Raw genomic sequence first — 57,671 nt, 5'->3', positions numbered from 1 at the left:
AGCGATCGGTGCCGGCGACAGCCGTGTCGCGGTGCGCGCAAAGCGGGCACGCCGCTCGCGCACGATGGCAAAAAACGCCGCCTGCGCGCGGGCGAGGTCGCGGCCGGTCAGCGTGCGCGCCTCGTTCATGCGCCGCGACAGGGTGGCTGGCGTCAGCCTTTGGCCCTGGAGACGCGCCCGCTTGCGGTCGACGCTGACGGACAGGCCGCGTCCGAGCCTCGATGTCGCCTCGTCGAGGCGCCGGCGCGGCAGCGCCAGCAATTGATCGGGTGAGGGCAGTGCACGCGCCGCCGCGCGGGCAGCCTGCCGTTTGCGTTCGAAATTGCGTGAGATGGCTGCCTTGAGCCTCGCACCGAGGCTGGCCAGCGTCGCTTCGAGGTCGGCCTTCACCGGCACGGCGATTTCAGCCGCGCCCGTCGGGGTCGGCGCCCGCACATCCGCGACAAGGTCGATCAGCGTCCAGTCGGTCTCATGGCCGACGGCGGAAATCACCGGAATGCCGGAGGCGGCAACGGCGCGCGCCAGCGCCTCGTCGTTGAAGCCCCAAAGATCCTCGAGGCTGCCGCCGCCGCGCGCCACGATCAAGAGATCGGGGCGCTGGATAGTGCCGTCCCAAGCCAGCGCATTGAAGCCGGTGACGGCATTGGTCACTTCAGCGCCCGATGTTTCGCCCTGCACGCGCACCGGCCAGACCAGCACGTGCAGCGGAAAGCGGTCCTTGATGCGGTGGATGATGTCGCGGATGACCGACCCTGTCGGCGAGGTGACGACGCCGATGACGCGCGGCATGAACGGCAGCCGGCGTTTGCGGCCGGCCTCGAACAGCCCTTCCGCCTGCAGCCGGCGCTTGCGCTCTTCCAGCAGCGCCATCAGCGCTCCGGCACCTGCGGGCTCCAGATTGTCGATGACGATCTGGTAGTTGGACTTGCCGGGATAGGTGGTGAGCTTGCCGGTGGCGATCACCTCCATCCCTTCCTCGGGACGGAATTTCAGCCGGCTCATCGTGCCTTTCCACACCACGGCATCGAGCCGGGCGCGGTCGTCCTTCAGCGCGAAATAGGCATGGCCGGAGGAATGAGGCCCACGATAGCCCGAAATCTCACCGCGCACCCGCACATTGCCGAAGACGTCCTCGACCGTGCGCTTCAGCGCGCCGGAGATCTCGCTCACCGTGTATTCGGTGGCGTTGGTGCGTGATTCGGATCCTGCTTCGCTCATCGGCCGATTGGGGAACGGTTGGGGCCCCGCGTCAAGGCGCCAGTGCTGAGCCAAATGCTATAACGCGATCTTAAGGCTGGTTTGGTTGACTGGCGCCCAACGAAGCTGGCCAAGGACGCATGAGCGCACGCGCACATCGCAGCCCATTGACGTATCAGGTCACGCTGACCGTGCTGGCGCTTGCCGCTTTTGCGCTGGTCATGGTCGTGGGCTTCGGTTTCTACGCCGCCGTACAGGCTGACCGCGTTTCGCTCGAGCGCCAAAAGATATTCTTCGCCAACGGCTTGCAGGATCAGATCGCCGCCGTCGAGCGCGAGCAGGAAAGTGTCTCGGTCTGGGACGATTCCGTCACCAACGCCAAGTCGGGCAATCAGGCCTGGATGGCCGAGAACCTCAGCGTCTGGATGTATTCCTACTACGGTCACAACCGCGTCTACGTGCTGGATGATGTCAACCGCCCGATCCACGCCATGCAGGAAGGCAAGGTGGTGCCGGCTTCGGTCTATGGTGCGGATGAGCCCGCGCTACTGCCGACCATCGAGAAGCTGCGTCAGCTGATCGCGCAACCGCCGAAAGAGAACGCATCCGGCGGCCCGGCCAAAATGGTCGCCGAGGACCTGGTGTCGCTTGACGGGAAACCGGCCATACTCAGTGTCATGCCGCTTGTGCCGAGCTCGGACCGTGTCACCCAGGCGCCCGGAAGCGAATATCTGCATGTCTCGGTGGAGTTCATCAACGCCGCCGTCATCGGCAAGATCGCCGAAAAATATCTGCTCGATGGCGCCCACCTGCTGCCTCTGTCGCAATCGGTCGGCTCGGCTGCGATTCCGCTGATGGATTCGCGCGGTGTCATTCTCGGCTATATCGGCTGGGATCAGGAGCGCCCCGGTCTGACACTGATACGCAAGGCCGGCCCGGCATTGATCGCCGGCATGCTGCTTGCCGCCGGTGCGCTGGTCTTTCTCTTGCGCCGCCTGCGACGGACATCGCTGGCGCTGCAGACAAGTCAGGCGGACGCACAGTATCTCGCCTTTCACGATACGCTGACGGGGCTCCCCAACCGGGCACTTTTCGAGGATAGGCTCCGACGGGCCTTGCTCACGACCGGGCGCGATACCGCAAGGACGGCGCTGCTCTATCTCGACATCGATCGCTTCAAACACGTCAACGATACGCTCGGTCATCCCGCCGGTGACGAACTTGTGCGCCAGACAGCGGCCAGGCTTCAGAGGACGATCCGCGAAATCGATACGGTGGCGCGGCTCGGCGGCGACGAGTTCGCGATCATCCTGGTCGACATTCGCGACACCAGGGTAGCCGAGGATATTTCAGAACGGCTGCTGCGGAAATTGCAGGAGCCTTTCCGGCTGATGGACGACCAGGTCTTCGTCAGCGCCAGCATCGGCATAGCCTTGGCGTCGGGTCCAAAAGTCGATGCCGACGATCTGCTGCGCAAGGCCGATATTGCACTCTACGAAGCCAAGAAGAATGGCCGCGGCCGCTATCAGGTCTTTGCCGGTGACATGGACGACCTGTTGCTGCGCAAGCGCAAGGTCGAGAATGCGCTCCGCCGCGCCCTCCGTGGCGGGACCGAGATCAAGCTGGCCTATCAGCCGATTTTCGCCGCCGACGGCAGGACGATTGTCGGGGCCGAGGCGCTAATCCGCTGGGCGCATGAGATCCATGGCGCCCTGCCGCCGCAACAGTTCATCGCCATTGCCGAGGAACGCGGCATGATCGGCGAGCTTGGCCAATGGGTGTTGCACGAAGCCTGCCGCTTCGCAGCCGGCACGCAATTACCATGGGTGGCCGTCAACGTCTCACCGCTGCAGCTGCGCGACGCAGGTTTTGCCGAGCAAGTCGCGTTGATCCTCGCCGAGACCGGCCTGCCGCCGGCGCGATTGCAGCTCGAGATCACCGAAAGCGTGCTTCTGGAAAACAACGACACGACCAGGATGGCTCTGGAGGCCTTGCGCCGATCGGGCGTTGGCGTGGTGCTTGATGATTTCGGCACTGGCTATTCATCGTTGAATTACCTGCGCCGTCACCTCATCGACAAGCTCAAGATCGACCGTTCCTTCGTGCGCCTACTCGACCAAGACTCCAACTCCGCCGCTATCGTCAAGGCGTTGATCGACCTGGCGATAGCGCTCGATGTCGAAGTCACCGCGGAGGGCGTCGAGACCGAGGAGCAAAAGGCGCTGCTCGTCGGCATGGGCTGTCATCAGATGCAGGGTTACCTGCTGGCGCCGCCGCTCGAACCTGCCCAGTTGCTGCTCTTGCCGGGCCTGTCGCCCATTCAGAGCGGACCAGCGTCGATGCGCGCGTAATTCTTCCTACCAACCAGGCAGGATCTGGTTTGGCCTGGTCCGCTTCATCTTGGCGAAAGCAAGTGCGGCGAAGTCGAATGACCCGGTCTCTTCGCCCAGCGGCACCGAGATGTTGTCCAGGCTCTCCGAGATGTGGCGGGCAAGCGCATCGACGATCTCCGGTCGCGAGGTCTGGCCGCGCATGATGCCGATGCGGCAGTCGGGCAGGGCGCCGAAGCCGTCGGCCTCGCCCAGCACCCGCATGCCGGGCCGGAGCGCGCATTCCGGCAGCACCGAGACCGCCAGCCCCGAAAGCACGGCGGCGGTGATGACGGTCGCCGAGAAGCTGGTGAACAGGATGCGATAGTCACGGTTCTGCTGGTCCAGCACATCGACGGCGGCGCGCCGCCAGATGCAGTTCGGCCGGCCAAAGGCCATCGGCAGCGTGACCTGCTCATGCGTCGCATGGTTGGCCGAGCTGACCCACAGCAGCGGCTCGCGCCGCACCACTTCCGACTGGCCGCGCACGTCATTGTGCGTCACCAGCGCCAGGTCGAGATTGCCGCGCTTGATATGTTCGACCAGCCCCGGCGTCGGCTCGCAGATCACGGTCAGCTCGACGCGCGGGTTGGAGCGGGTGAAGCGCGCCATGATCTCCGGCAGGAAACGGTCGGCATAGTCGTCCGGTGTGCCGATGCGGATCGTGCCTTCTAGCCGCTGATCGTCGAAGGCGGCGAGCGTCTCGCGGTTGAGATAGAGCAGCCGTCTTGCGTAGGAAAGCAGCTTGTCGCCTTCCTCGGTCAGCCGGTTGGTGCGCCCCTCCTTCTCGAACAGCGGCTTGCCGATCCGCTCCTCCAGCCGGCGCATCTGCATCGATACCGCCGACTGGGTGCGGTGCACCTCTTCGGCAGCGCGGGTGAAGCTGCCGGTATCGGCGATCGAGATGAAGGTCTGTAACTGATCGAGATCGAGCGGCGCTTTCATCGGCGTGATCCATCACTACTGTTGATGCTAAAGATTAGAAACATTCGTTGGATTAATCAATCGGCCGATGGCAAATTGGCATTGTCCACATGAAGGCATGTGAATTGGGACCGGAACGGCCGCTGTTTTCAGTGTCTGTTGCCTGGTTTCGTCCGTTCGAGTCTGAAGGAGACCGACATGACCACGATCGATTTCGCCACCGAGACCTCGCGCATCACCTCGCGTCCGGCCGTTGCGATGCGCGTGGCCAACACCGTCTCCAATTTCTTCCGCGCCTGGAAAAATCGCCGCGCCTTCTATCGCCTTGGCGAGATGTCGGACGCCGAACTCGCCGATATCGGCCTGACGCGCGCCGACCTGCATGTCGCCATCGACGTGCCCTTTGGCCGCGACCCGACGGTGATCTTGCGTCAGATTGCCAGCGATCGCGTGGAAACGATCGAGGATCTCGCGCGCCAAGTGGCCTGATCGCTGAGTTTCGGTCGTATTGAACCTTTTTACGGTTCAGCGCGACCAAGGATTATGCAGGCTCCCCACTCCCTGCCGGTTCCCCGCCGGCCCGCCTGCACACTGCCCGGTCCTCCCAAGGACCGGGCTTTTCTTTCTGGCCTGACGCCTACCGCCGGTCCATGTCCCGCTTGAACTGATCGAAGATCGTTTCCACGCCCTTCTGGTATTCGTCGCGCTGCTGGGCGCCGGTCTCGAACATCTTGCCGAAAATATCATCGAACGGATTCCTTGGCCTGCCGCTCGGATTGGTCTGCGGCTGCGGGGCCTGTGGCTGCTGCGGTGCCTGAGGCTGCGGTGCCGGCTGGCCGCCGGGCAAGCCGAAGCCGCCGCCCCCACGCAGCATCTCTTCGAAGATCTTCCCCAGCGGGTTGTCTCTATAGGGGCTTTGCGTCTGTTGCGGCTGAGCCTGGCCTTGCGGCTGTGGCGCACCGCCACCGAACATGTCCTGCAGCACCTTGCCCAACGGATTGTCGCCATAGGGATTGGGTGCCGGCTGCGGCTGGCTTTGCCCGCCGAACATGTCCTGCAAGACCTTGCCGAGCGGGTTGTCCATCGGGTTCTGAGGCGGCGGCGCCTGGCGCTGTTGTGGGTTAGGCGCCTGCATGCCGCCTTGCCGCATCATCTGCTCGATGATCTCGCCTAGCGGATTGTTGCCGCCGCCAAAACCGCCGGCGGCCTGCATCTGACCTGTCGTCTGCTTGAACAGGCCGCCCATCACCATCGAGGCGATGGCAGGCAGCATCTGCTGCAGCACCTGCTGGCTGACGCCGCTCGCTTGCGCCGCCTGGCTGGCGACGGCGCGCGACAGCTCCTTCGACCCGAACAGGTGCCCGAGAATGCCATTGCCCTCATCAACGCCTTGCGGCGAGAAGGCGCGGGTCGCGTCCTCGAAATATTTGGCGTGCTGGCCGCTTGCCATCGCCGTCATGAAGGCGCCGAGCCCGTAGGGATCGGCGGTGTTGCGTTGCAACCCCTGCGAAAAGGCCGGCAGCAGGGCCGCCACCGCTGCCTGTGTCTGCTGCATAGAAAGCCCATACTGCTGGGCAAGCGCCTGCATGCCGTTGCCGTTCTGGGCCTGCGTCAGCATGTCGAACAAGGTAGGCATCGGGTTTCTCCTCCTGAATTCCTCGGAGGAGAGCCTAGTTCGTTTCAACGCTCGATTGAAGCGGCTTTTGCCGCTCCTGACGCTCGCGGCTAGTAGGCATATTCCATGAAAACAGGCTCGATCGAGCCGCCCCAGCGCGTGTGGTAGGCCGAAAGCATCTCCTCGGCGCTTGTCGTGCCACGCGCCACCACTTCGTCCAAGGTGTTCAGGAATGAGGTCTCATCGTAGCCATCGCGGTTCTTCTTGCCGCGGTTCTTCAGCCCCGTGCGTGAAATGGCCATGACGTCGCGCGCGATCTCGCGCAGCGTGGTGTTGCGGAAGGGCGCGGAGATGCCGAGTTCCGGCACCGCGTTGCGCATCGCCAGCGTTTCTTCATAGGTCCAGCTCGAGGTCAACGCCTCGGCCGCATCGAGGGCCGCCTCGTCATAGAGCAGCCCGACCCAGAAGGCCGGCAGCGCGCAGATGCGCCGCCAAGGGCCGCCGTCGGCGCCACGCATTTCCAGGAACCGCTTCAACCGCACGTCGGGAAACAGCGTCGACAGATGGTTCGCCCAGTCGCCCATCGTCGGCAGCCCGTCAGGCACTTCGTTGCGCGCGGCCCCGGCCATGAACTGGCGGAAGGTGATGTGCGTCATGTCGTGATAGTGGCCGTCGCGGATGACGAAATACATCGGCACGTCGAGCGCCCATTCGACATAGTCGGCGAAACCGAAATCGGGCGAGAAGCAGAATTCGAGCAGGCCCGAACGCTGGTTGTCGGTGTCGCGCCAGATATCGCCGCGCCAGCTTTGCAATCCGTTCGGGTGGCTCTCGGTGAAGGGCGAGTTGGCGAACAGTGCCGTCGACAGCGGCTGCAGCTTCAGCGACACCTGCATCTTGCGGCGCATGTCGGCCTCGCTTTCGAAGTCGAGGTTCACCTGGATCGTGCAGGTGCGATACATCATGTCGAGGCCCTTGGTGCCGACCTTGGGCATGTAGCGGGTCATGATCTCATAGCGCGACTTCGGCATTTTAGGCGTCTCGGCCAGCGACCATTTCGGGCTGCCGCCAAGTCCGAGGAACCGGATGCCCATCGGCTCTGCGATCTCGCGCACCTGCGCCAGATGCGCATTGCCCTCGCGGCAGGTCTGGTGGATCGTCTCCAGCGGCGCACCGGAAAGCTCGAACTGGCCGCCGGGCTCCAGCGAAATCGCGCCCTGGCCGGTCGGCTCGACCAGGCCGATGATGCGGCCGTCATCGATGATCGGATCCCAGCCGAGTTTGTGCTGCATGCCTTCGAGGATGGCGCGGATGCCGCGCTCGCCGCCATAGGGCACGGGCGCGTTGCCATCGACGTAGAAAGGGAATTTCTCGTGCTCAGTGCCGATGCGCCACTTGTCGCGCGGTTTGTTGCCTTCGGCCAGGTGCTCGACGAGTTCGTCGATGTCTTCGATCGGCCGGAAATCGGTTGTGTCGCGCGCCATGATCAAGCCCTCAAAAGCGGCCGAAGGAGCCGCCGGCGGTAAATGGACGAAATGTCAGCAGCCGATCAAGCGAAAAATCCTGAGCCACAAGTCAAGAGGAATTGAATGCTACGATACGGACCGCCTCTTGCAACAAATGACCTCCTACCAGTCTCCGGCTGTTGCCTGCATCACCGCAAGGGCCGCGACGGCCGCCGTATCGGCGCGCAGGATGCGTGGTCCAAGCGGAATGGCAGTCACGAAGGGCAGGGCGCGCAACATCTTGCGCTCCTCGTCGGAGAAACCGCCCTCGGGTCCGACCAGCAGCGCGAGCTTCTTCTCCTTTAACGCCTGCAAGGCGGTCAGCGGATTGTTGGTCGAGGCGTCCTCGTCGCAGAAAACCAGCCGCCGTTCCTTGTCCCAGCCGGTCAGCAGGCGCTCGAACTTTTCCGCCTCACGAACCTCCGGAACCGCCAGGATGCCGCATTGCTCGGCCGCCTCGACGACATTGGCGCGCAGGCGCTCGATGGATGGCTTGGCCACTTGCGTATGCTGGGTGATCACCGGCTGCAGGACACCCGCGCCCATCTCGACCGCCTTCTGCACGAGATAATCGAGCCGCCCCTGCTTCAGCGGCGCAAAACAATAGATGAGGTCGGGCAGGGGAGGCTGCGGCCGCTGCAGCGCCAGCACTTTGAGTTCTGACCGCCTTTTTTGATTTCGCGGCGATGACCGCCGACCATTCGCCGTCGCGGCCATTGAACAGCAGGATCTCGGCCCCTTCGCCGAGCCGCAGCACATGCTGCAGATAATGGCTCTGCTGCTGGCCGGCGTCGAACTCGATCTCGGGGCCGAGATCGTCAGGCACGAACAGGCGTTGCATCTTGTAATTGGCGCGCATGGCCGAGGAATGGGCGAGCCGGCCGCCGGCGTCAAGTCTCGGCGGATGGATGCCACACCGGCCGAAAACCATGGCGCAGGACGTTGAGCGTTGTCGCTGGCGTCAGCAGCGAAAGCGCCTTTTCGTCGAGTAAACCGAAATCGGCGGATGGACCATAGCCAGCGAACGACCAGCGCAGCGCCTTGCCGCCGCTCAGCGCATAGGCTGTGCCCCCATCCGCAACCATAGCGCCATCCGGCAGGCCAGCAAGATCTTCAACAGCGACCGTCGGTGGCTTGCCACCCGAAGCCAGCCGCTCTTTGTGCAGCCTTTTGTCGACTTGGGGCGCACGCGGTTCGGCAATGCCGAAGACTTTGCCGAAGCGGCCGACAAAATCCTTGGCCTGTTCGCGCTGGCAGAAGAAGCAGGGGCGATGCCCCGCTGCCAGCGCCGTCACCTCGTCAAGGAAGAACAATTCGGTCCAGCCGGCCTTGCCGCCAGCACGGTTTCGGCCCATTGGCTCGCGCCGCACATTGCGGAACTGGCACACGCAGATGATCCAGGCCTGCAGCGCCCAGCGCTTCTTCAACAGCGTCTTGGTCTCGGGATCGTGGATGATGCCGCGATTGCCGGTGAACAGGCCACGCTCGGGCACGGCGTGGATGGCGCCGAACGGATCGACCCGGTTCTGCAGTGGCATAGCTTTCTCTCCGAACACGCTTCTTGGCTGCGACACGGAGGGCATGATATCGCTCGTCCTGTCATTTTCATGTCAGCAGGGTTTTGCGATGCGGGTGCTGGTGGTCCAGAATTACGACAATACCGGCCTCGGCCAGGTCGGTGCCGCCCTTGCGGAAGCCGGTGCCGATCTCGACCTGCGCTTGCCCTACAAGGGCGATCCGCTGCCGGAAGACGCGACCGGGCACGATGCCATGGTGGTGCTCGGCGGTGGCCAGAATGCGCTGGCCGACGATGAGTATCCCTATTTCCCTGCGCTGCTCGAACTGACCCGTGATTTCGCCGACAAGGACCGCGCGGTGCTCGGCATCTGCCTCGGCAGCCAGCTCGTCGCCCGCGCCTTTGGTGGCGAGAACCGCATCGGCGGCGCCAATGAGTTCGGCTGGCAGGGTGTGTCTCTGACATCGGATGCCAAGGTCGATCCGGTGCTGGCCGAACTGCCGGAAAAATTCCCGATCTTCCAGTGGCATGACGACACGTTCGTGCTGCCGCAAAACGCCGTGCGGCTCGCCGGCAATGACGTCGCCGTAAACCAGGCATTTCGTGTCGGCCGCGCCGTCTACGGCTTCCAGTTCCATTTCGAGGCCGACCGGCCGATGGTGAAGGATTGGAGTTCGTCCTTCGCGCCGATCATCGCCGCGCGCCATCCCGACTGGGCCGGCAGGCTCGACGGCGAGATGGCCCGCAACGGCCCCGACGCCGATGCGGCCGGCCTTGCCATTGCCCGTGCCTGGGTGGCCACGATCTGAGCACCTGCCTCCAGGTCTGCGCGTGGCATAATTGGCACGCAGCCGTGAAACCGCCTGGGAAAACCCCTTTCATCCTTGGCTTGTGTCCGCCCGCCATCCTAGAAGGCGCGCGCTCTGCATTGGCTGTGCAACCGGGATGAACCTTTTGTGTGACCCGTGCGACACACCGTCGATACAGAACGCGCCTAGAAGCGCGAAATCGTCGAAACTTTGAAGCGAATTCTCCGTTTCAACGCATTGGTAACCGCCTGATGCACAGATGCAGAAAGCTCAACAAGAGATGACGTCCGTGAAAACAGCGCTTCTGTCCTTTGCCATGTTGTCCGCCATCGTGCTGTGCGGTCTCGGCATCTATTCCGCCGATGCCGCCAACAACCACAACGCCGTCGACGGCTACGGCGTCACCGCCTCGCTTCGCTAAAAGCTCGCTCGTTCGCGACGCAACCTGCGACGCGGCGGAGGCTCAAGCTTCCTTTATCGACATTTCCAGGATGCGTTTGTCGGCTCCGTCCACGACGAGCGCAGTCAGCATGCCTGATTGCCAGGCAAGCGTGTCGACATTGACGCGGTTGGCCATCACTTCCGCCTCAGGGACCGGTGTGTGGCCATGCACCACGATCTTCGGGAACAGCCCGGTGTGATCGTGGAAAACGTCGCGGATCCAGATCAGGTCCTGCGGGTTCTGTTTGTCCAGCGGAATGCCTGGCCGGATGCCGGCATGGCAGAAGAAGAAGTCGCCAAACGTCAACGAGAACGGCAGCGAGCGAAGAAATTCGACATGGCTTTGCGGCACGGCTTCAACCAGGGCCGCATGACCTCGTCTCATCGTCTCCGTCTTGCCGAACCAGCTGGCGTCCGCCGTCAGGGATACACCATAGGACAGCGCCGTCTGGACACCGCCATAGCGCGTGAAAAGCCCTTCCGGGTCGGGAGTTCTCAGAAAGTCGAGAAAGCCGATGTCGTGGTTGCCGGCGAGCATCAGATTGCGCGGGTCGCGTTCTCGCGCCTCGATCAGAAAATCGATGACGCCCCCGGAGTCCGGCCCGCGGTCGACATAGTCGCCGAGGTGGATCACCCGCCAGTCGCGAGCCGGTTTCCACTCCAGCTCGCTCTCGATCCGCTGGTGCATGGCGGCCAGCAGGTCGAGCCGGCCATGCACGTCGCCGATCGCATAGAGGCGCATGCCGTCCGGGCCGTTCGCGTCGAGAAAATGGATGCCGGGTTCAGCCAACGTATCGTGGTCTCCGTGGTCTGATGTCACGGACTTAGCGCCGGAGCTGATCCTTGCCCATGTCGGTGACCAGACGCTTTCCGCACAGCGCCAGCGTGATGTCCATCTCCTTGCGGATGATTTCCAACGCTTTGGTAACCCCTTCCTTGCCGAGCGCGCCGAGGCCGTAAAGGAATGGCCGACCGATATAGGTGCCCTTGGCGCCGAGGCAGAGCGCCTTCAGCACGTCCTGGCCGGAGCGGATGCCGCCATCCATATGCACCTCGATCTGGTCGCCGACCGCGTCCGCGATCTCTTCCAGCGCCATGATCGAGGACGATGCGCCATCGAGCTGGCGCCCGCCATGGTTGGAAACCACGATCGCGTCGGCGCCGGTCTTGACCGCCATCAGCGCATCCTCCTTGTCGAGGATGCCTTTCAGGATCAGCTTGCCGCCCCAGCGCTCCTTGATCCAGGCGACATCTTTCCACGAGAGTTGCGGGTCGAACTGCTCCGTCGTCCATGAACCCAGCGACGAGACGTCGCCAACGCCCTTGGCGTGGCCGACAATGTTGCGGAAGGTGCGGCGCTTGGTGCCGGCAATGCCCAGGCACCAGCGCGGCTTGCTGGCCAGGTCGATGATGTTGGCCAGCGTCATCTTGGGCGGCGCCGAAAGCCCGTTGCGAATGTCCTTGTGGCGCTGGCCGAGGATCTGCAGGTCGAGCGTCAGCACCAGAGCCGAGCATTTCGCCGCCTTCGCCCGGTCGATCAGATTGAGCACGAAATCCTTGTCGCGCAGCACATAGAGCTGGAACCAGAAAGGTTTCTTCGTCGCCGAGGCGACATCCTCGATCGAGCAGATGCTCATTGTCGACAGGGTGAAAGGCACGCCGAATTCCTCGGCCGCCTGCGCCGCCAGCATCTCGCCATCGGCGTGCTGCATGCCGGTCAGGCCGGTCGGCGCCAGCGCCACCGGCATCGACACTTTCTGGCCGATCATGGTCGATTCCAGCGAACGGTTGCTCATGTCGACCAGCACGCGCTGGCGGAACTTGATCTTCTGGAAGTCTTCCTCGTTGGCCCGATAGGTGCTCTCGGTCCAGGCGCCGGAATCGGCATAATCGAAGAACATCTTGGGCACGCGCCGGCGGGCGAGATCCTTGAGGTCTGCGATGGTGAGAATGTCGCTCATGGTAGTCCCCGCTTGATCGAAATAATTAGGAGCGTCTGCGTGCTGGTTCGGTGTCACCGGCTTCCGAACGCTGCCGCAATCTCAGCCGCGACACGCGTTGCCAGTCGCCGCTGCGCTCGGCTTCGGCCATCGACCGCTCGACATAGATCATGTGGTCCATCGCTGCTTGCCGGGCAGCGGTGGGATCGCCGGCCTTGACCGCGGCATGGATTGCCTTGTGCTGCGCCAGCAGCGCCTCGCGCGCGCCGGGCACGGTGAACACCAGGAGCCGGTTCTGGAACACGCCTTCCGACAAAAGCCGGTAGCAGGAGCGCAGCGTGTGCAGCAGCAGGATGTTATGCGCGCATTCGCAGATCGCGTGATGGAATTCGACGTCGATCTCGGCCTCGTCGTCGAAATCGCCGGTGCGGTGCGCTTCGTCCATGCGCGCCATGATGCGGTCGAGCAGCGCAAGGTCCTCAGGCGTGGCACGTCGCGCCGCATATTCGGCGGCTATGCCTTCGATCTCGCGGCGATATTCCAGATAATCGGCGACCGCCTTGCGATGCGTCGAGATCAGGTCCGCCACCGGTTTGGTGAACAACTGGCCGATAATGTCGGCGACATGGGTGCCGCCGCCGGCTTTGGTCGTTAGCAGCCCGCGCCCTTCGAGGGCCTTCAGCGCGTCGCGCAGGATCGGCCGTGATACGTCGAACTGGCGTGCCAGTTCGCGCTCGCCCGGCAATCGGTCGCCGGTGCGCAGCACGCCCTCAAGGATCAGGCTCTCGATCTGCTGCACCACCTCGTCGGCGGTGCGCGAATGCTCGATCCTGGAAAAAATATCGCTCAACAGGTGCGCCTGGGAATTGAACCGGTGTCGCGCAGGATAAAGCCTGCGTCGCCAACTGGTCAAATTATTTATCCAATTGGTCGAAGCGGGTCGGTTTTGCCGCCCGGCGCAATATCATCTTCGGCTAAACTTTGCTGTTTGCGTCATATGGCGATTGGCCCTAGAGGGACGCGAACGCAAGAGGGTTCAAAGAACCCCGGGGACAAGCCGTGTCAGATGACCCGTCCAATCTCGAGTTCCAGCCGCGCGCCAAGGGCAGCGTCATGGGTTTTCCCGCGCATGAGGGCAGGCCTGGCGCGCTGGGCGAGGTTCATGCAAGGCCGCATCCGCTGATCGAAAAGCCGCGCGTGCTGGTGCAGATCGCCTTCATGACCGAAGGCGGTTCCGGCGTCGACCATGCGGTGCTTTCCGAACTGTCGCGGCGCCTCGGCATCGCTGCACCCGACCGCCAGGCCCGCCACCATGCCATGAAATGGGGCAAGGGCTCGCTGCGCTGGGAGCGGCATACCGAGTTCTCGACCTATCTGTGGGAAGGGCCGCTTTCCGAAAGTGGCCGGACGCAGGAGGATTTGCCCTTCGGCAACGGGTTTTGCCCGCCGGGTACCGTCATCTCCGGCATCCGGCTCGAAATCCGCAAGTGGACGCAGACAAGCGAGCGGCTGATCGCAGCCTTCGACCCGACCAGCCTTTGCTATTCGCTGGTCGAGCGCGGCAACGCGGCCATCGTCACCGATTTCCGCCAGGATGGCGATGGCATGACGCGGATGCTGGTGCTCGATCGTGGCCTGACGCCGGCACGTACCGGAGCTCTGTCGCAGCGGCTGATCGACATCGAGACCTACCGCACGCTGGCCATGCTCGGCCTGCCGCTGGCGCTGACCTTGTCAGGCCGCGCTCGCCGCATTGAGGACAGGCTGGCGCAGACCACGCTGGAAATGAAGGTCGCCGAGACCCGCGACAGCCAGACGCTGCTCGCCGACCTGACCGAGCTTGCCGCCGAACTGGAAGCGGATGCCGCATCGAGCCTGTACCGTTTCGGCGCCAGCCGCGCCTATGACGGCATCGTCGTCGAGCGGCTGGAAGCGCTGGAGGAAGAGGCCGTGCCCGGCTACGACACCTGGGGCGGGTTCCTGCAGCGCCGGGTTGCACCAGCCATGCGCACTTGCCGCTCGGTCGAGGAACGGCAGGCCAATCTGTCGCGAAAACTGACCCGCGCCACGACGCTGCTGCGCACCTGGGTCGATGTCGAGGTCGAGAAGCAGAACCGCGACCTGCTTGCCTCGATGAACAACCGCGCCCGCCTGCAACTGCGCCTGCAGCAGACCGTCGAAGGCCTCTCGGTCGCCGCTGTCTCCTACTACGTCGTCGGCCTCATCGGCTATGTCGCCAAGGGCGCCTCGATCTTCGGCCACGCCTTCGCGCCGGAAGTCGTCACCGCCGCCTCCGTGCCGGTCGCCATCCTGCTGGTCTGGTGGGGCGTGCGCCGCGTGCGCCGGTTGCATTCCGAACCGGCCAAGCATCCCGGCGAATAGCGGCAGATTGCCGCTGCGGAAGCCTATCCCCACCTGGATGCTGGAGGCTCCATCGCCGTAGCGTTTGCAAAGAATGCCGCTCACTGGTAAAAGATTTTGACCAGTCAAGCAAAATGAGGCTGCCGATGTCCGGCCTTGCCATGCCGAAGCCAGACGACGCCACGCTGCGCCGGCGCGACGAGATTGTCGCCGACATGCGCATCATCGTGCCGGGCGAGGGCGTCGTTGACGCGACCAATCAGATGCGCGCCTTCGAAAGCGATGGCCTGACCGCCTATCGGCAATTGCCGCTGGTCGTGGTGCTGCCCGAAACGGTGGCCCAGGTCTCCCGGGTTCTGAAATACTGCAACGACCGCAACATCCGCGTCGTGCCGCGCGGCTCCGGTACCTCGCTGTCGGGCGGCGCGCTGCCGCTCGAGGACGCGGTGCTGCTGGTCATGAGCCGCTTCAACCGCATCCTTGGGGTCGATTTTCCCAATCGCATCGTCGTCGCCCAGCCCGGCGTCACCAATCTCGGCATCACGTCAGCCGTCGAGCAGGAGGGCTTTTATTACGCCCCCGACCCATCCTCCCAGATCGCGTGCTCGATCGGCGGCAACGTCGCGGAAAATTCCGGCGGCGTACACTGCCTGAAATACGGCCTCACCGCCAACAATGTGCTCGGCATCGAAATGGTGCTTATGAGCGGCGAGGTGGTTCGGCTCGGCGGCAGTCATCTCGATGCCGAAGGCTACGATCTGCTCGGCGTCATGACCGGTTCGGAAGGCCTGCTCGGCGTCGTCACCGAGGTCATGGTCCGCATCCTGAAAAAGCCGGAGACGGCACGCGCTCTGCTGATCGGCTTTCCGACCAGCGAGCAGGGCGGCCAATGCGTCGCCGACATCATCGGCGCCGGCATCATTCCGGGCGGCATGGAAATGATGGACCGGCCGGCAATCCACGCGGCCGAGGATTTCGTCCATGCCGGCTATCCCCTCGATGTCGAGGCACTGCTGATCGTCGAGCTCGACGGGCCGGGCGTCGAGGTCGATCATCTCATCACCGCGGTCGAGGCGATCGCCATCCGCAACGGCTCGACCACCTGTCGCATCTCGCAATCCGAGCAGGAACGGCTGAGCTTCTGGGCCGGCCGCAAGGCGGCCTTTCCGGCGGTGGGCCGCATCTCGCCCGACTATTACTGCATGGACGGCACCATCCCGCGCAAGGAACTGCCGCGCGTGCTGGCCGGCATGCGTGAGCTGTCGGAGAAATACGGTCTCGGCGTCGCCAATGTCTTCCACGCCGGCGACGGCAACCTGCATCCGCTGATCCTCTACGATGCCAATGTGCCGGGCGAACTCGACAAGGCCGAAAGCTTTGGCGCCGACATTTTGCGACTCTGCGTCAAGGTCGGTGGCGTGTTGACAGGCGAACATGGGGTCGGGGTCGAGAAGCGCGACCTGATGCCGGAAATGTTCAACCAGGTCGACCTCGACCAGCAGATGCGCGTCAAATGCGCCTTCGATCCCAACCATCTGCTCAACCCGGGCAAGGTGTTCCCGCAACTGCGCCGCTGCGCCGAGCTTGGGCGCATGCATGTGCACCGAGGGCAGGTGGCGTTTCCGGATATTCCGAGGTTTTGAGTGGCTAAGTTGGCGCTTGTGAAGGAACTCGACGTCTCTGCACTTGCAAGTGGCATGTCACGCCAATGACGACTTTCACCCCGACCACGTCAGACGAAGTCCTGTCCTCGGTCGCCTGGGCGGTGGCGGAAGAGGCGCCGCTCGAAATCCTTGGCCACGGCTCCAAGCGCGGCATCGGCCGTCCGCTGCAGACGGAGCATACGCTCGACCTGTCGAATCTCACCGGCGTCACGCTCTATGAGCCCGCCGAACTGGTGCTGTCGGCGAAGGCTGGCACGCCTTTGGCCGAGATCGAGAAGCTGCTGGCGGAAAACGGTCAGCAACTCGCCTTCGAGCCAATGGACTATGGCCCGCTGCTCGGCGTCGAGCCGGGCAAAGGCACGATCGGTGGCGTGCTTGGCGCCAACCTGTGCGGTCCGCGCCGCCTCAAGGCAGGTGCTGCGCGCGATCATATCCTCGGCATCAATGTCGTCTCCGGCCGGGGCGAGGCCTTCAAATCCGGCGGCCGCGTGGTCAAGAACGTCACCGGCTACGACATGTCGAAGCTGATGGCCAACAGCTGGGGCACACTGGCCGTGTTCACCGACCTTACCTTCAAGGTGCTGCCAGCCGCTGAAACCGAGGTGACGCTGGCCATCCGCGGGCTGCTCGACGATGCGGCCACTGCTGCCATGGCCATGGCGCTCGGCTCCAGCGCGGAAGTGTCGAGTGCCGCCCATCTGCCGGAGCGCATTGCCGCGCGTGTCGCCGGCGGCGCGCTCGGCAGCGAAGCCGCCACTTTGCTGCGCGTCGAAGGCTTTGGCCCGTCGGTCGCCTATCGCATCGCGGCGCTGAAGGCGTCGCTCGGCAATGCCGGCCCGCTGGAAGAAATTTCTGGCGACGCTTCGAAACTGATCTGGCGCGACATACGCGATATCAGGCCCTTCGCCGACGGCACCGAGAAACCGGTCTGGCGCGTGTCGATGACCCCTTCCCAGGGTCATCAGATGGTCCTGACCTTGCGCATGCAGGCCGCCGTCAGCGCCTTCTATGACTGGCAGGGCGGGCTGGTGTGGTTGCGCATGGAAGAGGGCGATCCGGAAGCCGCCTTGCTGCGCGGCCTCTTGCGAAAACATGGCGGCGGCCACGCGACGCTGGTGCGCGCCGCGCCGGCCCATCGCGCCGCCTTGCCTGTCTTCGAGCCGCAGCCGCCGGCGCTTGGCGCGCTCAGCCAGCGGCTGAAGCAGGAATTCGACCCGAAGAACATCCTCAATCCCGGCCGCATGGCCTAGAGCAATTCCAGGAAAAGTGTGAAACGGTTTTCCCACAGGAATTGCGTCTAAACAGAGCGTCAGCGATGCAGACCAATTTTTCCCTTGCCCAGCTAGCCGATCCGCACGTTGCGGAGTCGGAAAAGATTCTGCGGAAATGCGTCCACTGCGGCTTCTGCACGGCAACCTGCCCGACCTATGTGACATTGGGCAACGAGCTCGATTCGCCGCGCGGGCGCATTTATCTCATCAAGGATATGCTGGAAAACGGCCGTCCCGCCGACAAGGAGATCGTCACCCATATCGACCGCTGCCTGTCGTGCCTGGCCTGCATGACCACGTGCCCCTCGGGCGTCAACTACATGCATCTGGTCGATCATGCCCGCGCTCACATCCAGGAAACCTACAAGCGGCCGCTGCTCGATCGCCTGACCCGCGCCATGCTCGCCTTCGTGCTGCCCTATCCCTCGCGCTTTCGCGTCGCGCTTAAGTTGGCGAAATTAGGCAAGCCGTTCATCGGCCTGTTCGAGAAGGTCGCGGCGCTGAAGCCGCTCGGTGCGATGCTCAAGCTCGCGCCCGCCTCGATCCCCAAGGCGTCGCCGATGGCCTTGCCGGGGATCCATGCCGGGCAGGGGACGAAAAAGGGTCGTGTCGCCATCCTCACCGGCTGCGCGCAATCCGTGCTCGATCCCGCCATCAACGACACGACGATCTCGCTGCTGACGCGCCTCGGCGTAGAGGTCGTGGTGCCGCCGGGCGAGGGCTGCTGCGGCGCGCTGGTCCATCATATGGGGCGAGAAGAGGCCGCACTTGCCTCGGCGAGGCAGAATGTCGACGCCTGGACGCGCGCCATCGACCAGGGTGGCCTCGATGCCATCATCATCACCGCATCCGGCTGCGGCACGACGATCAAGGATTATGGCTTCATGCTGCGGCTCGACCCGGCCTATGCGAAGAAGGCCGCGCGGGTCTCTGCGCTAGCCAAGGACATCACCGAATATCTCTCGACCTTCGACCTGCCCGAGCCAGTGCGCAAGCCCGGCACCGTCGTCGCCTATCATTCGGCCTGCTCGATGCAGCACGGTCAGAAGATCACCCGCCAGCCGAAGGAGTTGCTGGCCAGGGCCGGCTTCATCGTGCGCGAGCCGCGCGAGGGCCATCTGTGCTGCGGCTCGGCCGGCACCTACAACATCCTGCAGTCGGAGATTTCGGCCAAGCTGCGCGACCGCAAGGTGAGGAACATCGAGGCGACCGGTGCCTCGATCGTTGCCACCGGCAACATCGGCTGCATCACGCAGATCGCCTCCGCCGCGAAGCTGCCGGTGGTGCATACTATAAAGCTGCTCGACTGGGCCTATGGCGGGCCGAAGCCGGACGGCATTCGGGAAGAGAGCCTGATCGCTGCGGAGTAGGGCTGGCGCTTATTCCGCCGCCAGCCTGTCCGCCGTGCCGTAAGTTGCCTCATAAAGCGCGCGCTGGCGGCTGAGCGCCACCATCGTGTTGCGCAGCAGGATCGCCACCGTGATCGGGCCGACGCCGCCCGGGACCGGCGTGATCCATGAGGCAACCTCGCGAACGCTTTCGGTGTCGACGTCGCCGACGATGCGGCTCGTGCCGTCCGGGCCGATCTCGGAGTTGATGCCGATGTCGATGACGGCGGCACCCGGCTTGACCATATCGGCCTTGATCAGCCGCGGCTTGCCGACGGCAACGAACAGCGCGTCGGCGCGCCGCGCATGGGCGGCTACCGAGCGCGTCATGTGATGGCAGACCGTCACCGTTGCGCCTTCGCTCATCAGCAGGAAGGCGATCGGCTTGCCGACAATTTCTGAATGGCCGACGATGACGACTTCCAGCCCTTTGAGGTCGAGCCCGGTTTCCCTAAGCAGTTCGACCGAAGCGGCCGCCGTACAGGGCGCCAGGTCGAGCTGGTTGTAGACGATGTTGCCGATCGAGGCCGGATGCATGCCTTCGACATCCTTGAGCGGATGCACGGCCGCCTGCAGCGTCCTGATCGGGATATGCGCGGGCACCGGCCGCTGGATGATGATGCCGGTGACGCGCGGATCGGCGTTCAAGCCATGGATCGCCGCTTCCAGCTCACCCGATGTGATGGTGGCGGGAAAACGCCGCTCCTCGAAATCGATGCCGGCAAGCTGAGCCTTGGCGCGCTGGTTGCGCACATAGACGTCGACCGCATCGGTGTCGCCGACGGTGATCGAGATCAGCTTGGGGGAAAACCTTCGGCTTTGGCAATTGCCGCATCCTCGCGCACGGCGGCGATGATGCGCTGGGCAACCGGGCCGCCCTTTAGATAGCGGCTGTCGTCGGACAGGGACATGGGGTGGACTCTTTTTCTTGCGTTGGCGCCGACATAGCAAAAGACCGTCGAAAATGGCAGCACGAAAGCGAACCGCCATGCCCTCTGCGCGACGCAACGACGCGGGGCCATGCCCCAGGCACTCGACGCCGATCAAAAAAGAAGGGCAGCGCGGTCTCCCGTGCTGCCCTTCTTGACCGACCGCATCCCCATACGGCCCGTCCCCCGTTATTCCTTCCGACTTCGGGAAACGATGTGTTTCCCGATGAAGTGATTCGCTAAAACTATATCACCTCAACGGTGGTTCCGACATTGACCCGTTCATAGAGATCGACCACGTCTTCGTTGCGCATGCGGATGCAGCCCGACGACACCGCGCCACCGATCGTCCATGGCTGGTTGGTGCCGTGGATACGGTACTCTGTCGTGCCGAGATAGAGCGCACGCGCACCGAGCGGGTTCTCCATGCCGCCGGCCAGATAGGTCGGCAGATAGCGCCCCTTGGCGGCTTCGCGCTTGATCATCTCCGCTGGCGGACGCCAGTCCGGCCACTCGCGCTTGTTGGTGATCTTGTGCGTGCCCGACCATTCGAAGCCCGGCTTGCCGGTGCCGACGCCATAGCGACGCGCCTTGCCGTTTTTCTCGATGAGAAAGAGGAAATTCTGCGTCGTGTCGATGACGATCGTGCCCGGCTTCTGCGTGCCGTCATAGTTGACTTCCTGCGGCAGGTAGATCGGGTTGATCTGCGGGCGCATGACCATGCGCTTGGCTGGTGCCTGCACGGCCGCCGTCTGCAAACGGTCTGGTTGCGCCGGTTGCGCGATGCGCAGGCGCGGCTGTTGCTCCAACACCTGGCGGTTCTGCCGCACGATGCCGGGCGCCCGGCCAAGCTGCAGCACCCAAGGGGCGGAAAGGTCGGGGCTCACCATCACCGGCGGCCTGTCGGCATAGCGGTCGCCAGCGGCGGAAGGCGTGACGCCGGCAAACACAGCCACGGCGCCGAGTACGGAAAACAAGACTCTCTTCATCGGGAACGCACCTTGATCGTCTGATAAAACCGGGTGGAAACGATGCTCCGGTTCAGCGATCATTGGCGCGCAAGCAGCAACCGAAACATGAATCGGAATGCGTAAAATGCGGTTCTGTCAGTAAACCTTTTGGTGTGGTTACCGCCGGGTTCAGGAATCTGGTAAAGCCACAGTAAATGCGCCGCAAAGCGCGTTAACGGATGGATTTTTTGGAATGAGCAATGAAAACACCGGCCTGCTCGCCGGTCCCGACGGGGTCGCGCGCTGCTTCTGGCATGGCAATCTGCCCGACTATCTGCACTACCATGATCATGAATGGGGCCGCCCGGTGGCCGACGACCGCAGGCTGTTCGAAAAGGTCTGTCTCGAAGGGTTCCAGTCGGGCCTGTCGTGGCTGACCATCCTGCGCAAGCGCGAGAATTTTCGCGAGGCTTTCGCCGGTTTCGACTTCGACAAGGTCGCCGCCTTCACCGACAAGGATGTCGAGCGCCTGCTCGGCAATGCCGGCATCATCCGCCATCGCGGTAAGATCGTCTCGACCATCAACAACGCCGGGCGTGCCCGCGAGATGGTCAACGAATTCGGCTCGCTTGCCGCCTGGTTCTGGAAGTTCGAACCCGGCAAGGATGAGCGGCCCAGGATCGTCGATCTCGCCCATCTGCGCGCCAATCCGACGACGGCAGTCTCGACCCGGATTTCGAAAGAACTGAAGAAGCGCGGCTGGAGTTTTGTCGGCCCGACCACGGTCTACGCCTTCATGCAGGCCATGGGGCTGGTCAACGACCATCTCGAGGGCTGCGTCTGTCGAAAAGAGGTCGAGAAGGAACGGAAGGCGTTCAAGCGGCCGAAGTAGGGCTCACTTCTCGAACCGTCCCTTGTGCCCGCTGCCATTGATGTCCCACACCAGGCTGTGGCCGGATATGGTCAGCACCAGGCCGCTGAAACCGCTGTCGTCGGGCGTGTGATGCGTCGATGCCGAGCTGCGGCCGGCCGGGATAACCTCGAGCGTCGATCCCTTCTTGACCCAGCAGCCCTTGCCGTATTGGTCGTTGGCGCCGTAAGCCAGCATGAATTCGAAGCTGCCGTCTTTCCTGAGCAGCAGTTCGGAGCCGACCTCCATGACGCCGCGCAGATAGTAATGGCCGGCAAGGCTGGCCTCGCCCGGCTTGCAGCCCGCGGCGCTGGCCGGGTTGGCCGCCCCGAGTAAAAATGCGCAGCCAACCGCATATGCGTGACCCAGTCGCATGCTCAATCCCCCGATCAAGAATGGAAAATCGCTTCCACCGAAGCCGGCAGTTTCAGGTGCCGTTGACGCTGGCCAGGAACAGCCCGGCGACGATCGCAGCCACCGTGGCAACCGTGGGATAGATCACCAGCAGGCCGGTCACCAAGGCGTCGCGCAGGGAAGACCCCTTGCCGGTGTCGGCCGGTACGTCGAATGGTCCGGCAGCCTGGCCAACCATTTTCGGTGCATGGGCGCCCGCCGGGCGCAGCCGTGCCGGCAATTCGCCAGCTTCGCTGTTGGCATGGAATTTTGCTGCGCTGGTCATGTTCCGAACCCCTTCCCGTCCTGCGCTATATCGGCCGCGATTGTGTCGGCACGATGCCGCGTTCATGGCGGGATTGTTTCATTTTCGGTGCGTTTTTGTTTCAAGGAGGTTCGACTCCTCCTGCTGCCGTCGGGCGCGGTGCGAGGCGCCGACCCTTGCCGCTCCGGGCTGCATCGGTTAGGAAACGCGCGCTGCGGAATGGGAATTTCCTGTCCACGCAACGTCACGACACACCGGGTGCTCATCTCATGGCCGACAAATCGGAAAAGACGAAAGCGCGGCTGCCGCGCGGTTTTGCCGACCGCAGCGCCGAGGACATTCGCGCCGTCGAGAAGATGATGGCAACGATCCGCTCGGTCTATGAGCTTTATGGGTTCGAACCGGCCGACCAGCCGCTGATCGAATACACCGATGCGCTCGGCAAATTCCTGCCCGATCAGGACCGGCCGAACGAAGGCGTGTTCTCCTTCCAGGACGATGACGACCAGTGGCTGTCGCTGCGCTATGATCTGACCGCGCCGACGGCGCGCTTCGTCGCCGAGAATTACGAGCGGCTGCCCAAGCCTTACCGCAGCTACCGCTCCGGCTGGGTGTTTCGCAACGAGAAACCAGGCCCCGGCCGCTTCCGCCAGTTCATGCAGTTCGACGCCGACACGATCGGCACGCCCGGCGTTGCCGCCGATGCCGAGATGGCGATGATGATGGCCGACGTGATGGAAGCGCTCGGCATCAAGCGCGGCGACTACGTCATCCGCGTCAACAACCGCAAGGTGCTGGACGGCGTGCTGGAGGCGATCGGCCTTGGCGGCGACGAGAATGCCGGCCGCCGGCTGACCGTCCTGCGCGCCATCGACAAGTTGGACAAGCTCGGCCCGGAAGGCGTGAAGCTTCTGCTTGGGCCGGGGCGCTGGGATGGCGGCAAGGAAGGCGAAGGCGACTTCGCCAAGGGCGCCGGACTGAACAACGGCCAGGCCGAAGCGGTTCTTCAGGCAACCGCGAGGAATACACAAGCTGGCCAGGATTCCATGGTCAGTTCGAACGCGACCTATCAGGAAGGCGTCGGCGAACTCGCGACCATCGAAGCCCTGGTCAGGGCGGCAGGATATGGCGACGACCGTATTGCCATGGACCGCTCGGTGGTGCGTGGCCTCGAATATTACACCGGCCCCGTCCTTGAGGCCGAGCTCCTGGCCGAAATCCCCAATGAGGACGGCCAGATCGTGCGCTTCGGTTCGGTGGGTGGCGGCGGCCGCTATGATGGCCTGGTCTCGCGCTTCCGTGGCGAGCCGGTGCCGGCGACGGGTTTCTCCATCGGCGTTTCGAGGTTGATGACGGCGCTGAAGAACCTCGGCAAGCTCGACAGCGCCGATGTGATCGCGCCGGTCGTCGTGCTGGTGATGGACAAGGACACCGACAGCCTTGGCCGCTACCAGAAAATGGTCGGCGAACTGCGCGCCGCCGGCATCCGCTCCGAAATGTATCTCGGCGGCGCCGGCATGAAGGCGCAGCTCAAATATGCCGACCGGCGAAACTGCCCGGTCGCAATCATCCAGGGCGGCGACGAGCGCGCCAAGGGCGAACTGCAGATCAAGGATTTGATCGAAGGCGCGCGCATGTCGGCGGAAATCACCGACAACGCGGAGTGGCGGGCAGCAAGGCCTGCGCAGGTGACTGTGGCGGAAAGTGAGCTGGTTGCCGAGGTGAAGAAGATCCTGGCGGCGCAGGCTGAGGAACGGTCTAAGTGACGAGCGCAGCCCCCGCTTGTCCTTCTCCCCTTGTGGGGTCCGCAGGACGGGGCGAGACCCGCGGCTCGCCCCTGGGCGGTGGCCTCGCGAAGCGAGGTCGGATGAGGGGTATTCCAGGGAACGCCAACGCCCCATTCCGTCACCCACCCCTCATCCGTCTCGGCGCTGCGCGCCGATCCACCTTCCCCCACAAGGGGAGAAGGGAAGAGCGCAGCGTATGACCTCCCGCTTCCCAGCCATCGCAGCTGACATCACCAGTCTCTTCGCCACCCGCAACACCCACGCTGTCGAGGTCGCCATCCTGCAACCGGCCGACCCGTTCCTCGACATGGCCGGCGAGGATCTGCGCCGCCGTATCTTCCTCACCGAAAGCGAGACCGGGCAGACACTGTGCCTGCGGCCTGAATTCACCATTCCGGTCTGTCTCGACCACATAAGTTCGCAGGCCGGCACGCCGCGCCGCTATTCCTATCTGGGCGAAGTGTTTCGCCAGCGCCGCGAGGGCGGCAACGAATTCTTCCAGGCCGGTATCGAGGATCTCGGCGATCGCGACACGGCGCAAGCCGATGCACGCTCCGTGGCCGACGCGCATGCGCTGCTGTCGCTGGTGCTGCCGGAGCAGTCGCTGGCGATCACGCTTGGCGACCAGACCATTTTCGAAGCCGTGCTCGCCGCCCTTGGCCTGCCGCGTGGCTGGCGCATGCGGCTGGCGCGCGCCTTCGGCTCGGCGCCGATGCTGCAGGCAGCGCTCGCCGATCTCGCCAACCCGCCGCGCAACAGCCAGCTTTCCGGCGAAGTCGCGACCCTTGTGCTTGACGGCGATCTTGAAGGGCTTTCGGCCCACATCGCCGGCGGCATGGAGGAAGCCGGCCTGTCGGCCTCCGGCGGGCGCTCGCCATCGGACATTGCGCGCCGGCTGATCGAGAAAGCCGAGCTGCGCAGTGTGCGGTTGTCCAACGAGGCCTTCGCGGCGCTGAAGAATTTTCTGGCGATCGACGTGCCGCTCGATGGCGCGGCGCGGGCGCTGGAGAGTTTCGCCGCCGGCGCCGGGCTATCGTTGGGGACCGCGCTGGAGAAATTCGCGGCCCGCGCCCAGGCGATCGAGGCACATGGCTTGCCGGCAGCAAAAATCCGCTACGACGCCGCCTTCGGCCGGCCGCTCGATTATTACACCGGCGTGGTCTTCGAAATCGCGGCGCAAGGCGGCGAGCGTCCTTTGGCCGGCGGCGGCCGTTACGACCGGCTGCTGACCCTGCTTGGCGCCAAGACGACGATCCCCGGCGTCGGTTTTTCCGTCTGGCTCGACCGCATCGAGGCGTTGCGGGAGACGACACCATGATCACGCTGGCGATCCCGTCGAAGGGCCGGTTGAAGGAGCAGGCGCTGGAGGTGCTGGCCAAGGCTGGCCTCGCCATCAGCTTGCCGGGTGACGAGCGCAAATATCACGCCCGCGTCGAGGGCCTGGACACTGTCGAGGTCGCCTTCCTGTCGGCTTCCGAAATAGCCGGCGAAATCGGCCAGGGCGCTGTCGATCTCGGCATCACCGGCGAGGATCTGGTGCGGGACAATCTCGCCGACTGGGAGACCCGGGCCGAGATCGTTGCCCGTCTCGGCTTCGGCCATGCCGATGTCGTGGTGGCGGTGCCGGAGATCTGGCTTGATGTCGACACCATGGCCGATCTCGACGACGTCGCCGCCGATTTCCGCCAGCGCCATGGCAGGCGGCTGCGCATCGCCACCAAATACTGGCGGCTGACGCAGCAATTCTTCTCGCAGAAACACGGCATCCAGGTCTATCGCATCGTCGAGAGCTTGGGCGCCACCGAAGGCGCGCCGGCGGCCGGGCTCGCCGACGTCATCGTCGACATCACCTCGTCGGGCTCGACGCTGCGCGCCAACCATCTCAAGGTGCTGGGTGATGGTGTCGTGCTGAAGTCGCAGGCTTGTCTTGTGGCCTCCAGGAAAGACCGTTCGGTGGCGGATGAGGCGCTCGTGCGCGATATTGCCGCGAAGATGGCTGCAGCGGTCGCATAGCAATCCTTCCCTCGAGGGCAGGGCTATGGCGTGTGAGAGGCCCCCTCATCCGGCCGCTTCGCGTCCACCTTCTCCCCGAGGGGAGAAGAGGCTTGCATCAACGCTGGCGCCTCCTCTCCCCTCGGGGAGAGGTCGGGTTGCCCCGAATTGCTCTTGCAATTCGGTTGGCAATCCGGGTGAGGGGGTCTTCTTGTCCTTCAACTCCATCGACGGGATTTCCACCGCCCTGACGGGCTGATAGGTTGGCTTATCCCGGGAGGAGACGGCGATGGCGATCAATCTCGACGAGCTCAAGAACGCCACCAATCTGCGCGGTCGCGGCGCGCGCGCCGGCGGCGTCTTTATCGCACCTGTCGATGGCATGGCGCATGTCTCCGGCGAGCGCACGCCGCCGCTACTCACCAAGACCATTCCCGCGCTTTTCTCCGACACAGCCAGCAAATACGCCACGCAGGATGCCGCCGTCTTCGTCGGCCAGGACAAGCGCTTCACCTGGAGCGAACTGTCCGACACGGTGGATGCGCTTGCCGCCGGCTTCCTGGCGCTCGGCCTCGAAAAAGGCGACCGCGTTGGCATCTGGTCGCCCAACCGCTGGGAATGGCTGGTAACGCAATTCGCCACCGCCCGCATTGGCCTGATCCTGGTCAACATCAACCCGGCCTACCGGCTGACCGAGCTGGAATATGCCCTCAACAAGGTCGGCTGCAAGGCGCTGGTGACGGCCGCCAAATTCAAGACCTCTGACTATCTCGGCATGATCGAGACGCTGGCGCCGGAGATCGCCAAGGCCGCACCCGGCAAACTCAAGGCGCAAAAGCTGCCCACGCTGAAGATTGTCATCCGCATGGGCGAGGACAACTCGCCAGGCATGTTCAATTTCGCCGACGTGCTGGCCATGGCCGGCCGCGACGAGCATGACAGCCTCGACCGCATTTCCGAGGGGCTGAAGTCAGGCGATGCCATCAACATCCAGTTCACTTCAGGCACGACAGGCGCGCCCAAGGGCGCGACGCTGACCCATTCCAACATCGTCAACAACGGCAATTTCGTCACCTCGGCGATCAAGCTCACCGTGGACGACCGGCTCTGCATCCCGGTGCCGCTCTATCACTGCTTCGGCATGTCGATGGGCACGATGGGCTGCGTGTCGAAAGGCGCGACCATGGTTTTTCCGGGCGAGGGCTTCGACCCCGGCGCGACGCTGAAAGCCGTGGCGCAGGAGCGCTGCACCGGCCTCTATGGCGTGCCGACCATGTTCGTCGGCATGCTCGACCATGCGGATTTCGCGACCTTGGACCTCTCCAGCCTGCGCACCGGCATCATGGCCGGCTCGCCATGCCCGATCGAGGTGATGAAGAAGGTGGTGTCGCTGATGCATATGTCGGAGGTGACCATCGCCTACGGTATGACCGAGACCAGCCCGGTGTCCTTCCAGAGCGGCGTCGACGATCCCCTGGAAAAGCGCGTCTCGACCGTTGGCCGCGTCCACCCCCATGTCGAGGTCAAGGCCATCGATGCCGATGGTGCCACGGTTGCCGTCGGCGCGCCGGGTGAACTCTGCACGCGCGGCTATTCCGTCATGAAGGGCTATTGGGACGACGAGGACAAGACCCGCGAGGCGATCGACAGCGACGGCTGGATGCACACCGGCGACCTCGCTACGATCGATGCAGAGGGCTATTGCAACATCGTCGGCCGCGTCAAGGACATGGTCATCCGTGGCGGCGAGAACGTCTATCCCCGGGAGGTCGAGGAATTCCTCTACCGCCACCCGAAGGTCAGGGAGGTGCAGGTGTTCGGCGTTCCCGACCAAAAGTATGGCGAGGAGCTGTGCGCCTGGATCGTGCTCAAGCCTGGCCAGATCGCCACCGAGCAGGAGATCAAGAACTTCTGCGCCGGCCAGATCGCCCACTACAAAATCCCCCGCCACATCCGCTTCCGCACCGAATTGCCGATGACGGTCACCGGCAAGCCGCAGAAGTTTTTGATGCGCGAGGCGATGGTGGAGGAGCTTGGGCTGGTGGCGCAGAAGACGGCTTGATGGGTATTGGCTGCTCTGCTTAGCGCTAGAACCAGACATTGCCGCGCAGATGTTGTGATGTCGCCTTTGGGGGCCGGGAGCAGTAGGTCCGATTGTGGGCAGGGAAGAAAGATAGCGGACCTTCAACCTCCAAGTCCCGATGTCATGACTTGACCACCCCAGCCTGCGGCAGCATCCGTTTTTCCGCTCATATACTGGCCATGTGGGCAATGGCCGCAAAAACGGCGTGGTTGCATTGACCGCTGCCACAGGCGCCGAGCGCGCTCGCAATCAAAGTAGTACTAGAATACGCTCGTCAGCGAAGTTTTAAATAGGGAGGCAAGACACCCGCACATGGAGCGACGGCTTACCGCAATCCTTGCTGCCGACGTGGTCGGATACAGCACGCTCATGGGCGAGGACGAGGTCGGTACGCTCGAACGGTTGAAAAGTTGCCGTCGCGAATTGATCGATCCTGCGATCAAGGAATTCCGCGGCCGCATGGTCAAACTCATGGGCGACGGGGCGCTGGTTGAATTCGCGAGTGTCGTCGATGCCGTCCAGTGCGCTGCCGCGATTCAGCGCCGGATGGCTGTCCGAGACCAGGGCAGCTCCGACCGCCGCCACATCCAGTTTCGCATCGGCGTCAATCTCGGCGATGTCATCGTCGAGGAAAATGACATCTACGGCGATGGCGTGAACATCGCCGCGCGCCTCGAGGCTATGGCCGAACCAGGCGGAGTGTGCATCTCCGGAACCGCATTCGATCATGCCGTCCACAAGGTTGATGTCGGCTTTGCCAGTCTTGGCGGGCAGCGCCTCAAGAACATCGCCGATCCGGTTCGCGCGTATCGGCTGCTGTTGGATCCCGAAGCCTCGGGCAAGGTTGTGGCCGCGCCACACCGGCCAGGTCCGCGCGTCATGATCCTGGCGAGTGTCGCGGTTCTGGCAGTTGCCGTCATTGCCGTCATTTTCGCATGGCACAGATTCTCGGTGCCATCGCGGCCATCGGTTGCTGTGCTGCCGTTTGCAAACCTCGGCGGCGATCCAGGCCAGGACTATTTCGCTGACGGCATCACCGAGGATCTGATCACCGACCTCACCAAGCTTTCCGGTCTGGACGTCATCGCACGTAACTCAGTATTTGCCTACAAGGACAAGCCTGCGGCGCTGGCGGACGTCGCGCGCGACCTAGGCGTCCGCTTCGTCGTCACTGGGAGCGTCCGCCGCACCGGCGAGCAGATCCGCCTCAATGCTCAGCTCATCGATACGGCAACAGGCGATAATCTATGGGCCAACCGGTTCGACCGTGGCATGGCCGGCGTGTTTGCCGTCCAGCACGAGATGAGCGGCGAGATCGCCAAGGCGCTTGGCATGCAACCTTCGGCAGCGGAAAGCGAGCGTATGGCGCGCCCGCCGACCGAAAACCTCGAAGCCTACGACTTCTACCTTCGTGCCGAGCAGACAGCACGGACCGGTCGGCGCAATGGGCTGCGGGAGGCGCTCACGCTCTACGACAAGGCGGAGGAACTCGACCCAGCTTTTGCCGAAGCCTTCGCGGCGGATGCGAGCATGACAGTCTATATCTGGCGCGAATCGTTCAACGACATCATGCAGAGCGCTCCGGCGCGCAAGCGCGCCTATGAGAAGGCAAGCCGTGCCCTGCAACTCGATCCGGATCTTTCATCGCCTTATGCGATTCTTGGCATCATGCAGGTCGTGGATCGCCGCTACGAGGAAGCCATCGCTTCGGTCGAGCGAGCCGTCGCATTCGGCCCCGGCGATGCTGAGACGCAGATAGCTCTAGGATACGTGCAATTGTTCGCCGGCAATCATGCCGAGGCTGCCGAAGCGGTCGAGACAGCTCTCAGGCTCGATCCCAACCTTTCACCCGTCAACCGGCAAATTGCCGGTCTGGTCTTTCTCATTCAAGGTAGCAACGACAAGGCGATCGAAGCGCTCGAGCGCACACACAACGATGCGCCGTCAGTCGGAGATTTCGCGATCACGCTTGGTGCTGCTTACGCCCGCGCCGGCCGCCTGCAGGATGCCAAGGCGGCGGTCGCCGAGGGAATGGGTGCCATGTCGACGCCGGGGTTCGATTCATTGTCTGCCTACCGGCTCAACGGCGCCCAGTACCGTAACCCGCAGGATCTGGCTCTCATCATTCACGCGTTACAGCAGGCGGGCTTGCCCGAATGGCCATTCGCCTTCACCGGCGACGAGCACGATCGATTGAAGGGCGAAGAGATCGCCTCATTGGTGCTGGGCCATACGCTGCAGGGCCAGCTTGAACCCGGTCTCCAACCAGCCTTCCTCCAGATCGGCAGCGACGGCAAGGCAGCCTTTCGCTCCACGACGCGGCTGGTCACCGAGACCGTCCGTGTCGATGGTGACCTATTGTGCGAGCTGAGCGAGAATATGTTCGGGCGCCCGGACTGCGGACCTGTCTACAAACGCCAGGACGATGCCGGCAACGGCTATTCCTTTGTCAATTCAAGCAAGGTGTTTCACTTCACCGTCGTTCAGTAGGCGGACCTGGTCTCAATGATACTTATCGAGCTTCAGATTGGCCGCGACCTTCGGCCAGTTGGCATCGGCCTTCGGTATACTTTCATCTGCATGCGCGGCGAAATTGTTCGCATTGCCGACGTCGTAGATCAGGTAGAGCTTGCCGTCGATAATCTTGAATGCTTCCGGATCGACATTGATCGTGACTCCTCCGCCCACAACTTCGCCAGCACAGTATCCGCCATATTGAGGAGCGTACTTGACCGGTTCGCTCATGAACATTTCCTGGTGTTTCTTGCTGGCGAAATGCCAGGGTGTCCCGAGCCAGTCATAAGTGAACTCTTCAGAGCCCTTCACGGCCTTGCCGTCAGTGAAGTAAGCGACGGTGTCGTAGCCCATGATCGCCACCCCACCGAAATAGCCAGTGTTTACCGAGCCGTCGGCCCAGGCCGATCCCGCGCCGGCGCCCGCAGCTACCGCGACCAGGGCAGCCGCACCCAAATTCCGTACCAGTCGTGACTTGATCATCGTGCTCATCTGCATCCTCCGTTAGTCGTGGATCGCGGCGCATTTCGCCGCGTTCGCCTTGCCAAGGATTTTGGCTTGGCAGGTAGCACCGTGGCGTTTGAACAGTCGTACGATATCCGTGTTGCCCTTCCAGAATGCGCGCGTTGTCGGCATGTAGCCATGACCTTCGGGATGGTTCACGTCGGCGCCTTTCGCAATAAGGAATTCGGCCAGTTCAACGTGGTTCTCCTCGCCGGCCACCAATAGCGGCGTAGCACCCGCCTTGTTCGCGGCATCTTCGAGCACAGCGCCCTTTTCCAGCAGCAGCTTGGCGATAGACAGGTTGCCCGAGAAGGCCGCCGCATGAAGAGGGGTAAAGCCGCCCGAGTTACGCGCCATGACGTCGGCGCCCTTTCCCAGCAGCAATTTTGCGATTTCCGGCTGGTTGTCGAGCGCTGCAGCGATGAGCAGGGTTGACTGGTCACGTGCCCGACTGTCGACGTCGGCACCGCCTGCCAAGGCTTGCTCCACGGCACCCTTGTCGCCGGCAGCGATGGAGTTGAACAATTGCTCGCCTGCGGCTGCTGTTGTAGCCGCCAATACCAGCATACCAAGTGCTAGTAGTCCGCGCATGACGTATGGGGTAGCATATTAGCTTGGAGTCATACAAGCTGCGTTTGGCCCATCGGGGCGTAAGGCGGCGGACGGCGCGGCCGAATGTCCGCCGTTGGAATGCGGCTATAGTCTACTCAACGGCCGATATGAGGCGGGAAGCTGTCGTTCAAATGGTGGCGGACCTAAGGGTGGCCTTTAGTTAAAGGCAGACTTGAAAAGCACATCTCACGCAACGTTCAAACTCCCACCCCCAACCCCCGCACAATCTTCGCCAGCTCCACGCACTCCCCATGCCTTGCATTGTTCCGCTGCCATGCCAGACAAATCATGCGTTGCGGCATCGGCTCCTGGAACGGCACGATCTTGAGGTCGGGGATGGTGCCGGCAGGGCCCGTGGCCATTTCCGGGATAAGCGTGACGCCGAGCCCGTGCGCCACCATCTGCAACAGTGTGGTCAGGCTGGTGGCGCCGTAGCTGGCCATTGCCACAGGCCGCACATTGCCGCAGACGGCGAGCGCTTGTTCGCGCAGGCAGTGGCCTTCCTCCAAGAGCATCAGACGCTCCAGCGCCGGGCTTTCGGGCGGCACCGGCGGTGAGGCGAAAGCTGGGTCGCCGGCCGGCACGGCGAGGAAAAACCGGTCGGGAAACAGCGCCTCGGTGATCAGGCCAGGATGATCGAGGGGAAGGGCGGCGATGAAGGCGTCGAGCTTTCGCGAGGCGGTGTCCTCGACCAGGGCAGCGGTGACCGCCTCGCGCAGTTCGAGCTGCAAGGCTGGAAAATGTTTTTTCAGTTCGGGCAAAGCGCGCGGCAACAGATAGGGCGCGACGGTCGGGATGATGCCCAGCCGAAAGCGCCCTTCCATCGCCGTGCGGCCGCGCCGGGCTGTCGTTTCGACGTCACGTATGTCGGCCAGGATGCGCTCGATGCGCGGCAACAGCGTTGATGCCTCGTCGGTCATGCGCACCGATTTGCCGCCGCGTTCGAACAGCCGGCAGTTCAGCCGCTGCTCCATCTCGGCGATCTGCGAGGACAGCGCCGGCTGGCTGACACCGGCGAGCTTTGCCGCACGCCCGAAATGCAGCGTCTGCGCCAGCGCGGCGAAATAATGCATCTGCCGAACTGTCAATCCGATCATAAGAAAAACCTATCGAAATAAACAGGAAAGGCAATTTGTTTTTATCGCTGATACAGCCTAGTCTGGAACCATTCCAGATTGGTGCGGTCGCTGGCCGGCCCCAGAAGCCTGGGCAGACCAATCCTGGCAAAATCAACCTCGGCAAAGTCAAACCTCGGCAAATCGGAGCACTAAGATGGACGCGAAAACCGACGACACCAGCGCGGGCAAATGCCCCGTGGCGCATGGATCCACCGGCCGGATCAACCGCGACTGGTGGCCGAACCAGCTCAATGTCCAGATTCTGCACCAGCAGTCATCGCTGTCGGACCCGATGGGCGAGGCGTTCGACTACGCCGAGGAATTCAAGAGCCTCGACCTCGACGCTCTCATCAAGGACCTGCATGCGCTGATGACGGATTCGCAGGAATGGTGGCCGGCCGACTTTGGTCACTACGGCCCGCTGTTCATCCGCATGGCCTGGCACAGCGCCGGCACCTACCGCATCGCCGACGGCCGTGGCGGCGCCGGGGCCGGCCAGCAGCGTTTCGCGCCGCTCAACAGCTGGCCTGACAACGTCAACCTCGACAAGGCCCGCCGGCTGCTGTGGCCAATCAAGCAGAAATACGGCCGCAAGATCTCCTGGGCCGATCTTTTGATCCTCACCGGCAACGTCGCGCTGGAATCGATGGGCTTCAAGACCTTCGGCTTCGCCGGCGGCCGCGCCGATGTCTGGGAGCCCGAGCAGGACGTCTACTGGGGCCCCGAAGGCAAATGGCTGGCCGACGAGCGCTACAGCGGCGACCGCGACCTGCAGAACCCGCTGGGCGCCGTGCAGATGGGCCTGATCTACGTCAACCCGGAAGGGCCGAACGGCAAGCCTGATCCGCTGGCTTCGGCACGCGACATCAGGGACACCTTCGCCCGCATGGCGATGAATGACGAGGAAACCGTCGCGCTCATCGCCGGCGGCCATACATTCGGCAAGACCCATGGCGCTGGCGATGCGACACTGGTCGGCGTCGAGCCGGAAGGCGCGGACATCGAGCAGCAGGGTCTCGGCTGGGCCAACAAGTTCGGTACCGGCAAGGGCGGCGACGCCATCGGCAGCGGCCTGGAAGTAATCTGGACGACGACGCCGACCAAATGGAGCAACGATTTCTTCGACAATCTGTTCGGCTTCGATTGGGAACTGACCAAGAGCCCGGCCGGCGCGCATCAGTGGACGCCGAAGGGCGGCGCCGGCGCCGGCACCGTGCCGGATGCGCACAATGCGGCCAAGCGCCATGCGCCAGCCATGCTGACCAGCGATCTGGCCCTGCGCTTCGATCCTTCCTACGAGACGATCTCGCGGCGCTTCCATGAGAATCCGGATCAGTTCGCCGATGCCTTCGCCCGTGCCTGGTACAAGCTGACCCACCGCGACATGGGCCCACGCGTGCGCTATCTCGGCCCGCTCGTTCCCGAGGAAGAGCTGCCCTGGCAGGACGTCATCCCGGCGGTCGATCATGTGCTGATCGATGACCAGGATGCCGAAGCCCTCAAGGCGAAGATCCTGGCCTCAGGCCTGTCGGTGTCGCAGCTGGTTTCGACGGCCTGGGCGTCGGCCTCGACCTTCCGTGGTTCCGACAAGCGCGGCGGCGCCAATGGCGCGCGCATCCGCCTCAGCCCGCAGAAGGATTGGGCCGTCAACCAGCCGGCAGAACTCGCTGTGGTGCTCGGCAAGCTTGAAGCCATCGCCAAGGAGTTCAACGCCGCGCAGACCGGCAACAAGAAGGTCTCGCTTGCCGACCTGATCGTTCTCGGCGGCAACGCGGCCATCGAGAAGGCCGCCGGCCACAGCGTGGAAGTCCCGTTCTGGCCGGGCCGCGCGGATGCCTCGCAGGAGCAGACCGACATCCACTCCTTCGCGCCGTTGGAGCCGACGATTGACGGCTTCCGCAACTATGTCAGCGGCAAGCAGCGGCAAACGGTAGAGGAGGCGCTGGTCGACCGGGCGCAGCTGCTGACGCTGACCGCGCCGGAGCTGACGGTTCTCGTCGGTGGCTTGCGTGTTCTCGGCGCCAACGCCGGGCAGTCCAAGCATGGCGTCTTCACCACCAGGCCGGAAACGCTGAGCAACGACTTCTTCGTCAACCTGCTCGACATGGGCACGGAGTGGAAGGCGGCGTCCGACGCCAAGGACGTGTTCGAAGGCCGCGACCGCAAGACCGGAGAAGTGAAGTGGACCGGCACCCGCGCCGACCTGATCTTCGGCTCGCATTCGCAGCTGCGTGCGCTGGCCGAAGTCTATGCGACTTCCGATGCCAAGGCGAAGTTCGCGAAAGATTTCGTGGTGGCCTGGACCAAGGTGATGAACGCCGACCGCTTCGACATCGCCGGCTGATCCGGACGGAGCTCTATCCAACAAAAAAGGCGCGGGCCATGGCCCGCGCCTTTTGCATTTCAGCTTCGAAATCAATCCTTTTCGAAGACACGTGCCTTGGCGACGACGCCGGCAATGGCGCCGCCGATCAATGGCGCGACGATGAACAGCCAGAGCTGGCTCAGCGCCGCACCGCCCGTGAACAGCGCCGGGCCGATCGAGCGCGCCGGATTGACCGAGGTGCCGGTGACCGGGATCATGGCGAAGTGAATGCCCGCCAGCGTCAGGCCGATGACCAGCCCGGCAAACGCTGTCGAGTGCTTTTCAGCGGTAACGCCGAGGATCACCGTAACGAAGGTGAAGGTGCCGATCAATTCCCATAGGAAGGCCGAACTCATCCCCCATTTCGCCACGTCCCAGCCATTGGCGCCGAAGCCGGTGGTGTGGCCGCCGGTCTGGCCCGAAACGATGATCCACAGCGCCAGCGAAGCCAGGATGGCGCCGACGACCTGCGCGATCCAATAGGGGATGACGTCCTTGGCCGGCAGCCGGCCGGCGAGGAAGACGCCGAGCGTGACGGCCGGATTGAGATGCGCGCCCGAAATCGGGCCGATCGCATAGGCCGCGGCGATCAGGCCGATGCCGAATGCCAGGCCGATGCCTTCCTGACCGAGCGGCAGCGCGCCGCCGAAGCCGCCCGTCACCACCGACGCCGTGCCGATGAACACCAACAGGAATGTTCCCAAAACTTCCGCCAGATAAGTCTTCATTGCCCTCTCCTCAAAACGATCCGCCGGTCCGCGTTTTCCGCGCCGCGAATCATGGTGTGGAGAGTATTCCCAACCGAAAAACTTGGAAAGCAGAGCGGTTGCGCCACGGGCCGTGCTTGCAGGCACCAGTTACGAACATTAGAGACCTTTTATCTATTGATCGATCTGCTGTTGCCGGCCACGGAGAGTTGTTGATCGGACAGATTTCGCAGCGCGCGCTCGGGCCGCCTGTTCATCGCCGCACGGGGCGGGGTTCAATCCGGACGCGAAACGCTCTAAGAGCAAGCCGAAAGATCTGTGCTCGATTTGATGGAACGACGAATGCGACTGGGCGGACGGCTGGCTGCGGCCATTGAAGTGCTGGAGGACATTGGCCGGCGTCACCGGCCGGTGGCCGACGCGCTGAAGGATTGGGGGCTCTCGCACCGCTTCGCCGGCGGCGGTGATCGCGCGGCGATCGGCAACATCGTCTATGACGCGCTGCGCCACAAGCGCTCCGCCGGCTGGCTGCTCGGCGAAGACACGCCACGCGCCATCGGCTTTGGCGCTTTGCTGCTCGAATGGAGCCAGACGGCGCGCTCGCTCAACGACGCGCTCGAGGGCGACAAGTTCGCGCCGCCGCTGCTCAGCGCCACGGAACTGCAGGCAATCGCCTCTCGCCAGCTTGCCGACGCGCCGGGCGCGGTGCGCGCCGACATACCCGATTGGTGCGAGCCGCTTTTCGAACGCGCCTTCGGCGAGACCTGGGTCGAGGAGGGCGCGGCGCTGGCGACCCGCCCGCCGCTCGACATCAGGGTCAACACGCTGCAGGCCGATCGCGCCAAGGTCCTCAAGGAACTGGCCGACACCGGCGCAAAGGCCGCCCGGATTGCGCCGCACGGCATCCGCATTCCGCCCATCGACGGCGACGGCAGGCACCCGAACGTGCAGGCCGAGCCCGCCTTCCAGAAAGGCTGGTTCGAGGTCCAGGACGAGGGCTCGCAGATAGCCGCGACCCTTGCCGGCGCCGAAGCCGGCATGCAGGTGCTCGACTTCTGCGCCGGCGCGGGCGGCAAGACGTTGGCGCTGTCGGCGGCGATGGACAATCGCGGCCAGATCTTTGCCCATGATGCCGAAAAGGCGCGGCTGGCGCCGATCTTCGACCGCATCCGCCGCTCGGAAAACCGCAACGTGCAGGTCGTCACCAAGCCGGCCGAACTTGCCCCGCTCGGCAACCATATGGACATAGTGCTGGTCGACGCGCCCTGCACCGGCAGTGGCACCTGGCGGCGCCGCCCCGACGCCAAATGGCGTCTGACGCAAAGGCAGCTCGATGCCCGCAAGGGCGAACAGTCGGCGATCCTCGATGCCGCCAAGATGTATGTCAAACCTGGCGGCCTGCTGGTCTACATCACCTGTTCGGTGTTCGACGAAGAGAATGGCGAACAGATCGCGGCGTTTCGCGAGCGCAGCAGCGGCTTTGTTCCGGTCGACCATCGCGCATTGTGGCATGGCCATTTTCCGGGCCACGAGACGGCCGCGCGGATCGGCGCTGGCGGGGATATTTCCTTGTCGCCGGCGTTGAGCGGCACTGACGGGTTTTATTTCTGCGCCATGCGCAGGGCGAATTGACGCTGCCTTGACAGCTGGCGACAGCGCTCCAGTTGCAGATGCGCGGCATCGCGCAGTTATGGGGTAATTCTTGCAAAGATATCTGTCGCTTCTGCTGTTCGTCGTCCTGGTGCTGGGTGGTGGCCTGCTGATCGGCTATGCCACACTGCCGGGCACCTGGTATGCCTCGCTGGTCAAGCCACCCTTCAATCCGCCCAATTGGGTCTTTGGACCTGCCTGGACATTGCTCTATGTGCTGATCGCCGTGGCTGGCTGGCGGACTTGGGTTCGAGAACCCAAGGGAACGGCGATGAAGGTCTGGGGCATCCAGCTTGTCCTGAATTTCGCATGGTCGCCAACCTTCTTCGGCGCCAGGATGATGGGACCGGCCTTGGTCGTCATCCTGCTTCTTCTCGCCAGCATTGTTCTATTCATCCTCAAGGTCTGGAACCGCGACCGGCTTTCCGGCTGGCTGTTCGTGCCTTACGCGGCGTGGGTGGCGTTCGCCACTCTGCTCAACGCTTCGCTTCTCCTGCTGAATTAGAGGTCGGCGGTGTCGTTTTGTTGCAGTGCAGCAAAAGCATTTGCCTGCCGCTCGTGCCTCTGCGATAAGCTTTCCCGGCAAACGTGAAGGCATCAGCGATGGCAGCAAAGATCGTACCGGCCCCGGACTATGAGGATCGCGTCAGGGCATCCTTCGCCCGCCAGCAGGCGATGGCGACGATCGGCGCTGAACTGACATTGGTGACTCCAGGCATCATCGAGATCGAGATGCCTTATTCGGCTGCACTCACCCAGCAGCACGGTTTTCTGCATGCCGGCGTCATCTCGACAGCGCTGGATTCGGCCTGCGGCTATGCGGCGTTCTCGCTGATGCCTGAGAATTCCGGCGTGCTGACCATCGAGTTCAAGGTCAACCTACTGGCGCCGGGCAGGGGCGAGCGCTTCCTGTTTCGCGGCTCGGTGACCAAGCCCGGACGCACCATCATCGTTGCCGATGGCCAAGCCTATGCCTTCGCCGCCGACGGCGAGGCCAAGCTGATCGCCACCATGACGGGGACGATGATGACGGTCGTGGGGCGTGACGGGATAGCAGGGTGATACGATGGCAAACGTTGCGCGAATTGGCGGCAAGGACGTCCTCTTCGTCATGGCGGCGCAGGCCGAATATGGTCCGTATCTGCAAAAACTGTTCACACCGCTTATGACGGGCGTTGGGCCGGTCGAAGCCGGTGTCCGGCTGGGTGCCGAACTCTCCTGGCTGAAGTCGCAAAAGGCGCTGCCGGATCTCGCCGTGTCGCTCGGCTCAGCCGGCAGCCGGACCCTGGAACAGACCGAAATCTATCAGGCCGTCTCCGTCAGCTATCGCGACATCGATGCCTCACCGCTGGGTTTCGAGAAAGGTGCTACACCCTTTCTCGATCTGCCGGTGACCGTGCCGTTGCCATTCAGGATACCTGAGATCAAGCAAGCCACGCTGTCGACCGGCGGCGCGGTCATCACCGGTGCCGCCTATGACACGATCGCGGCCGATATGGTCGACATGGAGACCTTCGCCTGTCTGCGCGCCTGCCAGATGTTCGACATACCGCTGGTTGGGCTGCGTGGCATATCCGACGGCGCGGCTGATCTGAGGCATGTCGGCGACTGGACCGAATATCTGCACGTGATCGACGAGAAGCTGGCCGACGCCGTCATGCGCCTCGAACAGGCGATCGGCTCGGGCTTGCTCCGGACGGCACCATCCAGCGACCAGGCCAGGCCCGTCTGAAAGTCAGTCTACGCAACCCATTGCGCAGACTCATTTCTTTCTCTAAACGCTCGCCATGACAACAGCCAATCACCCCGACACCGTCCTGATTGTCGATTTCGGCAGCCAGTTTACGCAGCTCATCGCCCGCCGCATCCGCGAGGCCGGCGTGTTTTCCGAGATCGTGCCCTTCCAGTCGGCCGAAGCCGCGTTCAAGCGCATCAATCCAAAAGCCGTCATCCTGTCGGGCGGTCCCGCCTCGACATCGGACATAGGCAGCCCGCGCGCGCCGCAGATCGTTTTCGATGCCGGCGTTCCGGTGCTGGGCATCTGCTATGGCCAGATGGCCATGTGCGTGCAGATGGGCGGTGTTGCCGAAAGCTCCAACCATCGCGAATTCGGCCGCGCCTTCGTCGAGATCGAGAAGGACAGCCCGCTGTTCGAGGGCCTGTGGGCGACCGGCCAGCGCCATCAGGTGTGGATGAGCCATGGCGACCGCGTCATCGCCTTGCCGCCGGGGTTCCAGGTTTTTGGCAAGTCGGAAAGCTCGCCCTACGCCATCTTCGGCAATGTCGAGCGCAAGATGTACGGCATCATGTTCCATCCCGAAGTGGTGCACACGCCCGATGGCGCCAGGCTGCTCAGGAACTTCGTCCACAACATCGCCGGCATCGAGGGCGACTGGACCATGCGCGCCTACCGCGAGCACGCCGTGGAGGCCATCCGCAAGCAGGTCGGCAAGGGCAAGGTCATCTGCGCGCTGTCGGGCGGCGTGGACTCCTCGGTCGCAGCGCTGCTGATCCACGAGGCGGTCGGCGACCAGCTCACCTGCATCCTGGTCGACCATGGCCTGATGCGCAAGGACGAGGCTGCGGGCGTGGTGGCGATGTTCCGACAGCACTACAATCTGCCGCTGATCCTGGTCGATGCCTCGGAAAAGTTCATCTCGGCCCTGGAAGGCGAGGTTGACCCCGAGAAGAAGCGCAAGACCATCGGCCGGCTGTTCATCGAAGTGTTCGAGGACGAGGCCAAAAAACTCGGCGGCGCCGACTTCCTGGCGCAGGGCACGCTCTATCCCGACGTCATCGAGAGCGTTTCCTTCACCGGCGGCCCGTCGGTGACCATCAAGTCGCATCACAATGTCGGTGGCCTGCCGGCGCGCATGAACATGCAGCTGGTCGAGCCGCTGCGCGAACTGTTCAAGGATGAGGTGCGGGCGCTGGGCAAGGAGCTCGGCCTGCCCGAGAGCTTCATCGGCCGCCATCCGTTCCCCGGACCGGGCCTCGCCATCCGCTGCCCCGGCGGCATTACGCGGGAAAAGCTGGAGATCCTGCGCGAGGCCGACGCCATCTATCTCGACGAGATCCGCAAGGCCGGGCTCTACGACGCCATCTGGCAGGCCTTCGCCGTGCTTTTGCCGGTGCAGACGGTCGGCGTGATGGGCGACGGCCGCACCTACGAGTTCGTCTGCGCGCTCCGCGCCGTCACCTCGGTCGACGGCATGACCGCCGACTTCTACCACTACGACATGGCCTTCCTCGGTGCCGCCGCCACGCGCATCATCAACGAAGTCCGCGGCATCAACCGCGTCGTCTACGACGTGACGTCGAAGCCACCAGGAACAATCGAGTGGGAATGATTGTTACCCCTCCGGCAGTATCCGTTTGTACGCTCCAGTACGACATAACTGATTGAAATATAAAGATAAATATTGCTGCGTCTATCGTCGTCTATTGAGGGGCAGTGCTCCGATTTGACGGTATAGCAGACGGTATGGGGGAACTTGTTCGAATGGGGATTTCGCTATACCGTCAAGGCTAAGAGAGCTGCTGACGGTATCGTTTTTGGCGGTAACTGGCTGAATAAAAAAGGGAACTTTGCTTCCAGCGCCCCCCGTTTTGGCCTGACGGTATAATCGGTGCCTCTCTGCTGGTTTTAGGACGGTTTTGGAGGCCTGCATGCTTACGGACACTGCGATTAAGGCGCTGAGATCACAGAAGAAACTGTACAAGGTGAGCGATCGTGACGGTATGTACGTCGTGGTGCAGCCGTCGGGGGCCGTCGTGTTCCGGTACGACTACCGCCTCAACGGACGTCGGGAGACTCTGACGCTCGGCCGATACGGCCCAGATGGTCTCTCGCTTGCCAGGGCTCGCGAGAAGCTGATCGATGCAAAGCGGGCCATTTCAGAGGGACGGTCGCCTGCTCAAGAGAAGCAGCACGACAAGCGACGATTGAAGGAGGCGAAGAGGTTCGGCGAGTTCGGCGAGAAGTGGTTCCAGGAGTCGCGCATGGCCGACAGCACGCGCGCCATGCGGCGCTCGATCTACGAGCGCGACATCCTGCCAACGTTTCGAAATAGGCTTCTGACGGAGATCACGCCTGACGATCTCCGCATAATGTGCGGGAAGGTAAAGGATCGCGGCGCTCCAGCGACGGCCGTGCATGTACGGGATATCGTGAAGCTGATCTTTGCGTTCGCGATCTTGCACGGCGAGAAGGTCGCCAACCCAGCGGATGAAGTTGGGCCCGCGTCTATCGCGACCTTCGTCCCGAAGGATCGTTCGCTGTCACCTGCTGAGATCCGCGTTATGCTCGGTCAGCTCGAGCATGTACCGACCCTGCCGACTATACGGCTGGGAATGAAGCTCTTCCTCCTAACGATGGTCAGGAAAAGCGAGCTGCAGGACGCGACGTGGGATGAAGTCGATTTCGAGAACGCCGTCTGGTCGATACCCAAGGAGCGAATGAAGCGGTCGAAGGCCCACAACGTCTATCTGTCACAGCAGGCCGTCGACATCTTCATCGCGCTGAAAACCTGCGCAGGCAATTCGCGCTATGTCCTTCCGTCGCGATACGACGCTGACGCGCCGATGTCGCGGGCGACGTTCAACCGGATTACGACTGCAGTCGTTGTCAGAGCGAAAAAGGAGGGGTTACCACTCGAACCCTTCACTGTTCACGATCTTCGACGGACAGGCTCGACCCTGTTGAATGAGCTCGGCTTCAACAGTGACTGGATCGAGAAGTGCTTGGCGCACGAGGATGGAAGGTCCTCGCGGGGTGTCTATAACAAGGCGGAGTATGAGCATCAACGCCGCCATATGATGCAGGAGTGGTCCAATATGTTGGATTCCTGGGTATTGGGTCAGAAGTATCGTCCGACGCTGCTCCCGGCCACGATGGAGTTGCTTGAGTTGGAGCCTAGTGTTTGACGGGCCGCGAACGGCGCAGCCTCACGTCAGGGCTTGGAGCACGTTTGATTGCATTTGAGCGAGAGGCATGGCGCCGAGCATCGAGCCAGGCTTCCACCTCTGCCAAGTCCCAGACGACGCAGCGCGAAGTGAGATAGAAGCGCTGCGGGAATTCTCCCCGCTGCTCCATGTCGTAGATCGTGCTGTCGGCAAGCGGTACGATCTCTCGTAACTGCTGCCGGCGAATTGTTCTTCGGGCGACATGTGGGGCAGCGCTCATACCGTATCTCCACTTCTTTGCTCTTGTAGAGATAGAAGGCGATAGATCCTCCACTTTGAAGCCCGCGCGTGAACGTGTGCGGTAATATCGGGCTATAGCGTGTAAATCGGACGGGTGGTCTCCACGGGCAAGTGTCGTCTGGGAGCGTCGGCCGACCCTTCGGCTCTTGTTCGAACCGGCGCTAACTCCGGAATTACGATCCGGTGGAACCTGCGATTCACTTCAAAATCCAGTTCCGAGAGAAGTGCCGGTTCGACCCCGGCCACCCGCACCACCTTCTTGAAATGCCTACTTCGGGCAGAGCGTTCGAGCCCAGTCTGGCGCGGCACTGCGGTTGGTGGACTTGCTCTGCTGTGGCTTCGCGATGCCGGTCGCCTGAATCGCGTCGCGGTGATGATCATGCGGCGGAACGCCAGCGCGGTTCAGAACGTGATGCGATCCGCGGTGACGGCCTTGCCGAAGCCGAGCCCCGCCGCCAGCATCATCGAAATAGATGATCATCGAAGAACACAGCCGCGCGCGCAATGGTGGTCCTCGACTCCGGAGCGTCCGGCACGATGCTCTGGAAGACGTGGGGCATGCCTTCGTAGAGGTCGAGGACAGCCTCATGGCCGCCGGCGCGGATCGCCTGATAGTGTCGCACGAAGTTGCTGAGGAAGATCTCGCGCGTCCCGCCCTGGATCAGGGTCGGCGGGAAGGTCTTGCCGTAATCACCATAGACCGGGCTGACATAGGGATGCCTGTGGTAGGCGGGATCGGCGTAGGCTTGCGCGCCCCACGCCAGCGAGTCCGGGGCCAGGGTTGGATCGGCGAGCTTCAACGTCTCGTAGGTGTCGCCGGCGCCGCTGATGTCCGTCCAGGGCGAGACCAGCCACAGCGCCCCCGGAAGGGCCAATTGCCGGTCTCGCATCTTCAGCACGCTGCCTGCGGCCAGTCCGCCACCGGCCGAATCGCCCAGTAGTCCGAGCGCGGCCGGGTCGGACCCGCCCGTCAGCAGCGCTTCCCAGACCGCCAGGACCTGATCGGTCACCGCCTCCCAACGCGCCCGGGGCGCCAGCGTATAATCGATCGAAATCACCTCGGCGCCGGTCGCCGTGGCGACCAGCGCGGGCAAGCCGACCAGCGTTCCGGCCGAAAAATAGACATAGGCGCCCCCATGGACATAAATGAGCGCGCGCCGACCTGGCCTGTAGTCGCGCGGCGTGATCCGGACCACCGGCACGCCAGCGAGGGTCTCGCGCCGGATCGTTGTGGAGAAAAAAACTGTGATCGAATTCATCATATCTATCAGATGCTTGTATGCCCATGCTGAAGAGGTGGGGCCGCTAACTGGGGCGTGTATCAAGTGACCACTGCTGATCTTCCACGCTTGGGCATGATCGCATTCGCTCAGTACTCTGACATCCCGATCAAACACGGAATCCGAACGCCCATCTTGCTCGCCAGCGCCCTTCGGAACAGCTGAAAGCTCCTCTGCTTTCTCGGCGCTGACGCGCCGTGCAGCGGCACTGCGCGTGTGGACTTGCAGACAATGACAATCAATCACTTCCAGTGATCTAATTTCGCTGCTCAGGTATTAGGATCGCTTTACCGATTCTGCATGGAGCCGAGCCCGACTGCGCCTCCCGACCTGTTCGTGGCTGAGCGAACAAGCCGCTTGAAAGCTTGAATCTCTGTTCGCGCATGAGCGGACTAGAGGTCTCCACCAAGAGCCCTCGGCCCGCCGCAGAAGGCTCCCAAGGAATATTGAAGTGCGGCAGTTCCAGCGGCTACGGGAGTCCTCCAATTCGCGTCAGAGAGCTTGGAACGTCGGTACTCGAGTCGAATTGACTTCAAAACTCGCTTCTGTATTTCCCGGTTTCGCGCAATACTCGTCGCAAGCCACCTTCTCTATGATCTGCTTTCGATTGTCTGGAAAAGGAATTGTCGACGATGTTCAAGCCGCTTGAGATATTTAACGACATCGTAAACAGTCTCATTCTGGGCGTTTACGACATTGTGGTTATGATACTCGGCCCACTAATCATTCCCCTAATAACACGAAGAAGGTCGGCATGGCGATTTGTTTTGAGAGTGGACGCTCGCCTAAATTCCCTTACATTGATGTTCATCTGTTTTGCTGCGGCCGTTACAGTGCACACACCTGGGCTTTTATATGAAGCCTTTAAGCGAACTGCAGGTATAACTGATGGCGAAAATTCCTTCACGTTCGTATTCGTACTCACAACTATACTGACGATAATTTTCGATGTTATTTTTCGATTTCTGGTATATCTAAGGACGCTGTCGCTTAAAGTCAAATTTTCTGCCGTTCGTCTCTCTATTCTGCGCCTTTGTTTCTGTGTTGGCTTAATTGGTGTTGTAATGGCAAAATTTTATTTGCTATGGGCGACACCTGAAAGCACGCCCCGTCAGCAAGCGGAAGAGTACACTTCCTTCCACGCTCCGTTACTGTTTGTTTGCCTCCTCATTATACCTTTTTCGATTTCTCTCATACATTTGGCCAGACGTTGGCCGTGGTACACAAAATTGCCTATAGCTGGAGTTTTTTTATTCATTCGTAAATATTGCTTTATGTTCCGGGTGGTTTATTGCATTTATAACAGCGATATTCGTTGAATTTGGTATTAACCAAGAACACACACGATTGTTCTCTTTCAATACTATGTGTACCGTTTTGAGCGATGGGAGAAGTTTCTCGGTAGATTTGGATCTATTGCTAAGATCTGAGCAATATGACGTCGTCTCTATCAAAGATGGTGGAATTTACGCAGACATTGATAATTTCGAGTACCCATTGAATAATGTGGAGGGCGGTGAGAATATCTTGGTGAAGGATCACGTCGTCCACGCCAAGTTGATTGGTGTCCTACAACCCGACCGCTACAAAACCCCGTCTCATGCTAATCAGCCGGCCACGCATTGTGATGCCACCCTTTCCTCCCCGATATTCTTTGACGTACCCAAGAGGATGGGGACGATGCCAGACTAAGTCAGGCGTCCGGGGAGGCAGAGATCAAAGGAGGCAGAGATCAAATTGGTTTCTGTTCGACACTACGGCAAACCTCGGCTCTCTGAACGCTTGTAGCCTTTTGGTATCTGCGTTATGCATTGAATTTCGCCATCTGGGTCGAGAAAGCCGAAATGTACTGCGAGTATTGACTCCAATATGCGCAATCTTTCCAGCGGCATTCGTAAATCAATTTTTGCAACTCACCTAGATGCAGCGTAAGCTCTGCACGTTCCCCACTGTTGCGTAGAGCGTACGCCTTGGGCTCTTCGACAGCTCTTATGCCACTTGAAATGCCATTCGCAATTCCCTGCGACGCCAACGCATCACGTGCAATCGCCGCATCGCCTATCCGATGGATAGGGCTGTCGCCGCAGGCCCACTGGATAGATGCGGCGCCACCTCTTGATCTTTCAGCAGCCCAGGATCGTGGTAGGCCGGCCAAGAGCCAATCTGCGTTGAAATGGGTCAATTCGTTGATGAGAGAGCGGGTCGAAGCGATCCACTGTGATCGACCCTGAACCAAAGCAATCATGATCATTCTATGATTGCCCATCCTGTATGCATAGCCCGTAGGCAGAGAAGCCATCCGAAACGACTGTTGGGCTATAGAAAATTCGCCACGTAAGATGAATGCCCGGCATAGGGCTGGATTGGAGGGAACAAATCGCTGTTTTGCACTGACTGCACGTCTGCCAGTCGCATCCAATACATTGGATGCTGGTGGCAGATGGGCAATGTCCAAACCTGATACGAAGCGAATGCTCCTGTGACGATGTGCAAGAGCTAAAAGTGACATCTCAAGCGATGGCCGCTCGATATGGATGGTGGCCGCTCCACGAACGATCGTCGGATCAGCACTCCCCCATGCAACGAGACGGTTATCATAAACGGATTCAACGGCTATTTCTGCCGGATGAACGCCGATTTCGAGTAGCAGTGCAAGAAGCGAGACAGGTACGGAATCAATGCGGGAAGGCCCCGCAGTCGCGGTACTACGTGGCAGAACTACCAACACCGGACCGTGCCGGGCAGCAAAAAGTGCCGTAACGAGCCCGACCGGACCAGCTCCCAATATCACGGTTTCCGGGGAGCGTTGCGCCATCGCAGCACTATCCAGTCATGGATTGGGGCGAGTTATTGATGCGAAACGGGGGTCTGCAATAGGGTCAAACACTGCAAGGAAACCTTTCGCAGCTACAAAATCCAGTGCGCCCTCTATCCCGCCGGACCCTAGCATCGCATTGCGCGCAGCATTGACGGACACCGCGCCTCTCGGCATGCCCGCCTTATATCCATCGTAAAGACCCTCCAGGAGCTTGCGATAGCGACGTTGCAATGTTTTGTGCGCACCATTGGTGGCCGGAGGGGCGGCCAGATCTGTGCCGGAGAGAAACACTGAATCCGGAACGTGGCGGCCAAGCCATTCCTTTATGAACAAGAATGTCTGGTGATGGTCCTCACCCTCGGACATGACGGTTCGTATCGACTGCACTTGCTCTTCAGTGCCGATCCCCTCAGCCAACGTTCTGTAAATGGGGGCATACAATCCATCTACGGATTCAGACGGTGCCTCAATCCGGATAAAGTCCTCGATTGTTTCGATGGTAGCGCACCTGAACGCAAGTGGCCGATATTTACCCCCGTCCGGAATCTCGGCGGCAACCGCAAGTGCCGGCTCGAACGCCCCTGCTGGCATCAGGTGCGCCAGCACATCATTGACCGCCCGGATATGCCTCATTTCGCCAATCGCGATTCGCCGAATTTCCGCAAAGGCGGCCCTTAAGTCATTTTGCAGAGGCTGAGGGAGGCCGTCCGGCTTTCTTAAAGACCAAGCAGCCGAGAGATATTCCAACATAACCGCGATTTCGACGCCCGCGGCAAAGCGTAAATGCTTGATCAGCGTAGGGAGATCGGGCAGTGGTCCGGCCTGCGACGGGTTCTTGTTAGAGGGCGTGTACGGGGTGACCTGCTCTCGCCGCTCAAGGACAAAATTCAGCAATTGCCAGTCGCGGTTGATCTGGTGATGGACCATTTCCGGGACAACCCGAGAGTTGCTCGGCGGATTCTGGTCGCTGCCCAAAGCGTTGGCAATCGGCGGCGACTGCATCGATCGATCCAAGCGTTCCCAAGCAGTGTCGACATTCCATTGGGGGGCGTCACCTGGCGGCGCGGGGACGGGAAGCGGAGGTAGTGCGATATCTGGATGGTTCGACGCCCAGTAGAAACAGGCGCAGTCACGAAAATCGTGTGTCCAAGGGCTGCACAGGGACTGGGTAAGCTCACCGGGTTCAAACATGCGGGCCAAAGCGCCATTGGCGTCGAGATATCGAGATCTCAGGCCCGAGAGCGTTATCTCGCCCGGCCCGGAGACGCGAGTCAGCGTCAGCGTGACCAAGCTGTTCTCTCTTAACATACGAATAGCCACCCAAGCGTCTGCGGGTCGACGGTCATCACCGAAACTCACGCCCGTCAGATCGGCAATCGTCACCGTTTGAGGACCGAGAGGACCAAAATCCCCTGTCATTGTACGAACTGTCCATCGTCCGCCGCGCCGTATGTCGTCTTCGAGTGTGCGATAGCTCTGAATGTCCGTTGCAGAGATGCCGGCTGAATCCGCGGCGGCTGCCGCATCGACGGAAATCACAATAATCTGCCCGAAGTCAGTATCGACTTCGACGAAAGGAAAGAACCTTCGCTCCAGATTTCGCAAGTCGCATTCTAAGCCGGGAAAGAAATTGCCGATCCCCAACTCGAGGCGTGTGGACACTGAATTCCCAACGATCGTTCGCGCTGCCGATGCTGGATCCTGCCCTTGCCGTAACGCGGCGATGTTCCGTGGAAGGAGCTTTGGTGTCGGGCGCGCAGTCATGGTGCCACCTGTTCAAAAAGGCGATGAGATACGATACCGGCTACCGGCAGAGCACTACCAAGTTCGCAATAGGTTTCGAGGCAGAAGGACAGCCAGCCGCGAATGAAGTCGCAGGACGCGGTTGTCCGTGCACTGGCTTCCTGATGACAGCCGCCAGAGCAAAGATAGCGAGCCCAGCATGAACCGCAGTCAGTCTGCGAATGAACATGCCGTTTTTCAAGGAATTCTCGGCGACGGACGCTGTCGAGTCCTTCGTTCGATCCCAAGTCAAAATCTGCGTTGCCGATTGCCCGGTGGCATGCATACCAACGCCCATTTGCGGATACCGAGAAGTAGCCGCCTCCCGCACCGCAAGGGTAGGGCGAGGACGCGCCACGATGCAGTTGTTTCAGGGCAACCGCGAGATTCGTGAGCCGGATTGGAATTCCGCGCCGAAGTCGATCGATTTCGTCCTCAGATGCGGCAACAAGAGCCGCCAGATAGAGTGGCCAATCAGCGTCAGTAAGTGGTCCCGAGGCTTCGGGTCCGACACGAAGTGGCGCAAAGCCAACCTCGGGGAAGCCGATTGCGGTCAATGCAGTGAGATGGCCTGCGATATCAAGATTGTGCCGGGTGACGGTTGCCCGAGCTGCGATCTTCGCATGTCCAGGACGTTCAAGCAGGGGCGTGATCCGGTCTACGACAGTTTGCCAACTTCCGGACCCGTCGCGATGGAGGCGCCTCTGGCGATCCTGGACGTCCGCAGCGCCGTCGAGACTAACTGTCACGGCAAACAGGTTCCGGCGCATCATTTCGAGGTCGTTTGCCTCAAGCAGTGTACCGTTTGTGGTGACAGAGAAACGGACATCGAGTTTCAACCTCTGCCCTTGCTCTATCGCGTAATCCACTGCCCTATGGATTAATTTGCGGTTGACGAACGGCTCACCGCCAAGGAACCCGATTGTGATAGGGCTCTCCGAATCAGCGCCGCTGAGCAGGCGGTCAATAGCCGCGCGTGCCGTAGGCCATTCCATTAGAGTCGCCTGGACTCCCCCAAAGCCGCCTCTTGCCGCATAGCAATAGCCACAAGTCAGATTGCAGCTGGAACTCACGTTTAGGGAAATGCTCTGCGGCTGAGGTTCTGAAATGTGGTCGAGCCCGACTTCGCCCATGCTTGGTACCGACAACGTCGCAGCATCGCAGTCAGCGTCGCTTGATGGGGCCGCCCCGGTCGCAATATCGTAAATGCGGCTGAACGGAATCACTAGGAGGTGGTCTCCAACACCAGAAGTGAACCGGTGGACCAGTGGAGCAGCGGGATCGGCGGGAATTGTCGATTCAGGCATCGCGGTTTCCTTCAGCTTAGACGAGCAAGCACTTCGGCCCGACGGGTCGCTGCAGCTTCGGACAGGCTGACTGCTGCTGGCGCGAGTGCCGCCACTAACGCATCGCCGACAGGCGGGGGCGGCAGGGGTGCCGTCAATTCGCCCGCCCACCGCATCAGAAGATTGTATTGCCAAGCCGCCAAGGTGAGAGGGCTGGCGTTGGAAGCTCGCATGAATGGCGGCATACGCATCGTCGTGGCATTGCCGCCTTCGCCAGCCTCCACCTCGAATGGGCCGCGAATGAGCGTCTTCAGCCTCGTCGGGTCAGACACAACAAAATCTACAAGGCGTTGTAGATCAGAAAGCGAGCGGTGGCGCTCTCGAGCGTGCTGGCTCAGAGGCAACGGTACATCCACGGTGATGCCGGGGACACTGAGATTGGGGTTGCGCAAAGCGTCCCGGCTGCCAAGCGCCTGGTCGACCGGGACGACGCCGTCGCCAACGATCGCAGTCGTTGCCAGACGAGCGCCATCAAGGCCGCGCAAGCCGCGACGCCGGCGCCAATAATCAACGTTGAGCAGGGAAGCAGTCTCGTAAATGCGCTCGAACAGATCCTGGACCCAGATGGCTCTTTCTTCCGCGCTCATACTCGAGCTTCGGGCCTCGGCGGTGGCACTTCGATCATTGAGCTCGTCGGCGATGCTCAGGAATGGCCGGCGATCAGGCGCAAAGTCAGGCGGCCCCACGAAAATGTTGGTGTGGGCGGCCAAAGGTCCAACTCCTGACTGGGCCAGCCTTAGCGTAACGTCAATTCTCACTTCGCAGGTATCGTCGACAACACCAAGGGAAAACTGAGTCCCGCCGACTTCAAAAAAATCGAAGGTGTCGCCCGGGATAACGAATCCACCTCCAGCAGCCCTCGAATTGAACCAGCCGGCATCCGGATCCAGGAACGCGTTCGCTGCTTGCACGGCAGGTACCGAACTCTCCGGGGTCGGAATCGATGCCTGCGGTGGCCCATAGAACGTTCCCGTCGCCGGCGTGAACCGCACTCTCAAAACTTCTAGATCAATTGTGGCCGGCCACGGCGCAGATCCCGCTGTCGGATTGGAGTGAGGCCGGATAACTTGGATCGATCCGAACGGGATGGAACGCTCGCGAGGAATCATTGGTTTCGCGACCCCAGGTGGGCTGGATGCCGGAAGGCTTACAGGCTCATGCTGGTCCCCTCGGAGCCTCAACGACGGAAACAGGCCATAGATGAGATCCTGATTCAGGGTCCTTCGGGCGGCCTTTGCATTGCGGGCATCAATCGTGAATGCCACGGCAGATAAATCCACTCCAAACTTGGCCAGAAGGGCTTCTGTAACTGGCGCGTCTCGCCAACTCGTGGGCTCGCTGTCAGGCTCGCCAAGCTGTGCCCAGACTTCGATGAACGGACAGACCGGGCGAACCAAATTGCCGTCGCGGAAGCGAATGCTCTCAGGTCTAAAGGGTTCGATGGAACCATCCGGAAGTACATTCAACGACCAATCGGGTAAGATCGCAGTGTCCTCGTCATTGCGCGGATTGGGTGCGGTGCCCCAGGAATAAGCTGCCAGAGGCGTCGTGCTTCCTCCGAGACGGGCGACGACGATCGGAGGATCGAGAAAAATATTCTGAATGATTTCTGTCACAAGATCCTCCGATGCGTTGGAACGAGCCCTAATCTCATGTGGTAAGCTCGGACAAAGCCTTGATCGAGGGCGTGAAAAAGTAGCCGCCGCCCTTGGGGGTGATGAAATCAGTCACCTGCGGGAGGATATGGATTTCTCCCTCCTGATCTTGAATCCTCATTGTCGTCGCTGGCGCTCCTGGTTGGACAGCATGACGGCCGAGTACAGCATCACGCCCCGATGCTGCCCTGGGCGCCTCGTTGCTGTTGACCCATTTCTGCATGACGAACTCGAACTGCCGCTCGATGGAGGCCTGATATGATACGAATATGAGACCTCGCGGGATACCATCTGGAACGGCCTTTCGGGGGTCTGAAAACCGAGGGCCGAAAGGAATGCCTCGCCTGACGAACAGCCGAAGCAGCGTGTCGTTGGGCCCACCTTGCTCCACAGCGTCGTCTCTCGGGTTTACCTTTCGAATATGGGCAGCGAATGGGCAGATGGCGCCCTCTGGGTCACCCTTGGCCAAGGGGAGAGCTGGGAGCGGCGGCTGGCCGGCGGCCATGATCGGGCGTGTGCCATCCTGACGAAAACCGAAATCATTCGAGACGCGATTGTCTCCAACAAGCCGCGGGTCATCCCCGTCGGGGGTTCTCAGCAGAGGTGCTCCTGAACGCCAACGACCGACGACCCGCGCAGCGACCCAGTCTGTCGCCGTGTCGTCATCGCGACCCTCGACTGTTCTTGCGTAACCGCGCATCGTTTCCCAGAACGCTGGGACGTCCTGCTCGAGAATTCGAAGGACCATAAATGAGCTATTTGCCACCCAGTCTGGACCGACTTCGATCGCCGGCGACGACTTCGTTGGGTTGAGAGGACTCTGCCTTAGTTGTCGAAGCAGTAGCTGGCCTGGCCACAGCAATACCTGGCCTGGGCGGCCGAAGCGCGCAGCCTGCGGCGACGCCGGGTCAAGTGTGCGTTCCGTTACAAAAGTTTCCGGCGACGACTTGCTGCGTCCGCGAAGGGCCGGCTGCGATACGCCATCCTTAAACCCGAAATGCTCATGGCCGTTCAGATCATCGCCCAGTGTATCACCCACGAGATCCTCGGTTGATCGTCGGAGTCCTGGCGTTCCGTCCGCGGCTGTATGTTGAGCCAGACGCGCCTCAATGGCAGCTCGAAAGACATCGACATCCTCTCGGCGGTCACCGGCGATGGTCAGAACGACATCTATGGAAGCGCTGTCCGGCCGACCGATCTTCCAGTGTGATGGGTGGCCGGGAGCGGTTGGATCAACTGGATCACCTAAGAGGGGGGACCTCGCGACGAGGCCCGCGGCCAACGCACCCTCACCGAGTGCCTTGGCGACATTGGCTGGAGCAAGTTTTGATAAGCCGTTGTAACCAAGCGCGATATTCATCCACGTCGCGGTCAGGCCTGAGGGACCGCCACCTCTTTGTTTCTTTATGACAGCGCGCAAACGCGCGTAGTCTTGAACAACCTGGCTTGAAGCGACATCGGCAGTTAGATCGCGCAGTGCGGACTTTGCTGCACCGACATCGACGATTTCGAGGAATATGAATGTTTGATGATCTTTGTTGAATCCAGGATAAATGTTACCTTGAATGTCCTCTAAGTCGAGCAGGGGTTCAAGTTCTGACACGGATGCGTCCTCTCACCTCTCACGCCATGCGGCGGTGAACAAGGGCCGCAACCTGTTGGTTGCCAGAATCCTCAGGGCCTCCGCAGGGAAATGCCAAGCTCTTGATTGTTCCCTTGCCATAGGCGACGCCGGTCAGGCCCATGTCGATCACCTTTGCGACTTGGCCACCAAAGTCCAACGGCACTCCTGCGACGCTGATGTCACCGACCACAAAATGTGAAGCGGCCGGGGCTGTGAAAATACCTCGTACTGGAAATTGCTCGGATCCGCGCGTGATGGCGAACCAGTCTTGACCCACCGCCTTGCCATCAGGAGTCGTAAAGCCAAGTAGATTGGGACGGCTCATATAGAGGCCCACCGGATCCTTCAGCGAGATCACGTAGCCGTCACGAGCGAGGCCATTGACGAGATCACCGATATGAGGATCACTCGCACGGCCACCATCTCCGTATTGCGCACAATCGATCAAGTCTTGCGCGTCCGTCTTCAGACTGCCATCTGGATTTTTCCTCAAGATTGTCGCAAGAGCCGCGATAGCTATCTCCGCAAAGAGGTTGTTGGCGGGTTGGATAAGGTGCATAGCACCGCGGATTGTGTTCCATGGGTTGAGGCGGTGGTACGTAGACCCGGTGAATAAATCGGACTTCTTAACGCTCGGGCTGACATGAGACCGATAGAGAGAGAGAAGAGTTTCAGGCTCTGTGTCTCCAAGGAAATCCCAATACTCAGGCCCCTCACAAGTGAATGATATTTTAGTTATCTTTCGTGTCTTCGGATCGCGTTCAACGAACCACTCAAGATATTCGTCCTGATGAATTTGTCGACCAATGAAAGTGCCGCTGATCCGCTCAGCAATTTCGAAGGCTTGCACCAGGGTTAGCGCGCTGTTTTCAAGCTTGCGAGGAAACCCCGGCCATTTGATAGGCAGATCGGCAGGTTTTCCAAGAGTTGGAAGGCCCCTTGCTGGGTTGAAAAATTGGCTGGGCTGCCCCTTCAGATACTTCTGTGTCTCTAAGACGGCGTCATCAAAAAGCTTCGAGAGGGTGGAATTCCACGCTCCGGCCGATGTTGGGTTCTTGAAATCGGCCAGTTTGCCCGGCGCCGAGAGAACAATACCACCACCTACCGCAAACTCAGCGTTTTGCGCCCCTCCGTCAATCTTGATGAGGGGCACAGGAGTTGTTGCCGCCGCGACTGGTAGGCCGACTGGAGGCACCTCTGGCCCGTGCACACGGTTGGACCACATCAACTGAATTGGTACCGTGCCTGGCCCGGCTGCGACAGCGACTCTTCGGAATACCAATGTAAGATCGGCGTCGGCTTCGACGATGGGGAAATCACCGATTTCTTGACCGGTCGCGGAATTCCAGCCGATCCAGCGAACATCCCCGGTTCGGATGGCGTCTTCGACGTCTGGATCGGTCCGAGCCTCGACCAGTTCGTGATACAATGTCGCGGTCGCGTTTTCCCAAGGCTGCCATCCGGGAATGGGAATCCCATTATCGCCTTCGGACCAGACGGAAACGGCATAGTAGATTGTAACTGGCGAACCCGGCCGCGCTATATGAATAGAGCCGTGATAGCCTCCGAGGCCGTGCTTTGAGTCTGCCTCTTCCATTGGAGGGGTCCCGCGCCGTGGCTTGCGGCGATTAGTTGCCGTCGCCGAACCGCCTCCGTCACTAGACAAAACTGCACCCGGGGGAAGAATGAAGCCTACGACGCTGTTTTTGAGATCAACTGCGGACAGAGCTCCCGACATGAAGACCTTCGTCGCCAAGCTGTGGATATCATTTTTGTCGTAGATCTTCTGCAGCGGTGCATCGAGAATGCCTGACGACAGAGGATTTGTCGTTACATTAGCGCCGCCAAAATATTGATTGAGAATGGAGTTGAGGCCGGGGTCAGTCATGGCTGCAGCAAGCGCGTTATCCAGATCGACCCGTTGCGCAGCGAAAGGTGCGTTGGCCCACTGTGCTCCAACGTAAAAAATTCGATAACTCAGGTTTGCTATGGTTCTCCCGCCGCGATAAACCAAATCCTCACTCGGGTTGGGCGGGAATGTTCGGATCGCCCGGACGGCAGATGGCATCCGGCTCGCAAATACGACTCCCCGGGCGCGATAGGGCTCTCTTACGCTGTCCGCCATTGCATCCTCCAAAAGGTGGTCTGTACTAGAGTCCGGTACCCGTAGCGAATTGGCTCGATGTCAGCCTCTTGCAACGAAATTGAATCCAGAGAGACGAAGCAATTTCAGCCTTCTTTGCCTCTGATGAAAGAAGTAATTGTCTCGGATTCTCGGTCATCACCATAATGTATTTATGGTGATGGCTATTTATCTGACGACGCGCGTCTTTAGTGGTCGAATTCATTGACCATGGCTAGTGCCCAGTCCAGAAACCTGAATAAGGTTAGGCATGTTGAACTCACCGTCCTTGCCAAGAATCGGCTTCCAGTTCGGCGCTTGCCAGAGTACGGAACGCTTGTCACCTACTATCAAGCCAACCAACACCTCAGCCACGATCCTGGCTCCGACAGGCCCAAGTCGAACTGGTATCGCATTTCGAGTTACATCGTCCAAATTGGAGGCGGACTTTGCGGCCTTTGTCCATGCCCATTGGGCTTCCGCCAGAACATAGTACCAAAGCGGAGCATTGCCGGCGAACCGCTTGCTAACGTCAAGAATGGAATTGCCGGCCCTGCCTAAGTCGTCCACTATAGCCTTACCAACGCGCAGTTCGTCATCTTCTATCGGCTCTATATCCATGTAACGAGCTACGTCTTGACCCGAAGGCAATCCAAGCGTCATTCCTCGAAGCAAATTTCGGGACGCGAGGTTGGAGACGTCACCTTTCTTCGGCGCGGGATTGCCGCCTTCTTGTTCGAGATCGCCTGGGTGACCCGGACGAGGTCTCGAGAACTCTGGCAAAAACTTGAGGGGGTTTACCAGCGAGGTGTCGAGTTTGTAGGATGGCTGTACTCGCGACGGTCCCAAATCCTTCGGATCGAGTTTTTTGCCTCCCAGCTCAAAATATAGGCTCCAATCGATCGCCCAATTCTCAGGGAATGGTCCAAATCCGTTAAGTCCCTTCAACCGTTCGGCGGCGAAGATGAATTTTCGGCCATTTATCGAAGGATCTTCGTCACCCACAGGGTTGGTCAGTTCGGTGCTCAGTCGGTAAATGGGGCGAACCATCGAGTGCCCAAACCGGTAGGCGGCAGCTGAAAACTCAACTGGCATAAATGGATCGTTTCGCCACTTGAAAAACCGCAAGTTTGGAGCGTGCGTATGAATGTTGATCTTTCTGTCTATAAATCCAGGCAATATGTCCGCCATGACATTCTCGCCAACGATCTTTGGAAGAAAGTCGGTTAAGACAACCCACTGGTAGTGCCATCGAACTAGTTTTTGAATATCATCGAATTCTACGTGTTTGTATCGATCACATAGAGCGTTGTGAAAATTAAGAAATACGTTTTGCAGCTGGGAGACAATGACGTTTTCGTCATTCCGTTTATCGCCGATGATTGCACGGCCATTTTGAGCACGGGGCAGGTCGGTCGCCTTCGACGCGACGTCTCCTCTGGCGAGTTTCGTGGCGCCGAGGACAAATTTGCGATCTTCGATGTACATGTAGGGCTGATCGGCAGGTCCGCGCCCGTAGATGCAGTCTAGGTCGAGACGAGGCGTTCGGAAATCCACCAAGGCGTCAGGGTCGTTTCGCTGCATCGATAAAGCAGACGGATCGAACGTTATGTCATGGTCGATAAACTGTCCGAGATAAGTATAGCCAGCAGGAATTCCAAAATTTTCTTCGTCATCAGGGGCATTCTCGTCCGGAAATTTTGCCGTCTTTTCCGGATGGACGACGCGCTTGCCATTTTCCTCTTCGGCTTCTGCCTCCATTTTGTCGCCCAAGGCAAGAAGGTCCTCAGCGTGAAAATTGGCAGCGGGCAGCGCCCTAAACATTCGACCAAATCGGCCTTCAAAGGTCGAAGACCTGGTAACATTGTCGCCGCCACGCAATGTTCCGTGAAAACTCGAGCGGCGTCCCCATTGCGAGAGCGGAACGCCAACGTTTTTCATTCTAGCCTCCTGGATATTATTTAGTGTCGGTTCTAATTGTTGCTATGCGGAGGCGTGCCGTAAGTGTTTGTCGCCGTCGATGAATGGCAATTGGATCCCGCGGCGTACGAGCAGCGTGT

46 protein-coding genes and 2 pseudogenes (2 of these 48 cut by a window edge) are annotated in these 57,671 nt (G+C 61.5%); 21 read left to right on the top strand and 27 right to left on the bottom strand.

Going from position 1 to position 57,671, the window contains the following annotated elements; translation table 11 throughout:
* Positions 1 to 1,218 carry the 5' portion of an exodeoxyribonuclease VII large subunit gene (gene xseA, locus ACZYHG_RS00495; RefSeq protein ID WP_464612059.1) on the bottom strand. Its footprint begins 351 nt before the window's first position, so the window shows 1,218 of its 1,569 coding nt (coding positions 1-1,218); the start codon lies at positions 1,216 to 1,218; its stop codon lies off the left edge, out of view.
* Positions 1,219 to 1,337: 119 nt separating this feature from the next.
* Here xseA and ACZYHG_RS00490 point away from each other — a divergent pair, with 119 nt between their 5' ends.
* Entirely contained in the window at positions 1,338 to 3,548 is a 2,211-nt protein-coding gene (locus ACZYHG_RS00490; protein WP_464612058.1) for a bifunctional diguanylate cyclase/phosphodiesterase, read from the top strand.
* 6 nt (positions 3,549 to 3,554) lie between these two features.
* Here the strand turns inward: ACZYHG_RS00490 and ACZYHG_RS00485 are convergent, their stop codons facing one another.
* Positions 3,555 to 4,511 carry a LysR substrate-binding domain-containing protein gene (locus ACZYHG_RS00485; RefSeq protein ID WP_464612057.1) on the bottom strand — a complete coding sequence of 319 codons (957 nt, stop codon included), beginning with the start codon at positions 4,509 to 4,511 and terminating at the stop codon, positions 3,555 to 3,557.
* A gap of 177 nt (positions 4,512 to 4,688) precedes the next feature.
* Between ACZYHG_RS00485 and ACZYHG_RS00480 the strand changes: the two genes are divergently transcribed.
* Complete coding sequence (locus ACZYHG_RS00480) at positions 4,689 to 4,979, top strand: DUF1127 domain-containing protein (protein WP_464612056.1); 291 nt, start codon at positions 4,689 to 4,691, stop codon at positions 4,977 to 4,979.
* A gap of 148 nt (positions 4,980 to 5,127) precedes the next feature.
* On the opposite strand, the gene ACZYHG_RS00475 is transcribed toward ACZYHG_RS00480, so the two are convergent.
* The 4 genes and pseudogenes from ACZYHG_RS00475 to ACZYHG_RS00460 form a co-directional block, all read right to left on the bottom strand.
* Positions 5,128 to 6,126 (bottom strand): DUF937 domain-containing protein, encoded by a 999-nt coding sequence (locus ACZYHG_RS00475; protein ID WP_464612055.1) that lies wholly within the window; start codon positions 6,124 to 6,126, stop codon positions 5,128 to 5,130.
* Positions 6,127 to 6,215: 89 nt separating this feature from the next.
* Positions 6,216 to 7,589 (bottom strand): glutamate--cysteine ligase, encoded by a 1,374-nt coding sequence (locus tag ACZYHG_RS00470; protein ID WP_464612054.1) that lies wholly within the window; start codon positions 7,587 to 7,589, stop codon positions 6,216 to 6,218.
* A gap of 144 nt (positions 7,590 to 7,733) precedes the next feature.
* Positions 7,734 to 8,469, bottom strand: a pseudogene (locus tag ACZYHG_RS00465) (16S rRNA (uracil(1498)-N(3))-methyltransferase).
* 31 nt (positions 8,470 to 8,500) lie between these two features.
* Complete coding sequence (locus tag ACZYHG_RS00460) at positions 8,501 to 9,148, bottom strand: hypothetical protein (RefSeq protein WP_464612053.1); 648 nt, start codon at positions 9,146 to 9,148, stop codon at positions 8,501 to 8,503.
* An 88-nt stretch (positions 9,149 to 9,236) separates the two neighbouring features.
* Here ACZYHG_RS00460 and ACZYHG_RS00455 point away from each other — a divergent pair, with 88 nt between their 5' ends.
* Together ACZYHG_RS00455 and ACZYHG_RS00450 are read left to right on the top strand one after the other, a co-directional pair.
* Entirely contained in the window at positions 9,237 to 9,935 is a 699-nt protein-coding gene (locus tag ACZYHG_RS00455; RefSeq protein WP_464614841.1) for a type 1 glutamine amidotransferase, read from the top strand.
* 289 nt (positions 9,936 to 10,224) lie between these two features.
* Entirely contained in the window at positions 10,225 to 10,356 is a 132-nt protein-coding gene (locus ACZYHG_RS00450) for a hypothetical protein (protein ID WP_275451200.1), read from the top strand.
* A gap of 42 nt (positions 10,357 to 10,398) precedes the next feature.
* Here the strand turns inward: ACZYHG_RS00450 and ACZYHG_RS00445 are convergent, their stop codons facing one another.
* The 3 genes from ACZYHG_RS00445 to ACZYHG_RS00435 are packed head-to-tail and all read right to left on the bottom strand — an operon-like array spanning position 10,399 to position 13,166.
* Positions 10,399 to 11,166: a metallophosphoesterase family protein gene (locus tag ACZYHG_RS00445; RefSeq protein ID WP_464612052.1), complete on the bottom strand. Its 768-nt coding sequence runs from the start codon at positions 11,164 to 11,166 to the stop codon at positions 10,399 to 10,401.
* 34 nt (positions 11,167 to 11,200) lie between these two features.
* Positions 11,201 to 12,337, bottom strand: a complete 1,137-nt coding sequence (locus ACZYHG_RS00440; protein ID WP_464612051.1) for an alpha-hydroxy acid oxidase — start codon at positions 12,335 to 12,337, stop codon at positions 11,201 to 11,203.
* 25 nt (positions 12,338 to 12,362) lie between these two features.
* On the bottom strand, positions 12,363 to 13,166 hold the full coding sequence (locus ACZYHG_RS00435) for an FCD domain-containing protein (RefSeq protein ID WP_464612050.1): 804 nt from the start codon (positions 13,164 to 13,166) through the stop codon (positions 12,363 to 12,365).
* Between the two features lie 209 nt (positions 13,167 to 13,375).
* On the opposite strand from ACZYHG_RS00435, the gene ACZYHG_RS00430 reads away from it, so the two are divergent.
* From ACZYHG_RS00430 to glcF, 4 genes are all read left to right on the top strand, one after another.
* Positions 13,376 to 14,698, top strand: a complete 1,323-nt coding sequence (locus ACZYHG_RS00430) for a DUF3422 family protein (protein ID WP_464612049.1) — start codon at positions 13,376 to 13,378, stop codon at positions 14,696 to 14,698.
* 125 nt (positions 14,699 to 14,823) lie between these two features.
* Positions 14,824 to 16,320: an FAD-linked oxidase C-terminal domain-containing protein gene (locus tag ACZYHG_RS00425; RefSeq protein ID WP_464612048.1), complete on the top strand. Its 1,497-nt coding sequence runs from the start codon at positions 14,824 to 14,826 to the stop codon at positions 16,318 to 16,320.
* 65 nt (positions 16,321 to 16,385) lie between these two features.
* Entirely contained in the window at positions 16,386 to 17,591 is a 1,206-nt protein-coding gene (locus tag ACZYHG_RS00420; RefSeq protein ID WP_464612047.1) for an FAD-binding protein, read from the top strand.
* 65 nt (positions 17,592 to 17,656) lie between these two features.
* Complete coding sequence (glcF, locus tag ACZYHG_RS00415; protein WP_464612046.1) at positions 17,657 to 18,982, top strand: glycolate oxidase subunit GlcF; 1,326 nt, start codon at positions 17,657 to 17,659, stop codon at positions 18,980 to 18,982.
* A gap of 9 nt (positions 18,983 to 18,991) precedes the next feature.
* Here glcF and ACZYHG_RS00410 read toward each other — a convergent pair.
* Together ACZYHG_RS00410 and ACZYHG_RS00405 are read right to left on the bottom strand one after the other, a co-directional pair.
* A pseudogene (locus ACZYHG_RS00410) lies at positions 18,992 to 19,911 on the bottom strand (bifunctional 5,10-methylenetetrahydrofolate dehydrogenase/5,10-methenyltetrahydrofolate cyclohydrolase).
* Between the two features lie 263 nt (positions 19,912 to 20,174).
* The gene (locus ACZYHG_RS00405; protein WP_464612045.1) at positions 20,175 to 20,918 is read right to left on the bottom strand and encodes a L,D-transpeptidase; all 744 of its coding nucleotides are present in this window, start codon (positions 20,916 to 20,918) and stop codon (positions 20,175 to 20,177) included.
* 214 nt (positions 20,919 to 21,132) lie between these two features.
* Between ACZYHG_RS00405 and ACZYHG_RS00400 the strand changes: the two genes are divergently transcribed.
* Positions 21,133 to 21,771 carry a DNA-3-methyladenine glycosylase I gene (locus ACZYHG_RS00400; protein WP_464612044.1) on the top strand — a complete coding sequence of 213 codons (639 nt, stop codon included), beginning with the start codon at positions 21,133 to 21,135 and terminating at the stop codon, positions 21,769 to 21,771.
* A gap of 3 nt (positions 21,772 to 21,774) precedes the next feature.
* Here ACZYHG_RS00400 and ACZYHG_RS00395 read toward each other — a convergent pair whose 3' ends face one another.
* Both ACZYHG_RS00395 and ACZYHG_RS00390 read right to left on the bottom strand, forming a co-directional pair.
* Entirely contained in the window at positions 21,775 to 22,164 is a 390-nt protein-coding gene (locus tag ACZYHG_RS00395) for a hypothetical protein (RefSeq protein ID WP_464612043.1), read from the bottom strand.
* 52 nt (positions 22,165 to 22,216) lie between these two features.
* Positions 22,217 to 22,468, bottom strand: a complete 252-nt coding sequence (locus ACZYHG_RS00390) for a hypothetical protein (protein ID WP_464612042.1) — start codon at positions 22,466 to 22,468, stop codon at positions 22,217 to 22,219.
* Positions 22,469 to 22,716: 248 nt separating this feature from the next.
* Between ACZYHG_RS00390 and hisS the strand changes: the two genes are divergently transcribed.
* The 5 genes from hisS (at position 22,717) to ACZYHG_RS00365 (ending at position 30,799) form a co-directional block, all read left to right on the top strand.
* Positions 22,717 to 24,213, top strand: a complete 1,497-nt coding sequence (hisS, locus tag ACZYHG_RS00385; RefSeq protein ID WP_464612041.1) for a histidine--tRNA ligase — start codon at positions 22,717 to 22,719, stop codon at positions 24,211 to 24,213.
* Between the two features lie 217 nt (positions 24,214 to 24,430).
* Positions 24,431 to 25,552 carry an ATP phosphoribosyltransferase regulatory subunit gene (locus tag ACZYHG_RS00380; protein ID WP_464612040.1) on the top strand — a complete coding sequence of 374 codons (1,122 nt, stop codon included), beginning with the start codon at positions 24,431 to 24,433 and terminating at the stop codon, positions 25,550 to 25,552.
* Positions 25,549 to 26,247, top strand: coding sequence for an ATP phosphoribosyltransferase (hisG, locus tag ACZYHG_RS00375; RefSeq protein ID WP_464612039.1), 699 nt, complete (start codon positions 25,549 to 25,551; stop codon positions 26,245 to 26,247). The genes ACZYHG_RS00380 and hisG overlap by 4 nt, the downstream gene beginning before the upstream one ends.
* A 268-nt stretch (positions 26,248 to 26,515) precedes the next feature.
* Complete coding sequence (locus ACZYHG_RS00370; RefSeq protein WP_464612038.1) at positions 26,516 to 28,288, top strand: AMP-binding protein; 1,773 nt, start codon at positions 26,516 to 26,518, stop codon at positions 28,286 to 28,288.
* A 333-nt stretch (positions 28,289 to 28,621) separates the two neighbouring features.
* Positions 28,622 to 30,799, top strand: coding sequence for an adenylate/guanylate cyclase domain-containing protein (locus ACZYHG_RS00365; protein WP_464612037.1), 2,178 nt, complete (start codon positions 28,622 to 28,624; stop codon positions 30,797 to 30,799).
* A 12-nt stretch (positions 30,800 to 30,811) separates the two neighbouring features.
* Here the strand turns inward: ACZYHG_RS00365 and ACZYHG_RS00360 are convergent, their stop codons facing one another.
* The 3 genes from ACZYHG_RS00360 to ACZYHG_RS00350 form a co-directional block, all read right to left on the bottom strand.
* On the bottom strand, positions 30,812 to 31,315 hold the full coding sequence (locus ACZYHG_RS00360; RefSeq protein ID WP_464612036.1) for a YHS domain-containing (seleno)protein: 504 nt from the start codon (positions 31,313 to 31,315) through the stop codon (positions 30,812 to 30,814).
* Positions 31,316 to 31,327: 12 nt separating this feature from the next.
* Positions 31,328 to 31,918 carry an ankyrin repeat domain-containing protein gene (locus ACZYHG_RS00355; RefSeq protein ID WP_464612035.1) on the bottom strand — a complete coding sequence of 197 codons (591 nt, stop codon included), beginning with the start codon at positions 31,916 to 31,918 and terminating at the stop codon, positions 31,328 to 31,330.
* A gap of 218 nt (positions 31,919 to 32,136) precedes the next feature.
* Entirely contained in the window at positions 32,137 to 33,036 is a 900-nt protein-coding gene (locus tag ACZYHG_RS00350) for a hydrogen peroxide-inducible genes activator (protein WP_464612034.1), read from the bottom strand.
* 175 nt (positions 33,037 to 33,211) lie between these two features.
* On the opposite strand from ACZYHG_RS00350, the gene katG reads away from it, so the two are divergent.
* Positions 33,212 to 35,401, top strand: a complete 2,190-nt coding sequence (gene katG, locus ACZYHG_RS00345; RefSeq protein WP_464612033.1) for a catalase/peroxidase HPI — start codon at positions 33,212 to 33,214, stop codon at positions 35,399 to 35,401.
* Between the two features lie 71 nt (positions 35,402 to 35,472).
* Here the strand turns inward: katG and ACZYHG_RS00340 are convergent, their stop codons facing one another.
* Positions 35,473 to 36,150, bottom strand: a complete 678-nt coding sequence (locus tag ACZYHG_RS00340) for an MIP family channel protein (RefSeq protein ID WP_464612032.1) — start codon at positions 36,148 to 36,150, stop codon at positions 35,473 to 35,475.
* 321 nt (positions 36,151 to 36,471) lie between these two features.
* Here ACZYHG_RS00340 and ACZYHG_RS00335 point away from each other — a divergent pair, with 321 nt between their 5' ends.
* The 6 genes from ACZYHG_RS00335 (at position 36,472) to ACZYHG_RS00310 (ending at position 42,705) form a co-directional block, all read left to right on the top strand.
* Complete coding sequence (locus ACZYHG_RS00335) at positions 36,472 to 37,761, top strand: RsmB/NOP family class I SAM-dependent RNA methyltransferase (RefSeq protein WP_464612031.1); 1,290 nt, start codon at positions 36,472 to 36,474, stop codon at positions 37,759 to 37,761.
* A 70-nt stretch (positions 37,762 to 37,831) separates the two neighbouring features.
* On the top strand, positions 37,832 to 38,284 hold the full coding sequence (locus ACZYHG_RS00330) for a TspO/MBR family protein (RefSeq protein ID WP_464612030.1): 453 nt from the start codon (positions 37,832 to 37,834) through the stop codon (positions 38,282 to 38,284).
* A gap of 98 nt (positions 38,285 to 38,382) precedes the next feature.
* Positions 38,383 to 38,841, top strand: coding sequence for a PaaI family thioesterase (locus ACZYHG_RS00325; protein WP_023686843.1), 459 nt, complete (start codon positions 38,383 to 38,385; stop codon positions 38,839 to 38,841).
* Between the two features lie 4 nt (positions 38,842 to 38,845).
* Positions 38,846 to 39,511, top strand: coding sequence for a 5'-methylthioadenosine/S-adenosylhomocysteine nucleosidase (locus ACZYHG_RS00320; RefSeq protein WP_464612029.1), 666 nt, complete (start codon positions 38,846 to 38,848; stop codon positions 39,509 to 39,511).
* 55 nt (positions 39,512 to 39,566) lie between these two features.
* A complete protein-coding gene (guaA, locus tag ACZYHG_RS00315) occupies positions 39,567 to 41,129 on the top strand; it encodes a glutamine-hydrolyzing GMP synthase (protein WP_464612028.1) in 1,563 nt (520 codons plus the stop codon).
* A 319-nt stretch (positions 41,130 to 41,448) separates the two neighbouring features.
* Positions 41,449 to 42,705 (top strand): tyrosine-type recombinase/integrase, encoded by a 1,257-nt coding sequence (locus tag ACZYHG_RS00310; RefSeq protein ID WP_464612027.1) that lies wholly within the window; start codon positions 41,449 to 41,451, stop codon positions 42,703 to 42,705.
* Here the strand turns inward: ACZYHG_RS00310 and ACZYHG_RS00305 are convergent.
* The 10 genes from ACZYHG_RS00305 to ACZYHG_RS00260 all read right to left on the bottom strand — a co-directional run.
* Complete coding sequence (locus tag ACZYHG_RS00305; RefSeq protein WP_464612026.1) at positions 42,695 to 42,964, bottom strand: helix-turn-helix transcriptional regulator; 270 nt, start codon at positions 42,962 to 42,964, stop codon at positions 42,695 to 42,697. The genes ACZYHG_RS00310 and ACZYHG_RS00305 overlap by 11 nt on opposite strands.
* A gap of 481 nt (positions 42,965 to 43,445) precedes the next feature.
* The gene (locus ACZYHG_RS00300) at positions 43,446 to 44,243 is read right to left on the bottom strand and encodes an alpha/beta hydrolase (protein ID WP_464612025.1); all 798 of its coding nucleotides are present in this window, start codon (positions 44,241 to 44,243) and stop codon (positions 43,446 to 43,448) included.
* A gap of 1,825 nt (positions 44,244 to 46,068) precedes the next feature.
* Complete coding sequence (locus ACZYHG_RS00295) at positions 46,069 to 47,079, bottom strand: NAD(P)/FAD-dependent oxidoreductase (RefSeq protein ID WP_464612024.1); 1,011 nt, start codon at positions 47,077 to 47,079, stop codon at positions 46,069 to 46,071.
* Positions 47,080 to 47,094: 15 nt separating this feature from the next.
* Positions 47,095 to 48,846, bottom strand: coding sequence for a ferritin-like domain-containing protein (locus ACZYHG_RS00290; RefSeq protein ID WP_464612023.1), 1,752 nt, complete (start codon positions 48,844 to 48,846; stop codon positions 47,095 to 47,097).
* Positions 48,843 to 50,171, bottom strand: a complete 1,329-nt coding sequence (locus ACZYHG_RS00285; protein WP_464612022.1) for a radical SAM protein — start codon at positions 50,169 to 50,171, stop codon at positions 48,843 to 48,845. The genes ACZYHG_RS00290 and ACZYHG_RS00285 overlap by 4 nt, the downstream gene beginning before the upstream one ends.
* An 11-nt stretch (positions 50,172 to 50,182) precedes the next feature.
* Positions 50,183 to 51,826, bottom strand: coding sequence for a hypothetical protein (locus ACZYHG_RS00280; RefSeq protein WP_464612021.1), 1,644 nt, complete (start codon positions 51,824 to 51,826; stop codon positions 50,183 to 50,185).
* 34 nt (positions 51,827 to 51,860) lie between these two features.
* Positions 51,861 to 53,468: a Dyp-type peroxidase gene (locus tag ACZYHG_RS00275; protein WP_464612020.1), complete on the bottom strand. Its 1,608-nt coding sequence runs from the start codon at positions 53,466 to 53,468 to the stop codon at positions 51,861 to 51,863.
* Between the two features lie 19 nt (positions 53,469 to 53,487).
* Entirely contained in the window at positions 53,488 to 55,614 is a 2,127-nt protein-coding gene (locus ACZYHG_RS00270) for a hypothetical protein (RefSeq protein ID WP_464612019.1), read from the bottom strand.
* A gap of 219 nt (positions 55,615 to 55,833) precedes the next feature.
* Positions 55,834 to 57,552: a peroxidase family protein gene (locus tag ACZYHG_RS00265; RefSeq protein ID WP_464612018.1), complete on the bottom strand. Its 1,719-nt coding sequence runs from the start codon at positions 57,550 to 57,552 to the stop codon at positions 55,834 to 55,836.
* A 42-nt stretch (positions 57,553 to 57,594) separates the two neighbouring features.
* On the bottom strand, positions 57,595 to 57,671 hold the end of the coding sequence (locus tag ACZYHG_RS00260; protein ID WP_464612017.1) for an acyl-homoserine-lactone synthase. 583 nt of this gene lie beyond the right edge of the window; only the last 77 of its 660 coding nucleotides appear in the window; its start codon lies off the right edge, out of view; its stop codon occupies positions 57,595 to 57,597.

This window comes from Mesorhizobium subarcticum (assembly GCF_055456085.1).
The sequence above is the reverse complement of the archived record's forward strand: the minus strand, read 5'-3'. Positions and strand labels throughout refer to the sequence as shown.

Excerpts from the sequence above, each read along its gene's own strand:
- hisS (WP_464612041.1), top strand. The coding sequence starts at position 22,717 with ATGGCCGACAAATCGGAAAAGACGAAAGCGCGGCTGCCGCGCGGTTTT.
- ACZYHG_RS00490 (WP_464612058.1), top strand. The coding sequence starts at position 1,338 with ATGAGCGCACGCGCACATCGCAGCCCATTGACGTATCAGGTCACGCTG.
- ACZYHG_RS00480 (WP_464612056.1), top strand. The coding sequence starts at position 4,689 with ATGACCACGATCGATTTCGCCACCGAGACCTCGCGCATCACCTCGCGT.
- ACZYHG_RS00305 (WP_464612026.1), bottom strand. The coding sequence starts at position 42,964 with ATGAGCGCTGCCCCACATGTCGCCCGAAGAACAATTCGCCGGCAGCAG.
- ACZYHG_RS00370 (WP_464612038.1), top strand. The coding sequence starts at position 26,516 with ATGGCGATCAATCTCGACGAGCTCAAGAACGCCACCAATCTGCGCGGT.
- ACZYHG_RS00285 (WP_464612022.1), bottom strand. The coding sequence starts at position 50,171 with ATGCCTGAATCGACAATTCCCGCCGATCCCGCTGCTCCACTGGTCCAC.
- ACZYHG_RS00300 (WP_464612025.1), bottom strand. The coding sequence starts at position 44,243 with ATGAATTCGATCACAGTTTTTTTCTCCACAACGATCCGGCGCGAGACC.
- katG (WP_464612033.1), top strand. The coding sequence starts at position 33,212 with ATGGACGCGAAAACCGACGACACCAGCGCGGGCAAATGCCCCGTGGCG.
- ACZYHG_RS00420 (WP_464612047.1), top strand. The coding sequence starts at position 16,386 with ATGACGACTTTCACCCCGACCACGTCAGACGAAGTCCTGTCCTCGGTC.
- ACZYHG_RS00475 (WP_464612055.1), bottom strand. The coding sequence starts at position 6,126 with ATGCCTACCTTGTTCGACATGCTGACGCAGGCCCAGAACGGCAACGGC.
- ACZYHG_RS00265 (WP_464612018.1), bottom strand. The coding sequence starts at position 57,552 with ATGAAAAACGTTGGCGTTCCGCTCTCGCAATGGGGACGCCGCTCGAGT.
- ACZYHG_RS00365 (WP_464612037.1), top strand. The coding sequence starts at position 28,622 with ATGGAGCGACGGCTTACCGCAATCCTTGCTGCCGACGTGGTCGGATAC.
- ACZYHG_RS00290 (WP_464612023.1), bottom strand. The coding sequence starts at position 48,846 with ATGACTGCGCGCCCGACACCAAAGCTCCTTCCACGGAACATCGCCGCG.
- ACZYHG_RS00335 (WP_464612031.1), top strand. The coding sequence starts at position 36,472 with ATGCGACTGGGCGGACGGCTGGCTGCGGCCATTGAAGTGCTGGAGGAC.
- ACZYHG_RS00460 (WP_464612053.1), bottom strand. The coding sequence starts at position 9,148 with ATGCCACTGCAGAACCGGGTCGATCCGTTCGGCGCCATCCACGCCGTG.
- ACZYHG_RS00470 (WP_464612054.1), bottom strand. The coding sequence starts at position 7,589 with ATGGCGCGCGACACAACCGATTTCCGGCCGATCGAAGACATCGACGAA.
- ACZYHG_RS00400 (WP_464612044.1), top strand. The coding sequence starts at position 21,133 with ATGAGCAATGAAAACACCGGCCTGCTCGCCGGTCCCGACGGGGTCGCG.
- ACZYHG_RS00320 (WP_464612029.1), top strand. The coding sequence starts at position 38,846 with ATGGCAAACGTTGCGCGAATTGGCGGCAAGGACGTCCTCTTCGTCATG.
- ACZYHG_RS00350 (WP_464612034.1), bottom strand. The coding sequence starts at position 33,036 with ATGATCGGATTGACAGTTCGGCAGATGCATTATTTCGCCGCGCTGGCG.
- ACZYHG_RS00360 (WP_464612036.1), bottom strand. The coding sequence starts at position 31,315 with ATGAGCACGATGATCAAGTCACGACTGGTACGGAATTTGGGTGCGGCT.
- glcF (WP_464612046.1), top strand. The coding sequence starts at position 17,657 with ATGCAGACCAATTTTTCCCTTGCCCAGCTAGCCGATCCGCACGTTGCG.
- ACZYHG_RS00455 (WP_464614841.1), top strand. The coding sequence starts at position 9,237 with ATGCGGGTGCTGGTGGTCCAGAATTACGACAATACCGGCCTCGGCCAG.
- ACZYHG_RS00295 (WP_464612024.1), bottom strand. The coding sequence starts at position 47,079 with ATGGCGCAACGCTCCCCGGAAACCGTGATATTGGGAGCTGGTCCGGTC.
- ACZYHG_RS00270 (WP_464612019.1), bottom strand. The coding sequence starts at position 55,614 with ATGGCGGACAGCGTAAGAGAGCCCTATCGCGCCCGGGGAGTCGTATTT.
- ACZYHG_RS00310 (WP_464612027.1), top strand. The coding sequence starts at position 41,449 with ATGCTTACGGACACTGCGATTAAGGCGCTGAGATCACAGAAGAAACTG.
- guaA (WP_464612028.1), top strand. The coding sequence starts at position 39,567 with ATGACAACAGCCAATCACCCCGACACCGTCCTGATTGTCGATTTCGGC.
- ACZYHG_RS00390 (WP_464612042.1), bottom strand. The coding sequence starts at position 22,468 with ATGACCAGCGCAGCAAAATTCCATGCCAACAGCGAAGCTGGCGAATTG.
- ACZYHG_RS00485 (WP_464612057.1), bottom strand. The coding sequence starts at position 4,511 with ATGAAAGCGCCGCTCGATCTCGATCAGTTACAGACCTTCATCTCGATC.
- ACZYHG_RS00440 (WP_464612051.1), bottom strand. The coding sequence starts at position 12,337 with ATGAGCGACATTCTCACCATCGCAGACCTCAAGGATCTCGCCCGCCGG.
- ACZYHG_RS00425 (WP_464612048.1), top strand. The coding sequence starts at position 14,824 with ATGTCCGGCCTTGCCATGCCGAAGCCAGACGACGCCACGCTGCGCCGG.
- ACZYHG_RS00380 (WP_464612040.1), top strand. The coding sequence starts at position 24,431 with ATGACCTCCCGCTTCCCAGCCATCGCAGCTGACATCACCAGTCTCTTC.
- ACZYHG_RS00325 (WP_023686843.1), top strand. The coding sequence starts at position 38,383 with ATGGCAGCAAAGATCGTACCGGCCCCGGACTATGAGGATCGCGTCAGG.
- ACZYHG_RS00355 (WP_464612035.1), bottom strand. The coding sequence starts at position 31,918 with ATGCGCGGACTACTAGCACTTGGTATGCTGGTATTGGCGGCTACAACA.
- ACZYHG_RS00340 (WP_464612032.1), bottom strand. The coding sequence starts at position 36,150 with ATGAAGACTTATCTGGCGGAAGTTTTGGGAACATTCCTGTTGGTGTTC.
- hisG (WP_464612039.1), top strand. The coding sequence starts at position 25,549 with ATGATCACGCTGGCGATCCCGTCGAAGGGCCGGTTGAAGGAGCAGGCG.
- ACZYHG_RS00405 (WP_464612045.1), bottom strand. The coding sequence starts at position 20,918 with ATGAAGAGAGTCTTGTTTTCCGTACTCGGCGCCGTGGCTGTGTTTGCC.
- ACZYHG_RS00395 (WP_464612043.1), bottom strand. The coding sequence starts at position 22,164 with ATGCGACTGGGTCACGCATATGCGGTTGGCTGCGCATTTTTACTCGGG.